This window comes from Streptomyces sp. NPDC045022 (assembly GCF_056432605.1).
Window position 1 is genome coordinate 56,250 of sequence record NZ_JBWKIR010000018.1, and the last position, 55,422, is coordinate 111,671.

A 55,422-nucleotide genomic window follows, 5' to 3' on the forward strand; every position below is an offset into this window, starting at 1 on the left:
GACGCCCTCGCCCAGCGCAACCTCGAGTGGTACACCGAGCGCGTCACCGAGCGGCTGAAGGAGGCCCGCAAGGGTGACTGGCGGGCCGCGATGGACGCCGTCCTGGACGAGTACCTGGCCATGAAGCGCACCGCTCCCGGCTTCTCCCTGGTCGACTTCGGCAACCAGATACCGGTCGGCGCCCGCCAGGCCGAGCCCAACACCCGGGTCGCCGACCGGCTCACCGAGCTGCTCTCCGGCTACCTCGGCCGCACCCCCGACGAGGATCTGCGCCGGGTCTTCCTGGTCGCCGTGGAGAGTGCCGACACCCTGGTCCAGCTGGCCTTCCGGACGGACCCGCGCGGGGACGAGGCGATCATCGGCGAGACGCGGGCGCTGCTGCGGGCGTACCTCGCGCGCGTGCTGGACTGAATCCTCGGGCCGCCCTTCGGCCTCCCAGGGGCTCCCCTCCATGCATACCGGTCGGTATGCTCCCCTGGAGTTCGTCGTGTCCGTCCGCGCCCGCCCGGCACGCCGCCGACCCTCCAGGAGGACCCGTGTCCCGCACCGCCCTGCGTATCTGCCCCCTGTGCGAGGCCACCTGCGGGCTGACCCTCACCATCGAGGGCACCCGCGTCACCCGCGCCCGCGGCGACCGCGAGGACGTCTTCAGCAAAGGCTTCATCTGCCCCAAGGGCGCCTCCTTCGGCGCCGTGGACGGCGACCCCGACCGGCTGCGCACCCCGCTCGTCCGGGAGAACGGCACCCTGCGCGAGGCCACCTGGGAGGAGGCCTTCGACGCGGTCGCCGCCGGCCTGCGCCCCGTCGTGGAGCGGCACGGCCCGAACGCCGTCGGCGTGGTCCTCGGCAACCCCAACGTGCACACCATGGCCGGCGCCCTCTACCCGCCGGTGCTGCTCGGCGCCCTGCGCACCCGCAGCCTGTTCACCGCCTCCACGGTCGACCAGATGCCCAAGCACGTCTCCAGCGGGCTGCTGTTCGGCCACGCCGACGCGATACCGGTGCCGGACCTGGACCACACCGACCATCTGCTCCTCATCGGCGCCAACCCCCTGGAGTCCAACGGGAGTCTGTGCACCGCCCCCGACTTCCCCGGCAGGCTCAAGGCGCTCAAGGCCCGCGGCGGCCGGCTCACCGTCGTGGACCCGCGCCGCACCCGTACCGCCAAGCTCGCCGACCGGCACCTGGCGATCCGCCCCGGCACCGACGCCCTGCTGCTCGCCGCGATGGCGACCGTGCTGTTCGAGGAGGACCTGGTCGACCTCAAGGACCTCGCCCCGCACGTCCAGGGGCTCGAGGAACTCCGGGACTCCCTGACGGACTTCACGCCCGAGGCCGTAGCCGCGGCCTGCGACCTCGACGCCGGTGTCATCCGCACCCTGGCCCGTGAACTCGCCGCCGCGCCCACCGCCGCCGTCTACGCCCGCATCGGCAGCTGCACCGTCCCGCACGGCACCCTGGCGAGCTGGCTGGTCGACGTCCTCAACATCCTCACCGGCAACCTCGACCGGCCCGGCGGCGCCCTCTTCCCGCAGGCCGCCACCGACAAGACACCCCGGCCGGCGGGCCCCGGCCGCGGCTTCGCCCTCGGCCGCTGGCACTCCCGGGTACGGCGGCTTCCCGAGGCCAAGGGTGAGGTGCCCCTGTCGGCGCTCGCCGAGGAGATCGACACCGCGACCGACGAGGGCGAGCCGGTCCGCGCACTCATCGTCGTCGCCGCCAACCCGGTGCTCTCCGCGCCCGACGGCGACCGCCTCGACAAGGCACTGGGCTCGCTGGACTTCATGGTCAGCGTCGACCCGTACCTCAACGAGACCTCGCGCCACGCCCACGTCGTCCTGCCGCCGCCCCCGCCCTCGCAGAGCCCGCACCACGACTTCGCCTTCAACACCCTCGCCGTACGCAACCAGGTCCGCTACACCCGTCCCGCGGTCCCGCTGGAGCCCGGCCGCATGGCCGAGAGCGAGATCCTCGCCCGGCTGATCCTGGCGGCGAGCGGCATGCACGGCGCCGACCCGGCCGCCGTCGACGCGATGGTCGTCGACCAGACCCTCGGCAAGGCGGTCCAGGACGAGCACTCACCGGTGTACGGCCGTGACCCGCGCGAACTCGCCGCACAGCTCACCGGCGACAACGGCCCCGAACGGCGGCTCGACATGATGCTGCGGCTCGGCCCGTACGGCGACGGTTTCGGCGCACGACCCGACGGGCTGACCCTGGACAGGCTGCTCGCCCACCCGCACGGCATCGATCTCGGCCCGCTGCGCCCGCGCCTGCCGCAGCCGCTGAGGACCCGCAGCGGCAAGGTCGAGCTGCTGCCGGAGCCCATCGCCGGCGACCTGCCCCGGCTCCGGCAGGCCCTGCACGAGCGCCCCGAGGGGCTCGTCCTCGTCGGCCGCCGCCATCTGCGCTCCAACAACAGCTGGATGCACAACGTGCCCGCCCTCACCGGCGGCTCCAACCGGTGCACCGTGCACATCCACCCCGAGGACGCCGGCCGGCTCGGCGTGCGCGACGGGGAGGACGTACGCGTCAAGGGCGCCGGGGGAGAGGTGGTGGCTCCCGCCGAGGTCACCGACGCCGTCCGGCCCGGTGTGGTGAGCCTGCCGCACGGCTGGGGCCACGACCGTCCCGGCACCCGGCTCGGCCACGCCTCCGCCGCGCCCGGCGTCAACGTCAACCAGCTCCTCGACGGCAGCCTGCTCGACCCGCTGTCGGGCAACGCGGTTCTCAACGGCGTCCCCGTCCAGGTCACCGCAAGCCTGTGACCTGTACTTTCGCGCTTATTGCTCGCACGTCAACATCTTGTTAACGCCGGACGACCGCACCTAACGTCAACGCACCGCCGACACCCAGGTGGGATGTTCAAGGGCGAACGTTAGGTATCCATTCATGCTGACCATCCTCGGCTTCGCCATGATCGCGACCTTCCTGGTCCTGATCATGCTGAAGAAGATGTCGCCGATCGCGGCGCTCGTGCTGATTCCCGCGCTGTTCTGCGTGTTCGTCGGCAAGGGCGCCAAGCTCGGTGACTACGTCATCGACGGCGTCACCGGCCTCGCCCCCACCGCGGCGATGCTCATGTTCGCGATCGTCTACTTCGGTGTGATGATCGACGTCGGCCTCTTCGACCCGATCGTGCGGGGCATCCTCAGGTTCTGCAAGGCCGACCCGCTGCGCATCGTCCTCGGCACCGCGGTCCTCGCCGCGATCGTCTCCCTCGACGGCGACGGCTCGACCACCTTCATGATCACGGTCTCGGCGATGTACCCGCTCTACAAGCGCCTGAAGATGTCCCTGGTCGTGATGACCGGCGTCGCCGCCATGGCCAACGGTGTGATGAACACGCTGCCGTGGGGCGGCCCGACCGCCCGCGCCGCCACCGCGCTCAAGCTCGACGCCAGCGACATCTTCGTGCCGATGATCCCGGCGCTGGCCGTGGGCCTGCTGTTCGTCCTCGCCCTCGCCTACGTCCTCGGCCGCCGCGAGCGCAAGCGGCTCGGCGTCCTCACGCTGGACGAGGTGCTGGTCGAAGAGCCGGTCGAGCAGGAGACGGTCCTCGTCAGCGCGGGTACCGGCGAGGGTGCGAAGAGCGGCGCCGGCTCCGGCAGCGGCAAGGCCACGCAGGGCGCCGGCGGTTCCGGCTCCGGCGCGGGCCTGCCGGACCGGCCCGAGGACGAGACGCTCCAGGGTCTCGCCCCGGACCGCCCCACCCTGCGCCCCAAGCTGTACTGGTTCAACGCACTGCTCACGGTCGTGCTGCTCACCGCCATGATCATGGAGTGGCTGCCGATCCCGGTGCTGTTCCTGCTCGGCGCCGCGCTCGCCCTGACCGTCAACTTCCCGCACATGCCCGACCAGAAGGCCCGCATCGGCGCCCACGCGGAGAACGTCCTCAACGTCTCCGGCATGGTCTTCGCCGCGGCCGTCTTCACCGGCGTCCTGCAGGGCACCGGCATGGTCGACCACATGGCCACGTGGCTGGTCGACAACATCCCCGACGGCATGGGCCCGCACATGGCCTTCGTGACGGGCGTGCTCAGCATCCCGCTCACGTACTTCATGTCCAACGACGGCTTCTACTTCGGCATCCTGCCGGTGCTCGCCGAGGCGGGCCAGGCGCACGGGGTCTCCTCGCTGGAGATCGCCCGCGCCTCGATCGTCGGCCAGCCGCTGCACATGTCCAGCCCGCTCGTCCCCGCCGTCTACGTCCTGGTCGGGATGGCCAAGGTCGAGTTCGGCGACCACACGAGGTTCGTGGTGAAGTGGGCCGCCCTCACCTCGCTGGTGGTCCTCGGCGCGGGCATCCTGTTCGGCATCATCTGACCACTCCGGGAGGACGTACTCATGGCGCCCGGTGGGAACCACGGCTGGCTGCTCCGCCTCGTCATCGCCTTCGGATTCGCGCAGGGGGCGGTGTCGATGGCCCGGCCCGCCGTCTCCTACCGGGCGCTCGCGCTGGGCGTCGACGAGCGGGCGGTCGGCGTCATCGCGGGTGCGTACGCCCTGCTCCCGCTGTTCGCCGCCGTACCGCTCGGCCGCCGCACCGACCACGGCCGCTGCGCACCGCTGCTTCCCGCGGGCGTGGTGCTCGTCTCCGGCGGCTGCGTCCTCAGCGGACTCGTGAACTCCCTCTGGGCGATGGCCCTGTGGAGCGGAGTGATGGGACTCGGCCACCTCGGCTTCGTGATCGGCGCCCAGTCCCTGGTGGCCCGCCAGTCCGCCCCGCGGGAACAGGACCGCAACTTCGGGCACTTCACCATCGGCGCCTCCCTCGGCCAGCTCGTCGGCCGTGGCGCTGCGTTCGCCGGGGCGGCCCGGAGGTGCTCCGGGACCGGCCGCGCGGGCAAGGCCCGGTCGCTCGGGATTGCGCCGTACGAGCGATATCTGACGGCGCGCCGGGCGTCGATGCCGGGGGCTGCGCGGTCCATGACGGAGAGTCCAGGCGAAAGAGCGATTGTATGAAAATCGTCTGAACTCGGAGGATTGCGCATGCCCACCCTGACACTCCCACGTGCCGTAGCCTCCCGCGCGGGCGCCACAGTCGTCCTCACCGCCCTCGCCGCGGCGGGCGCGTCATGGGTTGCGGCGCCGAACGCGGTGGCCGCGGGCGAGAACGGCGACATCAGGATCCACCGCGCCGAGGCGTATCCCGCCTTGGGTGGCAAGGACGACCCCCTGGTCTGCAGGTTCTACCTCGACGCGGTCAACTTCGATGTCCTCCCCACCATCGCGTACACCATCACGCCGCAGCCCCCGCTGCCCACCGCGGCCACGGTCGCCGGCACCATCCAGCTCGCCGGGGGTGCCGGGCACACCGACCCGTTGGGGCTGGCCGACGGGCAGTACAAGATCACTTGGGTCGCGGGGGGTGCCACGAAGGAGAAGGTCTTCCGGGTCAACTGCCGCGAAGGCCAGCACGACGGCCAGCACGACGGCCAGCACGGCGGCCAGCACGACGGCCAGCACGACGGGGCCCAGGGGCCGGGCGGACAGATCGAGGACCACCAGGAGGACAACGGGGGCTGGGGCCAGAGCGACCGCGAACCCCCGAAGGGTGGCGTGCACGCGGGCGGCGGTGGTCTCGTCGACACTGCGGCCGCCTACTCGCCGGTGACCGCGGCGGCGGCGGTGGGCCTGGTAGCGGTCTGCGGTGCCGTGTACTTCCGGTTGATCCGCCGGCGGCCCCATGGTGCCGCGTAGGCGCAGACGCAGGCCGTGGCACCGGACCCGCGCCTACCGCCTCACCAGGACGGCCCTGCTCGTGGTCGTCCTGGTGACGGTCGGGACGCGGTGCGGCGGACCCGGTACACCGGCCGTCCCCGGCCGGCCGGGCGACCCGGGCGCCGAGGCGGCCGCCGGCCCGCACTCCGCCCGGGCGGACGGACGCGGTCCGAGCCGGGAAGAGCCCGGCACGGCTCCCGCCGCGCCCCCGCCCCGCCCGCTGCCCCGGTCCCGGCCCACGTCCTTCCGCGTTCCCTCGCTGGGGATCGACGCCCCGATCACGGCCATCCGGCTCGACCGGGACCGGCAGCTGGAGACACCGCCCGTCGACAGACCCAAGCTGGTCGGCTGGTACCAGGGCGGCCCCACACCGGGCGAGTCCGGCACCGCGATCGCCGTCGGTCATCGCGACACCCCGACCGGCCGTGCCGTGTTCGCCGCGCTCGCCCAGGTCAAGCCCGGCAGGCTCATCGAGGTCAAACGGGTGGACGGGCGTACCGCCGTCTACACCGTGGACCGGGTGAAGGTCTTCGACAAGGTGGGCTTCCCGGACGGGGAGGTCTACGGCCCGGCCCGGCGCCCGGAACTCCGTGTGATCACCTGCGGCGGCCTCTTCAGCCGGCGGACGGGCTACACCAGCAACGTGGTGGTCTTCGCCCACCTGAGCGCGACGAAGTGACCGGACGGTGCGGACACCGCCCCCGCACCGTCGTCCGGCGCCCCGCCCCGCTGACCGCCCGGCGCCGTCCGTCCCTCCCGGCCGGCTCGCCGCCCCTGCGTAGTCCGGCCCCCGGCCTGCTGGCTGCCCCGGCGTCGTCCGGTGCTCTCGGTCGGTTGACCGTCCCGGCGTGGTTCGGCTCCCTGGCCTGTTGGCTGCCCCGGCGTCGTCCGGTCCTCTCGGTCGGCTGTTCGTCCCGGCGTGGTTCGGCTCTCCGGCCTGCTGGCTGCCCTGGCGTCGTCCGGTCCTCTCGGTCGGTTTGCTGCCTCCGCGCCGTCCGGCCCTCGGCCCGCTGACTCCCCCCCGCCGTCCGGCCCTCGGCCCGCTGACTCCCCGCGCCGTCCGGCCCTCGGCTCGCTGACTCCCCCCGCCGTCCGGCCCTCGGCTCGCTGACTCCCCCCGCCGTCCGGCCCTCGGCTCGCTGACTCCCCCCCGCCGTCCGGCTCCCCGGCCCGCTGACCGCCCCCGCGCCGTGTGGCCCCCCCGGACGGCGCGGGGGGCCGCGTAGCCGGCCGGTGCCCAGGGCCGTCGGCTCGAACGTCGGCGTCCGTTTCGTGCGCTGCCTGGGCCGGAGCGTCCGCCGTCGTGCCATGTCTTCCCCCGACCGCGCACAGTCCGTTAACTTCCGTGACCCACAGGCCCCGTACGAGCCGCACGGGGCCTTCGGACCACGGAGCAGCGGCGCTCCGGACAGCCCCCGGGGGCAGCAGCCATGACACGCGCCATCTCTCTGCACGACGTGAGCAAGTCCTACGCCCGCGGCCCGCGCGTGGTGGACCGGCTCTCGCTGGACATCGCGCCCGGCGAGTTCCTGGTCCTGCTCGGCCCCTCCGGCTGCGGTAAGTCCACCGTGCTGCGGATGATCGCCGGTCTGGAGGAGATCGACGAGGGCGAGCTGCTGCTGGACGGCGAGTACGCCAACGACTGGCAGCCCTCCGAACGGGACATCGCCATGGTCTTCCAGAACTTCGCCCTCTACCCGAGCATGACCAGCCGCGACAACATCGGCTTCCCGCTGCGCATCGAGGCGCCCGGCGCCGACCCGGGCCCGCGCGTCACCGCCACCGCCCGCATGCTGGGCATCGAGGATCTGCTCGACCGCTTTCCCGGGCAGCTCTCCGGCGGTGAGCGGCAGCGGGTGGCGATGGGCCGGGCCATCGCCCGCCACCCCTCCGCCTTCCTGATGGACGAGCCGCTGTCCAACCTCGACGCCAAGCTCCGCAACCATCTCCGCGCCGAGATATCCCAGCTGACCCGCGAGTTGGGGGTCACCACGGTCCACGTCACCCACGACCAGGCCGAGGCGATGTCCCTCGGTGACCGGGTGGCCGTGCTGCGCGGCGGAGTCCTCCAGCAACTCGGCACCCCGCGCCAGGTCTACGCGCTGCCCCGCAACGTCTTCGTCGCCGCCTTCATCGGTACCCCGCGCATCAACCTGCTGCGCGGCCTGGTCCGCGCCCCGCTGGACGGCGCCATGACCGTCAGCCTGGGCAAGCAGGCCCTGCGCCTGCCCGAACCCCTCTGCCTGGACCACCAGTTGCTGCGCGTGCAGCAGGGGCGCGAGGTCATCGTCGGGCTGCGCTCGGAGGCGGTGCGCATCGCCAGGCACAGCTCCGCCCGGCCCGGCGAGGTGCCGCTCACCGGTCTGGTCGAGCACGTGGAGTTCCAGGGGCACGAGATCCTCGTCCACTTCGACACCGGGTCCAGCCCGGCCGTCGTACCCGACCTGGAGGCCCCGCGTCCGGGCACCGGGCCGCCGCGCCGGCGCCGCAGGGCGGGGCCGACCATGCTGGACCGGCTGCGGGAGCGGGCGGGGTCGCTGCGCGCCGGGCCGGTGGTGGTCCTGGAGGATCCGCCGGAGCGGGACGGGGACGACCGGCCCGAGCCCGCCCCGCCGGAGGGGCGGCTGCCGGGCGACCTGGTCGTGCGCACCACCCCGGACATCCGGCTGCACCACGGTATGCAGGTCCCGCTCCTCGTCGACCTCGCCCATCTCTTCGTCTTCGACCAGCACGGCGACCGCATCTGCCCGTCCCCCGACCGGCTGCCCGACCTGGACGAGTGAGCGACCGCCGGGGCGGCGATGATGATGACCGGCACACCTGGCGACCCAGGTCCGCCCGATGCCCCGGGCAGGTCGGGCGGCCGAAGGCGGCCAGGTGGCCAAAGGTATGTCTGGCGCGCGAAAACTAACACCGCTAGTTTGTGTGCCGGACGACATAGCCCCGCCGGGAGGAAGCAGCATGAAGGCACACGACGGCCTGTACATCGACGGCGCCTGGCGCCCCGCCGCGAGCGGCGACGGGATCGAGGTCGTGAACCCGGCCGACGAGCAGATCATCGCCCGCGTCCCGGCGGGCGGTGCCCTGGACGTCGACACCGCCGTACGCGCCGCGCGCGCCGCCCTTCCCGCCTGGGCCGCCACACCCCCGGCCGAGCGCGCCGCGCGCCTCACCGCACTCCGGGACGTCCTCGTGGCCCGCAAGGACGAGATCGCCGAGACGGTCACCGCCGAACTCGGCTCGCCGCTCGCGTTCTCCCAGGCCGTGCACGCGGGTGTGCCGATCGCGGTCGCGGGCTCCTACGCCGAGCTGGCCGCCACCCATCCCTTCGAGGAGAAGGTGGGCAACTCCACCGTCCTGCACGAGCCGATCGGCGTGGTCGGCGCGATCACCCCCTGGAACTACCCCCTCCATCAGATCGTCGCGAAGGTGGCCCCGGCGCTCGCCGCGGGGTGCACGGTCGTCCTCAAGCCGGCCGAGGACACCCCGCTCACCGCCCAGCTGTTCGCCGAGGCGGTGCACGAGGCGGGTGTGCCGGCGGGCGTGTTCAACCTGGTCACCGGCCTCGGCCCGGTCGCCGGACAAGCTCTCGCCGAGCACCCGGGCGTGGATCTGGTCTCCTTCACCGGCTCCACGGCGATCGGCCGGCAGATCGGCGCGGTGGCCGGCGCGGCCGTCAAGAAGGTCGCCCTGGAACTCGGCGGCAAGTCCGCCAACGTCATCCTGCCGAGCGCCGACCTCGCCAAGGCGGTGGGCGTCGGTGTCGCCAACGTGATGTCCAACTCCGGCCAGACGTGCAGCGCCTGGACCCGCATGCTGGTCCACCGCGACCAGTACGACGAGGCGGTGGAACTGGCCGCCGCGGCCGCCGCGAAGTACGGCGACCGCATCGGGCCGCTCGTCAACGCCAAGCAGCAGACGCGGGTGCGCGGTTACATCGAGAAGGGCATCGCCGAGGGCGCCCGCCTGGCCGCCGGCGGCCCCGAAGCGCCCTGCGAGAAGGGCTACTTCGTCAGCCCGACCGTCTTCGCCGACGTCACGCCGGAGATGACCATCGCCCAGGAGGAGATCTTCGGTCCCGTTCTCTGCGTCCTGCGCTACGAGGACGAGGAGGACGCCCTGCGCATCGCCAACGGCACGGTGTACGGCCTCGCCGGTGCGGTCTGGGCCGGTGACGAGGCCGAGGCGGTCGCCTTCGCCCGCCGCATGGACACCGGCCAGGTCGACATCAACGGCGGCCGGTTCAACCCGTTCGCGCCCTTCGGCGGCTACAAGCAGTCCGGCGTCGGCCGGGAACTCGGCGCGCACGGACTCGCCGAGTACCTCCAGACCAAGTCCCTCCAGTTCTAAGGAAGTCCGACAGTCATGGCCGTACGAGCCGCCGTCCTGCCCGCCATCGGCGCCCCCTTGGAGATCACCGGCATCGAGCTGCCCGACCCGGGCCCCGGGCAGGTCCGCGTCCGCCTCGCCGCCGCCGGCGTCTGCCACTCCGACCTGTCCCTGGCCAACGGCACCATGCGGGTACCGGTCCCGGCCGTCCTCGGCCACGAGGGCGCCGGCACGGTCGTCGCCGTGGGGGAGGGCGTCACCCAGGTCTCACCCGGCGCCCGCGTGGTCCTCAACTGGGCGCCCTCCTGCGGAAGCTGCCACGCCTGCACGCTCGGCGAGGTCTGGCTGTGCGCCGATGCCCTGAGCGGCGCCGCCGCCGTCCACGCCCGCACGACCGACGGCACCGAACTGCACCCCGGCCTGAACGTCGCCGCGTTCGCCGAGGAGACGGTGGTCTCCGCGTCCTGTGTGCTGCCCCTCCCGGAGGGCATCCCGCTCACCGACGCGGCCCTCCTCGGCTGTGCCGTCCTCACCGGCTACGGCGCGGTCCACAACTCCGCGAAGGTCCAGGCCGGCGAGACGGTCGCCGTCTTCGGTGCCGGCGGAGTCGGCCTCGCCACCCTCCAGGCGGCCCGCATCGCGGGCGCGTCCCGGATCATCGCCGTCGACGTGTCCCCCGAGAAGGAGGAGCTGGCCCGCGCCGCAGGTGCCACCGACTACGTCCTCGCCTCGGAGAACACCCCGCGCGAGATCCGCGCCCTCACCGGCAAGCAGGGCGTCGACGTCTCGGTCGAATGCGTGGGCCGGGCCGTCACCATCAGGGCGGCCTGGGATTCCACCCGCCGGGGCGGCCGTACGACGGTGGTCGGCATCGGCGGCAAGGACCAGCAGGTCACCTTCAACGCCCTGGAGATCTTCCACTGGGGCCGCACCCTGTCGGGCTGCGTCTACGGCAACACCGACCCGGCCCACGAGCTGCCGGTGCTCGCCGAGCACGTCCGTGAGGGACGCCTGGACCTGTCCGCGCTGGTCACCGAACGGATCGCCCTGGAGGGCATCCCGGCCGCCTTCGACAACATGCTGGCGGGCAAGGGCGGCCGGGCACTCGTGGTCTTCTGACGCTCAGGGCACCTTCTCGGGTCGCGGCTCCTGGGCCGCGGCCCGGGCCGTCCGGCCACCGCGCGCCCGGGACCGCGACACCGCCACACCCGCGAGGCACAGCACGCCGCCCACCAGTGTGAGCGCCCCGGGCACCTCGCCGAGCACCAGCCAGGACATCAGCACCACGAGCGCGGGCACGGCGTACGTGGTCGCCCCCATCCGGCTGGCGGTGGTCCGGGCGAGGGCGTAGGCCCAGGTGGTGAAGGCCAGTGCGGTCGGAAAGACGCCCAGGTAGACCATGTTCAGGGTCGCCGGCAGGGGTGCGTGGGCGGCCTCGCGCACCAGCTGCCCGGCGAACGGCAGACAGGCCACGGCACCGACCAGGCAGCCGAACGTCGTCACCTGCAACACGCTCGCCTGCCCCAGGGCGGGCTTCTGTGCGACGACCCCGGAGGCGTACGCGACGGCCGCGAGCAGACACAGCAGCACGCCGAGCAAGGAGGACCCGCCGCCGCCCGACATCGACAGCCCCACGGTCACCGCGCCCGCGAAGGACACCGCCATTCCCGCCAGCAGCCTCGGCGGCATCGGATCACCCAGCAGCCGGGCCCCGAGCAGGGCTATCAGCAGCGGGCCGACGTTCACGACCAGGGCCGCCGTACCCGCGTCCACCTGCTGCTCGCCCCAGTTCAGGACGACCATGTAGAACCCGAACCACAGCAGCCCGGAGAGCACGATCCCGCGCCAGGCGGCTCGGGGTGGCAGTCCTTCCCGGCGTACGGCCCAGATGACTCCCAGGGCGAGGACACCCGACACCAGCCGGCCGAGGGCCAGCGCGCCGGGGGAGTACGCCTGCCCCGCGCTCCGGATCGACACGAAGGCGGAGGCCCACAGGAGCACGGTGACGGCGGCGGCACCGGTGGCGAGTGCGCGAGGGCGGTTCCGGATGACGTTCATCATGCTCCTGAGGCTAGGTACGAGGCTGGGTATCGACTGGCGGAAATCGGATGGGGCGCCGGTGCTGTGGCTGGGCGGGAGGCGGTCGCTCCCCGGCGGCGGTCTGCGATCCGCAGTGGCGCGGGGGCCACGCGCGACCAGCCACCGCGCACCCGCGCCAGGGCCTCGCCGCCCACCCCCGTGGCCGAACTCATCGCAGGGCACCGGACGGGATGCCCAACAGGTCGGACAGCGCCCGTTCCCCCGAGGCAGTCACCTTCACCGCCCGAGCGGAGCCGATCCGCACGCACCACCCCGCGTCCAGCGCGTGCCCGCACAGCGCGGCGCCCGCCGCACCCGCGAGGTGGGCCCGGCGCTCGGTCCAGTCGAGGCACGCGCGGGCCAGTGGCCGCCGGCTGGAGAGGTCGAGGGCGATACCGGCCGTACCGAACCACTCCACTCCCGCGTCCGTCAGCGCGAACCCCGTGTCCTGACGAAGAAGACCGCCCGAGGTCAACGCATCCGTGACCGCGATGCCCAGCCGCCCGGCGAGATGGTCGTAACAGGTACGGCCGCGGGCCATGGCGGACCCGGCGCTGGACTCCCGCAGCGTGCGGGCGGGGCGCCGTGCGGTCGCCGGAGGCACCTGCGCCGCGAGATCCTCGACGAGCTGGGCCACGCGCGCGCCGGCCAGCCGGACGTACCGGTGCCTGCCCTGCCGTTCCTGGGCGAGCAGTCCGCCCGCGACCAGCTTTCCTAGGTGCTCGCTCAGGGTGGACGGGGCGACCCCGGCGTGCCGGGCCAGCTCCCCGGCGGTCCAGGCCCGCCCGTCGAGCAGTGCCAGCAGGCACGCGGCCCGGGTCTCGTCGGCGATCAGCGCGGCGAGCGCGGCGAGGGCCGCCGCCTGGGAGTCCTTGGCGTTCATGCACCCAGCATGCGGTACCGACACTTCGGCCCCGGCCGAAGTGTCGAAGCGGTCCTCATACGCTCTGCCGTACCTGCTGGTACTGCTGCGCCAGCCCGTCGAGCAAGGCGCTCAACCCCGTCTCGAACGCCCGCTCGTCGATCTTCTCCTGCTGCTCGGCGAGCAGATGCGCCTGGCCGAGGTGGGGGTAGTCGGCGGGGTCGTAGGCACTCGCGTCGTCCACGAAGCCCCCGGCGAACGAACCGAGCGCGGAGCCCATGATGAAGTAGCGCATCAGCGCGCCGATGGAGGTCGCCTGCGCCGGTGGCCAGCCGGCGTCGACCATCGCGCCGTACACCGCGTCGGCCAGCCGCAGGGCGGCGGGGCGGCGGCCGGGGCCGCGGGCCAGGACGGGGACGATGTTCGGGTGGTCGCGCAGGGCGGCCCGGTAGGAGACCGCCCAGTCGTGCAGCGCGGTCCGCCACTCCCGGCCGTCCTCGAACATCGACAGGTCCACCAGCCCGCTCACCGAGTCCGCGACCGCCTCCAGGATCTCGTCCTTGGTCCGGAAGTGGTTGTAGAGCGAGGGCCCGCTCACCCCCAGCTCGGCGGCGAGCCGCCGGGTGGAGACGGCCGCCAGGCCCTCGGCGTCCACGAGTTCCCGGGCCGTGGCGACGATCCGGTCGGTGCTGAGGAGGGGCTTGCGTGGTCGGGCCATGGCGCACATAGTAGGGCTGCGGCTGGAAACTAGCAGTGCTAATTTAAACGTACGGCTTTCAAGAACCATCTGGTTTGTGGGGTGATCTCGTGGTGAACCTGGGGCTCAGCGAGGAGCAGGCGGACGTACGGCAGCTCGCCCGGGACTTCGTGGAGCGCGAGATCGCCCCGCACGTGGTCGCCTGGGACCGGGCCGAGGAGGTCGACCGGGGCATCGTGAAGAAGCTCGGCGACGTCGGCTTCCTCGGTCTGACCGTCGACGAGGAGTACGGCGGCTCCGGCGGCGACCACCTCGCGTACTGCCTGGTCACCGAGGAACTGGGGCGCGGCGACTCCTCGGTGCGCGGGATCGTCTCCGTGTCCCTGGGGCTGGTCGCCAAGTCGATCGCCGCCTGGGGGAGCGAGGAGCAGAAGCGGCGCTGGCTGCCGGGGCTGACCGCCGGCCGGTACGTCGGCTGCTTCGGCCTCACCGAGCCGGGCACCGGCTCCGACGCGGGCAACCTCGGCACCCGGGCCGTGCGCGACGGCGACGACTACGTCATCAGCGGCACCAAGATGTTCATCACGAACGGGACGTGGGCGGACGTCGTCCTGCTCTTCGCCCGCTCCACCGAGGCCCCCGGCCACAAGGGCGTCTCCGCCTTCCTCGTCCCCACCGACAGCCCCGGCCTGACCCGCCGCACCATCCACGGCAAGCTCGGCCTGCGCGGCCAGGCCACCGCCGAACTGGTCCTGGAGGACGTCCGCGTGCCCGCCTCGGCCCTGCTGGGCGAGGAGGGCAAGGGCTTCTCCGTCGCGATGTCCGCGCTCGCCAAGGGGCGCATGTCGGTGGCCGCGGGATGCGTCGGCATCGCCCAGGCCGCGCTGGACGCGGCCGTCAGGTACGCCGGTGAGCGCGAGCAGTTCGGCAGGCCGATCGCCCGTCACCAGCTGGTGCAGGAGCTGATCAGCGACATCGCCGTCGACGTCGACGCGGCCCGGCTGCTGACCTGGCGGGTCGCCGACCTGATCGACCGCGGCAGGCCGTTCGCCGTCGAGTCGTCCAAGGCCAAGCTGTTCGCCTCCGAGGCCGCCGTCCGCGCCGCCAACAACGCACTCCAGGTCTTCGGCGGCTACGGCTACATCGACGAGTACCCGGCCGGCAAACTGCTGCGCGACGCCCGCGTGATGACCCTCTACGAGGGCACCAGCCAGATCCAGAAGCTGCTCATCGGGCGTTCCCTGACCGGGGTTTCGGCGTTCTGAGTACCCTCCTGAGTATCTCGGCGGATGTGGCGCGGGCCACGTCCGCCGATCCTGGACGGCATGAGCGAGACATCGGACAAGACTCAGAACACGGCGGCCTTCTACGGTCAGGCCGTCGCCTCTTTCTCCGTCGCCATGGCGGCGACGGCCATCGGCATCTTCAAGCTCCACGCCGACGCCTGGGTCCGGGCCTTCCTGGGCATCGCCGTCCTGTACCTGGTCACGTCGGCCTTCACCCTGGCGAAGGTGATCAGGGACCGGCAGGAGGCGGCGGGGCGGCGCGCGTACAACCCGTTCGAGAAGCTCTGAGCCCCTGCTGACACACCGCCGCGAGCGATCACGCTAAGCGCCCGCTCACCGTCGGCGGTATGGTGGTGGTCCTGTCGGCGAGAGGGGCCAGCGAGCGATGAGTACGGCGGAGGAGACGACCGGCGGCGAAGTGGAGCCGTGGGAAGAGGTCACCCCTGACGCGGCCAGGCGGCTCCTCGTGGCCGCCGTCGAGGCCTTCGCCGAGCGCGGCTACCACGCGACGACGACCCGCGACATCGCCGGTCGCGCCGGCATGAGCCCGGCCGCGCTCTACATCCACTACAAGACCAAGGAAGAGCTGCTCCACCGGATCAGCCGGATCGGCCACGACAAGGCCCTCGGCATCCTGCGCACGGCGGCCCGCCGCGAGGGCAGCCCCAGGGAGCGGCTGGCCGACGCCGTCGGCTCCTTCGTCCGCTGGCACGCGGGGCGGCGCACCACCGCCCGGGTCGTGCAGTACGAACTCGACGCCCTCGGCTCCGAGGCCCGTGCCGAGATCCTCGCGCTGCGCCACCAGGTGGACGCCGAGGTGCGCGGGATCATCGAGGACGGCGTGGCCGCCGGCGAGTTCGACGTGCTGGACGTCCAGGGCACCACGCTCGCCGTGCTGTCGCTGTGCATCGACGTGGCCCGCTGGTTCAACGTGAACGGCCCGCGCACTCCCGAGGAGGTCGGCGCGCTCTACGCCGACCTGGTGCTCCGGATGGTGGGCGCCGGGCAGGACGTCCCGGCGCTCACGGGCGGTGCCGGGAATCAGAGGTAGTAGCGGGCGACCGACTCCGCGACGCACACCGGCTTGTCGCCGCCCTCGCGCTCCACGGTGAAGGCGACCGTGACCTGCACACCGCCGGTGACGTCCTCGACGCCGGCGATCTGCGCCGTGGCGCGCAGCCGGGAGCCGACCGGGACCGGGGCGGGGAAACGGACCTTGTTCGTGCCGTAGTTGACGCCCATCTTCACGCCCTCGACCCTGATCAGCTGCGGTCCGAAGAGCGGGATCAGCGACAGGGTGAGGTAGCCGTGCGCGATGGTGGTCCCGAACGGCCCCGCGGCGGCCTTCTCCGGGTCCACGTGGATCCACTGGTGGTCCCCGGTGGCCTCGGCGAACAGATCGATCCGCTTCTGGTCGATCTCCAGCCAGTCGGTGTGGCCCAGCTGCTCGCCCACGGCCGCCTTCAGCTCGTCGGGCGAAGTGAACGTCCTCGGTTCTGCCATGTTCCCGGCCTCTCGCTCGTATCTCTAAGCAACTGCTTAGCATGGTCGGGAGGTGGGTCGATGTCAACGGATGACCGCACCTGTGAGGTGGGTAATCTCTGAGGAGTGCCCCAGATTCCCGTGAAGGTCCACGAGCTGAGCGTCGGCCAGTTGTCCGCGCGCAGCGGCGCCGCCGTCTCCGCCCTGCACTTCTACGAGGCCAAGGGCCTGATCAGCAGTCGCCGCACGCCCGGCAACCAGCGCCGCTACGGCCGTGACACCCTGCGCCGGGTCGCTTTCGTCCGGGCGGCCCAGCGGGTCGGCATTCCCCTGGCCACGATCCGCGACGCCCTGGCCGAGCTTCCCGAGGAGCGCACGCCCACCCGCGAGGACTGGGCGCGGCTGTCGGAGAGGTGGCGCTCGGAACTGGACGAGCGCATCAAGCAGCTGAACCGTTTGCGCGACCACCTCACCGACTGCATCGGCTGCGGTTGCCTGTCCCTGGAGAACTGCGTCCTGTCCAACCCGGACGATGTGTTCGGCGAACGGCGCGCCGGGTCGAGGCTGCTGGCGGAGGACCGCTGACCGTTCGGCCGGGCCGCTCACGGCGGCCGGCGGCCCCGCCCCGGCCGGCCGCGGTGCCGGGTGACCGGCCGGCCGGGACCGGCCTACTCGTACTCGGTGCCGCCCTTGCGCGTCAGGTACGCCGGGCTCACCGCCTTCGCGATGGCCCGCCCCCCGGTCACCGCGCTGTACCGCTCCACCGAGGGCCTTATCACCACCCCCTCCCGCAGATGCAGCCCCCGCCCGGACACCGTCTCCCGCCCGCTCGCGAACTCCAGCACCCGCGCGATGTCGTACGGCCCCGCGTACAGCCGGGGCACCACCGGCAGCTCCCCCTCCAGCAGCGCCGCCGCGTCCAGCCAGCGCACGACGCCGTCCACCTCCGCCGAGACGTCGAACACCGCGTACCCGAGCGTGTCCCGCCGCCCGTCGGCCCCGTACGACAGGTCCTGCACCCCCGCGCCGTAGACCTCCCCGAAGATGCCGACGCGGCGTGCTCCGAGCCGCCCGGCCAGCCGGGCCGCCACCTCGGCGACTCCGTGCCCCCGCACCGCCCGCCAGTACAGGTTCCGCGGGTCCTCCCTGAGCGCCAGCGACTTGGCACCGAAACCCTTGGAGGACACGTACAGCAGGTTTTCGTCGGCCACATACGTCAGCAGGCAGGCCGAACCGTGCAGCTTCTCCGTCAGGACGACCGGCTCGCCCGGCGTGAAGATGTCCGGGTACCGCTGGACGTTCTCGATGTCGACCCAGGGCAGCAGGTCCGGCGCCGACTCCACGTCCCCGTCCATCGTCGGCGGAATCGGCGGCACCCACTTGGTGATGCCCAGCAACTCCGCGAAGTCGGTCCCCTCGGCCGCCGCCCGCGCCAGGTCGACGTCCGCCAGCGCCTTCGGCCGGCACACGATGCCCTGCGACAGCTCGCCGCGCAGCCGCACCGCCCTGACCCGGTTGGCGTGCCCGCCCGCCAGCCGCCCGGTCAGCCCCAGCTCCTCGATCAGCCCGGGCGGGAGCACGGCCTGCTCGGGGATGTAGACGGCGGCCTCTCCCGTGCGGTACGCGCCCTTGGCGACGACGGCCCGGTACAGGCCCACCTGGGCCAGCTCCAGCGCGTCGGCGTTCGGATGCTCGTGGACGGTCAGCACTTCGGCGGTGACGCGCAGCGTCGACATCGGCAACTCCTCGGCAGGCGGGCGGATCGAAGCCCGTCAGGCGTGTTTCATCGCCGTCAACTGTCCGCACGGGAAAGCGGTGGAGCGACCGGATTCCGGCCTGCTAACGTCGTGATCTTCGGCCGGCGGCGACGTCGCGCACGGAGTCACGACGGGACCGACTCCCATGCCCTCACCCGCTCTTGACGCCGCACTGGCGGACATCGACACGGTCTTCGACGGTTTCGCGAGCCCGCAGGAGACCGGTTGCGGCTACTGCCACGCACCCGAGGAGACCGCGTATCTGCGCACGCCCCGGGTGCGCGTGCCCACGGACGTCGTTCAGTACTATCTCTTCGAGGTGCCCGACCACTTCGACGACCACGCGGCCGTGATGCGACGCCTGCTGCCCCAGGCCGCACGGGCGATGGCCGAGGGGGCTGGCCCGGGTGGACCGGCGCTCCTGGCCCGCCGAGCAGGCCGCCGCGCTCGACGCCTTCCTGCGCGCCTGGTGGCGTGACGTCCTGTCGACGCCCGACCCGCCGTACGGTGTGGACGACGTCTTCGACACCTGCGTCACCATCGCCGGAAGCGTGACCCCCTTCCTCGACGACTGGACCCGCGGGCCGGCCGCCGACGCACACCTCGTGCACTGCGCCGACGTCTGGCTCTACGACCTGATGTCCGACTCCTCCCCCTTCCCCTGGTGGTACGACGACAGCGCGGGCGTCACGGAGCTGCGTTCCTGGCTGTCCGGCCCCGGCGCCGTCCGCCTGCACGCCCTGGGCGAGCGCGACCTCGCCATGCGCTGCGCACTCCTCGTCCTGTCCGGCGACGACCGCTGGGACCACCCCTACTGGGACACCGCCGCCGCCACCAACTGAGCGTTCGACCTGGCCGGCCGGCCGTCGGGCAGCAGCGTGTCCTCCCGGCCGACGCGTGCGGCGAGACGCAGCCGGCCGGCCGCAGCACCGGCCAGGTGCCGCCCTCCTCGCTGTGCGGCTGGACCGGGCGGCCGGCCGCCGTGCCCGGTCCGGCGAGCAGGGCCTGGCCGAGGTCTCAGCGGTGGCCGGGACCGGGTCGGTCACCTCGGCCGGCGCCCGCAGCACCCGCGGGCCGGGCGGTCAGGCCGCGAAGCGGGCCGCGCCGTCGGTGCCCGACCGGATGCCCGCCTCCACGCCCACACCTGTGTCGAGCAACTGGGTGCTGGAGGCGATACGAGCGCGTGTGCCGGTGCCGGTCGGGGTGACCACCGGTGCCTGGGCCGAGCCCGAGCCGGCGGCCCGGCTCGCCCGGGTGCGCGGCTGGTCGGTGCGGCCCGGCTTCCCCTCGGTCAACTGGCATGAGCCGGGTGCCGACGAGATCGCCGCACGACGGCTTCGGCCGCGGAGCGTGCCAGATCCGCGGGCGACATCGGTACTTCCGCGCCGTCGGCTGCCGAGCGGCGCCCGTTGAGACACACCCGCACCATGCCCCCGATGGTGCCGGCCGCCACCGGCACCGGCTCCGAGCCCGGCACCGGATCGCGGTCGGGGGTGCGGCATCCCCTGCGCACCCCCCGGTGAATTCCCCCTTGCTCAGGCCGACATCAGCAGCCGTTCCCGCCGGTCCCGCCGGGCGTACTCCAGTGCCTGGTGGGTGAGGACGGGCCGCGGCACCAGGATCCCGCAGTCCGTGCAGACCGGCCCCGACGACGGCTCATGGTCCAGGCCGTACCGCCAGACCAGGCGCTCTCCGTCGCACACCGGGCAGGAGCGGCCCGGTGCCCGCTCCAGGGCGGCGATCAGCCGGCGCAGCACCTCGGCCAGTGGCTCACCGGGGTGGACCCGCGGATCGTCGCACCAGGCGACCCCGAAGCCGCCCCAGGTCAGCCGGTGCCAGTCGTCCACGGTGCCCGGCCGGCGCAGCCCGTCGTGCTTCTCCTTCTTCCGCCGCTCGGTGAACTTGGACTCGTACGCGAGCCAGACCGAACGGGCCTCCTCCAGTTCCTCCAGTGCGGCCACGAGCCGCACCGGTTCGGGGGAGCGGTCCTCGGGGCCGAACCCCGCCCGGGAGCACAGATGGTCCCAGGTCGCCCGATGCCCGTAAGGGGCGAACTTCTCAAGGCACTTGCGCAGCGAGTACCGCCGCAGCGCCAGATCGCAGCGCGGATCGCGTACTTGTCTCGCCAGACTCCGGAATCCTGCCATCGCCCTGCACCTCCGTCACACCTGCACCTGTACTTCGGTCACTTCGGCGTCGTCGCACGGACGTCGTCGAATAGACGTATCGACAGGCGATTCGGCTCCATCTCTTCTCGGGCCTCTGCTCACGGACTTGGAAAGTGACGCATGTTCATCTTTAAAGCTGGGGATACCGGCGGTAACGTTCGCCCACCCCTGTCGCTAGGAGCTGCCATGCCACGGCGAACCCCACGTACCGCCTTTGACAGAGTGAGAACGTCCCGTCGTCTCTTCGGGTTCCTGAAGACGGCGTCCGTATGCGTCCTGATCGCCGGTCTTCTCTCCCCGCTCGCCCAGACCGCCGCGGCGGCCGACGCGAACGCCTCCGCCGACTACTGCGGCGGCCAGTGCTCGGACATCCTGCCGCCCGGCGAGAACGGCAACGCCACGCTCGCCCAGATCCTGCTCAACCAGGCCTTCGGCACCCAACCCGCGCACGCCGAGGACCAGCTCGGCCCCTACGCCGGCCTCGCCACCGGCTACCCGGGTCTCACGGACACCAAGATCAACACGTTCTTCAACGACGCCTCGTTCGGCGTCCCTTCCGACCAGGTCGCCTCCACCGAGAAGCCGGCCGGCCGCGGCGACGTCACGATCGTCCGCGACAAGAAGTCCGGTGTGCCGCACATCACGGGCACCACCCGGTACGGCACCGAGTTCGGCGCGGGGTACGCGGCGGCCGAGGACCGGCTGTGGCTGATGGACGTCTTCCGGCACGTGGGCCGCGGCCGGCTGACCTCCTTCGCCGGCGGCGCGCCCGCCAACCAGGGCCTGGAGCAGCAGTTCTACCGCAACGCGCCCTACACCGAGGCCGACCTCCAGGCGCAGATCGACAACGCCGTGGCCAAGAGCGGCGCCCGGGGCCAGCAGGCCCTCGCCGACGTCAACGCCTACCTCGCCGGTGTCAACGCCTACATCGACGCCTCGGACAGCGGCCGTTACTTCCCCGGCGAGTACGTCCTGACCGGCCACAAGGACTCCATCACCAACGCCGGCACCATAGAGCACTTCAAGGTCACCGACCTGGTGGCGCTGGCCTCCGTGATCGGCTCGCTGTTCGGCTCCGGCGGTGGCGGCGAGGTCGACAACGCCCGCTCGCTGCTCGCCGCCCAGGCCAAGTACGGCGTCGAGGAGGGCACCGCGGTCTGGGAGTCCTTCCGCGAGCGCAACGACCCCGAGGCCGCCCTCACCGTCCACGACGGCGAGAGCTTCCCGTACGCCACCAAGCCCGCCGACGCCAAGGGTGAGGCGCTGCCCGACGCCGGCTCGGTGACCCAGGAACCGCTCGTCTACGACCGCACCGGCAGCGCCGCCACCGCGACCGCCAAGACCACGTCCGCCACGGCCGCCAGGACCTCGCTCGGCTCGGCCAGGCGCGGCATGTCCAACGCCCTGGTGGTGAGCGGCGCACACACGGCGAGCGGCCACCCGATCGCCGTCTTCGGGCCGCAGACCGGCTACTTCGCCCCGCAGCTGCTCATGCTGCAGGAGATCCAGGGCCCGGGCATCAGCGCCCGCGGCGCCTCCTTCGCCGGCCTGAGCATGTACGTCGAACTCGGCCGCGGCCAGGACTACTCCTGGAGCGCGACGACCTCCGGCCAGGACATCATCGACACCTACGCCGTCGAGCTGTGCCAGGACGACTACCACTACCTGTACCGCGGCACCTGCACCGCCATGGACAAGATCGAGCAGAAGAACGCCTGGAAGCCGACCGTGGCCGACGGCACGGCGGCGGGGTCGTACACCATGCGCGCGTGGCGTACGAAGTACGGGCCGGTGGCGTACCGCGCGACCGTCGGCGGCAAGAAGGTCGCCTACACCACGCTGCGCTCCTCGTACCTGCACGAGGCCGACTCGATCATCGGCTTCCAGATGCTGAACGACCCGGACTTCGTCAAGGGTCCCCAGGACTTCCAGAGCGCGGCGCAGCACATCAACTACACCTTCAACTGGTTCTACGCCGACTCCCAGCACACCGCGTACTACAACAGCGGTGACAACCCCGTCCGGGCGAGCGGTGTGGACGCCGAGTTCCCGGTGTGGGCGCAGCCCGCGTACGAGTGGCGGAACTGGGACCCGGCCGGCAACACGGCCGACTACACCCCGGCCTCCGCCCACCCCAACTCCGTCGACCAGGACTACTACATCTCCTGGAACAACAAGCAGGCCAAGGGCTACACGACCGCGTCCTGGGGCGACGGCTCCGTGCACCGCGGCAACCTGCTGGACGACCGGGTGAAGAAGCTGGTCGCGGCCGGCGGGGTGACCCGTGCCAAGCTGACCGGGGCCATGGCGGACGCGGCCCTCGCCGATCTGCGCGCCGAGGACGTGCTGCCCAAGCTGCTGAAGGTGATCAACTCCTCGCCGGTGACCGACTCCACGGCCGCCGCGGCGGTGAGCAGGCTCCAGGCATGGGCGACCGCGGGCGCCAAACGCACGGAGACGTCGACCGGTTCGAAGACGTACGCGGACGCCGACGCGATCCGCATCCTGGACGCCTGGTGGCCGCTGCTGGTCAAGGCGGAGTTCGAGCCGGGGCTCGGCGGCGATCTGTACAGCGCCCTCACCGCCGACCTGCCGACCGACGAAGCCCCGTCCGCCGGGCACGGCCCGACCGGCTCGCACGCCGGAAGCGCCTTCCAGTACGGCTGGTGGAGCTATGTCGACAAGGACATCCGGGCGGTGCTGGGGGAGCCGGTGCGGGGCGGCCTGGCGCGGACGTACTGCGGCGGCGGCAGCCTCGGCGCCTGCCGGGACACCCTGATCAGCACCCTGAAGCAGGCGGCCGGTCTGACCGCCGCCCAGGTGTATCCGGGCGACGACCAGTGCGCGGCGGGTGACCAGTGGTGTGCCGACTCGATCGTCCAGCGCACCCTGGGCGGCATCAAGCACGGCAGGATCGGCTGGCAGAACCGGCCGACCTTCCAGCAGGTCGTGGAGTACACCTCGCATCGCTGAGGTGACACGGGCGGCGGGTCAGGTGATGCGGCCCGCCGCCAGTACCAGCCGCGCCAGTTCGGGGTGCACGATGTCGCTGTGCGCCCCGGCCGGCGGCCCCCCGCGCTTGACGACGACCGCCGCGTCCACGTTCACGCACCCCGACGCCGGCAGCGATCCGCCCAGGGCCCCCGCCAGGTCCAGCCGGGCGGTGCCCGCAACCGCCTGCGCCCCGTCGTGGCCCATGGCGCCCCACCTGGGCCCCAGCACGGCCGCAAGCTCGCTGCCCAGGCAGGACCGGTCGTCCCCGGCCAGCCGCGAGGCCAGCGGGTAGAACGTGCCGAGCGCCGAGTCGAAGCGCGAGTGGCAGCACACCAACGGACCGTCGATCCGCCGCTGCCGGTCCTTGAGCGCACCCGCCCGGTCCGGCTCGTGCGGCAGCCGGGCCGCGAACGCGTAGTGGGAGAAGGCCCCTTGGAGGAGCGTCACCGACTTCACCGAGCGCACCCCGTCGGGCAGCCCGCGCAGCGCGAACGCCACCAGCCGCCCGCCGAAGCTGTGTCCGGCCAGATGCACCCGCACCCCGGGCGCCGCGTCGGCCAGCTGCCCGATCAGCGGGCCGAGTCCGCGCTCGCCGACCGTCCCGGCCCGCCGTTTCATCGTGTGGTACGTCGCCTGCCTCAGCAGCTCCTTGGCGCCGTCCCACGGGTTCGGGATGCGGAACCGAGCCGTCGGCCCCGGTGCGTCCAGCGCGGCCAGCGCCTCGGCGAACGCCTCGCAGGCGGTCACCGGGTCCTGCGTGAACACGGCCGGTTCGCCCTCCTCGTCCGTGTCGGCCACACCGGCCCGCCGCTCCCCGTCGACCAGCAGCCGCACCAGCCGCCCGAACTCCGTCAGCCCCTCGGCACCGTCCGGCCGTTCGTCCAGCAGCCGGGCCAGCTGGTCGACCACGGTCGTCCGGCCCGGGAAGGTCTCCAGCAGCGCGCGCCGGGTGCCCTCGTCCAGCGCCGGGCGCGGTGCCGCCTCCGCCTCCACGGCCGCCACGGACCTGGGGAAGTCCGGGATCGGCTCGTCGCTGAACCGCATCGACGGCCAGATGACGCCCACGTACCCGAGGCGGGCCGTGGGGGCCAGCGCCGGGATCGGTGCGAAGAAACGGCGGTACAGCGCGGTCGCGCCCGAACGGTCGTTGTTCCAGCCGTGCGCGAAGACGATCAGGTCACGGACGCCATGGTCCGTGACCTGCGCCACCAGCCGGTCGCGTTCGGGCCGGTCCACGTCCCCGTCCGCGTCGAAGGTCAGCTCCCAGTAGGGAGTCACGCTCATCCCAGGATCCGCCATGCCAGGCTCCCTCGTCCCCCCGGAAACGATGCGTCGCGGACGCATCGTCCTGCTGCGGGGCGAGGTTGGCCATACATCGCGCCTCACCCGTAGCGGAGATATTCCTTTCGGATCCGCCGGAACGCGGCCAGCTCCTCCTGCCAGGCCCCGGTCACCTCGTCGGTGCCGGCGCCCGCGTCGATCATCGTGCGCACCCGGGCGGAGCCGGTGAGCTTGTCGATCCAGTTGTCCGGCCGCCAGGCGAAGCCGTCCCAGACCTTCCTCGCGGTCACCAGCAGCGCGATCGCGGTGCGCACGGGATCGTAGGCCGCCCGGTCGAGGACGTGGATCTGCACCCCGCCGACGGTCTTGCCCTGGAACTTGGAGAAGGTGGGCGCGAAGTACGCCTCCCGGAACCGGACGCCGGGCAGCCCGAGTCCGCTCACGGCGGCGGCCCAGCGCCCGTCGACGCCCTCCGCGCCGAGGAGTTCGAACGGCCTCGTCGTGCCCCGCCCCTCCGAGAGGTTGGTGCCCTCGAACATGCAGGTGCCGGAGTACACCAACGCCGTGTCCGGGGTCGGCATGTTGGGGCTCGGCGGCACCCACGGCAGTCCGGAGGCGTCGTAGAAGTGGCTGCGTTCCCAGCCCGTCATCAGGACGGTCTCCAGCGGCACGGGCGTGCTCAGGAACTCCCCGTTGAACAGCCGGGCCAGTTCGGCGACCGTCATCCCGTGCGCCTGCGCGATGGGCTGCCGGCCGACGAAGGTGGCGAACTCCTTGTGCAGGACCGGTCCCCTGGCCGAGCGGCCGGTCACCGGGTTGGGCCGGTCGAGGACGACGAACCTCTTGCCCGCGAGCTGGGCCGCCTCCATGCAGTCGTAGAGCGTCCAGATGTACGTGTAGAAGCGGGCGCCCACGTCCTGGATGTCGAAGACGATCGTGTCGACGCCGGAGGCGGTGAAGACGTCGGCCAGCGGGCGGCCGCTCTTGAGGTACGTGTCGTAGACCGGCAGGCCGGTCGCCGGGTCGTCGTAGCGGCCCTCGGAACCGCCTGCCTGGGCGGTGCCGCGGAAGCCGTGCTCCGGTCCGAAGACGGCGGTCAGCCGCACCCGGGGGTCGGCGTGCATGACGTCGACGATGTGGCGGGCGTCTTTCGTGATGCCGGTGGGGTTGGTGACGATGCCGACTTTCTGGCCGGAGAGGAGTGAGTAGCCGTCGGCCGAGAGGCGGTCGAAACCGGTGTGCAGGTGATGGCCGGCTGCGGCGGCGACCGGTGTCGGTGACATGACTGCCATCGTGGCCGATGCGAGAAGGCTCCGTCGGGACAGGCGCATGGGGTACCTCCGGTCGATGGGAAGGTGCAGGCCGTGTGTGGCTGGTCGCGCAGTTCCCCGCGCCCCTAGGTTGGTGCAGTCACCCCTTCCCTCACACATACCGACTGGTTAGTCTGTCGTGCGGCAGAGCCGATTGCGCACCGTGTCGAAGGAGACCGATGGTGGAAGCCGTGCAGGATGCGGGAGTGGTCGTCACCGGAGCGGGCGGTGGGATCGGGGCCGCGCTGGCCCGCAGGTTCGCCGCCGAAGGAGCCCGGGTGGTCGTCAATGACCTGGACCCCGGCAAGGCCGAGGCGGTGGCCGAGGAGATCGGCGGGATCGCCGTGCCGGGCGACGCCTCCGCGATCGTCGGCGACGCCCGCGACGCGCTGGGCGGGACCGTGGACGTCTACTGCGCCAATGCCGGCGTCGCCTTCGAGGACGCGGCCGGCGACGCGGCCCTCGACGAGAAGTCCTGGGCGCTGTCCTGGGACGTCAACGTCATGGCGCACGTCCGCGCGGCCCACGCGCTGCTGCCGGACTGGCTGGAGCGCGGTCGTGGCCGATTCGTGTCCACCGTCTCGGCCGCCGGACTCCTCACCATGATCGGCGCCCCCTCCTACAGCGTCACCAAGCACGGCGCGCTGGCCTTCGCCGAGTGGCTGTCGCTGACGTACCGCCACCGGGGTGTGGCCGTGCACGCCATCTGTCCGCAGGGCGTCCGTACCGACATGCTGGCCGCCACCGGCAGCGCGGGCGACCTGGTGCTCCAGCCGACCGCGATCGAGCCCGAGGCCGTCGCGGACGCCCTGTTCCGGGGCATCGACGAGGACCGCTTCCTGATCCTGCCGCACCCCGAGGTCGCCGAGTACTACCAGGCACGGGCCGCCACGCCCGACCGCTGGCTGACCGGCATGAACCACATCCAGCAGAAGTGGGAGGCCGCCCGGTGACCGCATCCCCCTACGCGGCCCGCCCCTGGCTGGCCCTCCTCGACGAGACCCAGCGCGCTCCCGTGGATCCCGCCGACTCGCTCGTGCACGCCCTGCGCGGTGCGGTCGCCGAGGTGCCCGACCGGACCTTCCTCACCTACTTCGACGCCCGGCTGAGCTACCGCGAGGTGGACCAGCTGACCGACTCCGTCGCGGCCCACCTCGCCGCGCGCGGGCTGGAGCGCGGCGACCGGGTCGCCGTGCTGCTGCAGAACTCCCCGCACTTCGTCCTGGCCCTCCTCGGCGCCTGGAAGGCGGGTGCGACCGTCGTCCCGGTCAACCCCATGTACAAGTCGGCCGAGGTGACGCATGTCCTGCGGGACGGCGAGGTGGCGGCGCTGATCTGCTCCGACCGGGCCTGGGAGGCGTACCTCAGGGACACGGCCGCCGACTCACCGGTGCGGATCGTGCTGACCGGCTGCGAGCTGGACTTCCAGACGCGCGACGACGCGCGCGTGCTGTCCTTCGAGCGGCTGCCCCAGGCTCCCGACGCCGACGACCTCGTGGCCGTCGCCCGGCAGGGCGGCAAGGCGCCCGAGGGCCGCGCGCCGCGTCCGGACGACATCGCGCTGATCAGCTACACCTCGGGCACCAGCGGCGCCCCCAAGGGCGCCACCAACACGCACCGCAACATCATGCACAACGCCGAGCGGCAGCGGACCGGGCTCGGCCTGCCCGAGGCGCCGGTCTACTACGCGCTCGCACCCCTGTTCCACATCACCGGCATGGTCTGCCAGTTGGGTGCCTGCCTGACCAGCGCGGGCACCCTGGTGCTCACCTACCGCTTCGAGCCCGGAGTCGTCCTGGAGGCGTTCGCCGAGCACCACCCGCACTACACGGTCGGCCCGTCCACCGCCTACATGGCGCTGGCCGCCCACCCGGACGTCACCCGCGAGCACTTCGCCTCCTTCGTGAACATCTCCTCGGGCGGGGCCCCCGTGCCGCCGGCCCTGGTGGAGCGGTTCCGGGAGCGCTTCGGGCCGTACATCCGGGTCGGCTACGGCCTCACCGAGTGCACCGCCCCCTGTGCCTCCGTCCCGCCCGGCCTGGAGGCGCCCGTGGACCCGGTCTCCGGGACGCTGTCCGTGGGCCTGCCCGGCGCGGACACCCTCGTGCGCATCGTCGACGAGCAGGGTGCGGAGGTGCCGCTCGGCGAGCAGGGCGAGATCGTCGTACGCGGGCCCCAGGTGGTCCCCGGTTACTGGCGGCGCCCCGAGGCCACCGCCGAGACCTTCCCGGGCGGCGAGCTGCGCACCGGCGACATCGGCTTCATGGACGAACAGGGCTGGCTGTACGTCGTCGACCGCAAGAAGGACATGATCAACGCGTCCGGCTTCAAGGTGTGGCCCCGCGAGGTCGAGGACGTCCTGTACACCCACCCGGCGGTGCGTGAGGCGGCCGTCGTGGGCATCCCCGACGGTTACCGTGGGGAGACCGTCAAGGCCTACATCAGCCTCCGTCCCGACGCCGAGACGGACCCGGATGAACTCGCGGCGTACTGCAGGGAGAGACTGGCCGCCTACAAATACCCGCGTCAGGTGGAGATCCTGCCCGACCTGCCCAAGACGGCGAGTGGGAAGATCCTCCGTCGGGAACTGCGTTCCCGCGCGCACGACAACAGCGACGCCGTTCAGTAGGCGACGAGGAAAGGCAGGTGGCGGCAGTGCCCAGGACGACGGACGGAGACGGGCCCCCCGTTCCACAGCGGCTGCTGGCCGCCGCCACCCGGCTCTTCGCCGAGCAGGGCTACGACCGTACCTCGGTGCAGGAGATCGTGGAGGCGGCCGGCGTCACCAAGGGGGCGCTGTACCACTACTTCGGCTCCAAGGACGACCTCCTGCACGAGGTGTACGCGCGCGTGCTGCGTGTCCAGCAGGAGCGTCTCGACGCGTTCGCGGACGCCGACGAGCCGGTCGAGAAGCGGCTCAGAGCCGCGGCGGCGGACGTCGTGGTCACGACGATCGAGCACCTCGACGACGCGATGATCTTCTTCCGCTCCATGCACCACCTGAGCCCGGAGAAGAGCAAGCAGGTCCGCGCCGAGCGCCGCCGCTACCACGAACGCTTCCGCGCGCTCGTGGAGGAGGGCCAGAAGACGGGTGTCTTCTCCACGGCCACGCCGGCCGACCTGGTCGTGGACTACCACTTCGGCTCGGTCCACCACCTGTCGACCTGGTACCGCCCCAACGGCCCCCTGGCTCCCCAGGAGGTCGCCGACCACCTCGCCGACCTGCTGCTGCGGGCGCTGCGGCCGTAGGACCGGTGCCCGCCGCGCCGCCTAGCCGATGATCTCCTTGAAGAACAGAACGGCCGTGGCGGCCGCACCGCAGCCCGCGCTCACCGCGACCGGCCACGCGCTGCCCGCCAGCGCTGCCAGGACGGTGGCACCGACGCCGGCCAGGGCGGCCAGCAGGAACACGAGGGCGGCTCGCTGAGTGAGGAGCGGGCCGTCCCGGCCGGGCCGCGGACGGTCGGACCGGGACACCCTCGGACTCCTCACCTGGCGCCGCGGGCCGGGGCGCCCACCGGTTCCCGGGGCGGCGTGCTGACACCGTCCTGCTCCGACAGCAGCCACGGGTCCTGCGCGGGACGGATGAGCGTGAAGTGGATCCGGCCGTCCGCGTGCACCCGGACGCCGTGCACCGCCGGTTCGGGCAGGCTGTTGTAGTGGAACGGCGTCGAGAAGTAGTAGGCGCCGGTGTCCGGGACGACGACCAGGTCGCCGGGCTGGAGCGACGGCAGCGCGCGGTCGCGTGCCAGCAGGTCGCCGGCGAAGCAGGCGGGGCCCGCGACGTCCTGGCGTACGGGCCTGCCCCGCTTGGCCGCGCCGGACCCGTCGTGCGCCTCGATCCGCAGCGGCCAGGCGTCGGGGTTGAACACGGTCCGGGTGGCGACCTGCACGCCCGCGTGGGTGACCGCGATCGGCCGGCCCCCGGCGTTCTTGGTGTACTCGACGTACGCGGCCAGGAAACCGTTCTTGGCGAGGAGCGAGCGGCCGAACTCGGTGACGACCTGGTACCTGCCCCCGAAGAGCCTCGGGGCGTGGGCCCGCAGCTGTTCGACGTACGTCGCGAAGGTGGGCGTGACCTCGTCGTCGGCGAAGTTGACGGGGAGTCCGCCGCCGATGTCGATGCCCGTGACCCGGCCCGGGCCGAAAGCCGCCTCCACCTGGTCGGCGAACTCCACCGCCTGGGCCACCCCGCGGGCCATGAGGTCGAGGGGGCAGCCCTGGGACCCGGTGTGCGTGTGCACCCAGGTCAGCCACGGATGCTCGCCGAATGCCCGCATCAGCCGCTCCCGGTTGCCCGGGTCGGTCAACGGGACGCCGAACTTCGAGGTGCTGGTGGCCGTGCTCATCGCGGCGATGGTGCCGCCGCCGATCTGGCAGTTGACGCGCACCCCGATGCGCGAGGTCGAAGCGCGGTGCGCGAGCACCCGCTCGATCCGCTCCAGTTCCTGGAAGTTGTCCGCGTTGACGGTCACTCCGAGGGCCAGGGCCCGTTCCAGCTCCGCCTGTGTCTTGGCGGGAGCGTCGAAGACGATCCGGTCGGCGGGGAAGCCGGCCGCCAGCGCCCGGGCCAGCTCACCCGCGGTCGCGACCTCGCAGCCCATGCCGAGGTGCTTCAACTCCCTCAGTACGGGGACGAGGCAGTTGGCCTTCGCGGCGAACGTGTGCAGGACGTGGGGCAGTTCGGGCGGGCCCGGGAAGGCGTCGTGCAGGGCCCCGACCGTGGCCTCGACCCCGTCGAGGTCGACGAAGGCGGCCAGCAGGGCCTCTTCCGGGTGCAGCAGTTGCTGCCGAACGGCTTCCCGCAGGATGCGTTCACGCCGCGCGGCGGCGGGGGTCACAGCGGTCATGGTGAGCCTTCCGGTGTCGGGATCACGGGCCCGGGTCGGTCCCCGAGCGCAGTCCCAGACTGCTGGCCGTGACCGCCTGCCGTCTTCGTCGATTCGTCAAAGGCGCCCCTCTCACGACGGCGGCCGGACCGGACGACCGGACCCCGCCGTACGCGCCGTTGTGCGCCCCGACGACAACAGGGCCCCACCTTGGTGCGCACGGACGAACGCCGGGCCCGACGGGCCCCCGGTGCCACGGCCACGGTGCCGCCGGCGGGACCGGCCGGATCCCGGTGTCACGGCCACGGTGCCGCCGGCCGGACCCGCCTGTCCCCGGTGTCACGGTGCTGCCGGCGGACCGGATCCCGTTCCCTTGTCGTGCCCCCGCAGTCGTAACTGAAGGTGCGCCAGCAGCCGGGCGTCCGGGCTGTCGAGATCGAGATCCGAGACCGCGGTGATCCGGCCCAGCCGGTACCGCAGACTGTTGGGGTGGACCGAAAGGCTGCGAGCGGCGGCGGACACGTCACCGAAGTGGTCGAGGTAGGCCCGCAGGGTCTCCACAAGGCGGCTTCCGTTCTGCTCGGCGTCGAACGCGGTCAGCCGCGCCACCGACGTCCCCGGCGGCAGTTCCACGTCACGCAGCCCTTCGACCACCTGCATGATGCCGATCGTGTCCGCGACGTCCTCGACCCGCGCGACAGCGCGTGATCCCCCGGCCCGGGCGAGGGCCTTGAGAGCCAGCTCCGCCGACCGGCGCGACTCGGCCGCCCGCGCCAGCGCCGGGACCACGTCCCCCAGTCCGACTCTCACCTGCCGGGCGGTCGTGGCGGACAGCTGAGCGGCCAGCGACTTCCCGACCTCCGTCACCTGCTCGCCGGCCTGGTGCGGGTCCAGCGCGCCCACCAGTAGCAGGGCCCGCCCGCCCGCCGGCACGACCACGATCCGGTGCCGGAGGAGCGCCGCGCAGTGCAGGGTGAGCAGGGCGTACATTCTCGACGGGTCGCCGTACGGGTCGCTCGACGGGTCGTCGGACCGCTCGTCGGACGGGTCCGCGGACGAGGCGTCGTCGGGGGTGCCGATCGCGAAGCCCACCGCCAGGACGGCGCAGGGTTCCTGCGCCGGCAGCGACGCCCGCTCGGCGAGGACCTCGGCGGAACCGCGCTCCTCCAGCAGCGCACGCGCCGCGTCCTCCACCAGACGGCTGTCCGCACCGCGCGTGCGGTGGTGGAGCAGGTGCGCGGCGGCCGTACGGGAAGCCGCGCGCAGGGCCTCCGCCGCGTTCGGGGACAGGGGCCGGCCCGCGACCGCGGCCACCCATACGGACCCGAGCACCTCGCCGCCCGCCCGGACGGCACACACCAGGCGCTCCGGGTCCTCCCCGCGGGCCCGCCGGTAGAGCACGTCGTCCGTTCCCCACAGGGCGCGGAAGAACCCCGCCTCCCGCATGGCGGCCACGCGCCAGGACGGAACGCGCCGGCCGAGGATGGTCAGCCGGCGCAGCTCGTCCACGTCCTCCTCGGTCGAGGAGTACGCCAGCACGTGGGACTCCGTGTCCTCGATGGTCACCGCGCCGCCGACCAGGGCGGCCACCGCGTCGGCCAGCCCGTTGAGGTCCCCCAGGGCCAGCCCCGCCGCCGCCGGCACCGGCGGGACCCCCGCCGAGGCAAGCCCGGCCCGCACCAGTCCGACCAGCTGGGACCAGGGACACCAGGCGGTGCGGAAGAGCACCGCCGTCCCTGCCTCCTCGGCGACCGCCCGCAGCGCCCCGGCGGCCCGTTCGGGACGGCCCGGCCCGAACACGACGCCGCAGGCTCCCGCGACGCCGGCCCGGCGTACGACATCCACCGCGTGGGCCGACCCGGCGTCGACGCCGACCGCGAGCAGCAGCTCCCCTGCCCGGATCTCGGGGTCCAGCACGTCCAGTACGGTGACACCGGTGACGGCCACCGCCAGTCCCCCGGGTGCCGTGTCCAGTTCCAGGGCCCCGGAGCCCACGACGGACAGCAGCCGCTCCAAGGTCACTCTGGACTCCGCCGCCGCGCCCCACCCCGGCTGGTCCCGCAGGTCCGTCATGCTTCCCCCACTCCACGCGCCGCCGGCCGTCCCCGGCCGGTTCCGGAAGGGGTACGACACCACACACCGGACGAGCACTCAACCGCGCACGGGAACACGGGGGAGCACCGGGGCGGCGATACGGGAGGGAACCAACGGGCGGTGGCGGTACGGGAGTCGGGCCGGTGTGGCGGAGGTACGGGAGACACACGCGAAGAGCGCGGTGCACGGGACGGGAGCGACGGGCCTCGGCGGTAGGGGCGGGAGCGGCCGATGCGGTGGCGGTGTCCGCACCGGCCGGGTGCTCACAGGTGCTTCTTCAACTCCCGCCGCGCCAGCGACCGCTGGTGCACCTCGTCCGGGCCGTCGGCGAGCATCAGGGTGCGGGCGCTCGCGTACAGCTCGGCCAGCGGGAAGTCCTGGCTCACGCCGCCCGCGCCGTGCAGCTGGATCGCGCGGTCCAGGATGCCGACCACCGCACGCGGAGTGGCGATCTTGATGGCCTGGATCTCGGTGTGGGCGCCCTTGTTGCCGACGGTGTCCATCAGCCAGGCCGTCTTCAGCACCAGCAGCCGCAACTGCTCGACGGTGACCCGGGCGTCGGCGATCCAGTTCTGGACCACGCCCTGCTGCGCGAGCGCCTTGCCGAACGCGGTGCGGGACCCGGCCCGCCGGCACATCAGCTCGATCGCCCGCTCGGCCATGCCGATCAGCCGCATGCAGTGGTGGATGCGGCCGGGGCCGAGCCGTGCCTGAGCGATGGCGAAGCCGCCGCCCTCCTCGCCGATCAGGTTGGACACCGGTACGCGCGCGTGGTCGAAGACCACCTCGGCGTGCCCGCCGTGCGAGTGGTCCTCGTAGCCGAACACCTGCATCGCGCGCGTGACGGTGACGCCCGGGGTGTCGCGCGGGACCAGGACCATGGACTGCTGGCGGCGGATGTCCGCCCCGTCCGGGTCCGTCTTGCCCATCACGATGAAGATCTTGCAGTCCGGGTTCATCGCCCCGGAGATGTACCACTTGCGGCCGGTGACGACGTACTCGTCGCCGTCCCGCTCGATGTGCGTGGTGATGTTCGTGGCGTCCGAGGAGGCCACCTCCGGCTCGGTCATCGCGAAGGCCGAGCGGATCTCACCCGCCAGCAGCGGCTCCAGCCACTGCTTCCGCTGCCGCTCGTCGCCGAACTGCGCCAGCACCTCCATGTTCCCGGTGTCGGGCGCGGCGCAGTTCGTCGCGGTCGGCGCGAGGTGCGGGGAGCGGCCGGTGATCTCGGCGAGGGGCGCGTACTGGAGGTTCGTCAGCCCGGCGCCGTGCTCGGCATCGGGGAGGAAGAGGTTCCACAGGCCCTGCCTGCGGGCCTCGGCCTTCAGCTCCCCGACCACGGCCGGGGTGTCCCACGGCGAGGCCAGCGCGGCCCGCTGCTCCTCGGCGACCGCCTCGGCCGGGTAGACGTACTCGTCCATGAAGGCGAGGAGCCTGGCGCGCAGTTCCTCGGTGCGTGCGTCGAACGCGAAGTCCATGTCCGGTCAGCCTTCCTGGAGAGTGGTCAGTCCGTGGTCGATGAAGACGGGCACGAGTGCGCCGATGCGGTCGAAGCCCCGCCCGACCGTCTGGCCCAGCGTGTACCGGTAGTGGATGCCCTCCAGGATCACGGCGAGCTTGAACCAGGCGAACGCCGTGTACCAGGAGACGGCGGAGACGTCGCGCCCCGAGCGCGCGGCGTACCGCTCGATCAGCTCCTGCGGGGACGGGTGCCCCGGCGCCTCGGCGGTCGTGGAGACGGGCGAGTCGGGCATCCCGAGCGGCTGGCTGTACATCACCAGCAGGCCCAGGTCGGTGAGCGGGTCGCCGAGCGTCGACATCTCCCAGTCGAGGATCGCCTTGATCCTGTCGTCCGAGCCGATCAGGACGTTGTCCAGCCGGTAGTCGCCGTGCACGACGGCCGGGGCGGGGGAGGCCGGCAGCGCGCGTCCGAGGGCCGCGTGCAGCTCGTCGATGCCGGGCAGCTCGCGGTTGCGGGAGGCGTCCAGCTGCTTGCCCCAGCGGCGCAGCTGCCGGTCCAGGAAGCCCTCCGGACGGCCGAAGTCCTCGAGGCCCACCGCGGCGGGGTCCACCGCGTGCAGCTCCACGAGGGTGTCGACCAGGGACAGCACCGCGTTCCGGGTGCGCTCCGCACCCAGCGGGGCGAGCTGCTGGGCGGTGCGGTACGGGGTGCCCTCGACGAACTCCATGACGTAGAACGGTGCCCCCTGCACGTCCTCGTCCTCGCACAGCAGCACCGGCCGCGGCACCGGCACCTGCGTCTGGTGCAGGGCGCTGATCACCCGGTGCTCGCGCTTCATGTCGTGCGCGGTGGCCAGCACATGGCCGAGCGGAGGCCGCCGTACGACCCACTTCGAGGTGCCGTCGGAGACCGCGTAGGTGAGGTTCGACCGTCCGCCCTCGATCAGCCGGCCGGTCAGGGGGCCGTTCACCAGACCGGGGCACTCGCGGTCGAGCAGGGCGCGCAGCCGGTCCAGGTCGAGTCCGGGCGGGTGGTCGGCGCTCATGAGGTCACTCCTACGAACGGGAGAACAAGACCCGACTCATGATGCCGACCGGTCGGTATGTCGTCCAGTGCAAGTGCCGAACGTAGTGCGAAACGTGATCGGAGCCACCATAGGACGACGGCTCCCCGACGCGCCGCCGGGGGAGCCGCCGGCCGCTTCGGGCCGGCCGGGTCAGTGGTCGTCCCAGTGGTCGCCGTGCTCGGCGTGCCGGTGTCCGTCATGCAGATAGTCGACGTGGTCGCCGTGCCGCACCCGTGCGTGGCCGCACTCGTCGTGGTGCACGTGCTCATGACCCGCGTGCGCGGTGTGCCCGGCCGGCTCGCACTCGTCCCAGTGGCCCTCGTGCTCCCGGTGCAGATGGCCGTCGTGCGCGTAGTCGAGGTGGTCGCCGTGCGGCACGGCCGTGTGCCCGCAGTCCGGGCCGTGGCTGTGTGTCGCGTGTTCGGTGTGCTCCTGGTGGAGGGTGGTCATGGTGCTCACCTTCGGGGTACGGGGGTGTTGACGACGGACAGGCTGCCACGCGAACGGGACATATCAGGGCATCCCGGTTGCGTGGCGTTCGAGCTCCCCGGAGGGTCAGGGCATGAAGGGCATCAGCTACAGCCGCTACGGCGGACCCGAGGTACTGGAGTACGGCGAGCTGCGCGACCCCAAGGTCGGCCCCGACCAGGTGCTGGTCGAGGTGCGTGCCGCGGCCGTCAACCCGGTCGACTGGAAGTGCCGTGAGGGCCATCTCGACGCGCTCCTGGACGCCGTGTTCCCGGTGGTCCCCGGCTGGGACGTCAGCGGGGTGGTCGTCCGGCCCGGTGCCTCGGTCACGGAGTTCTCCGCCGGCGACGAGGTCATCGGTTACGTCCGCGAGGACTTCCTGTCCCGGGGCACCTTCGCCGAGTACGTCGCCGCGCCCGTCCGCACGCTGGCCCGCAAGCCGCGCAACCTGTCCTTCACGGAGGCCGCCGGACTCCCGCTGGCCGGGCTCACCGCCTACCAGGTGCTCGTCAAGGCGCTGCGGGTCGGGCGCGGCGAGACCGTGCTGGTCCACGCGGCGGCCGGCGGGGTCGGCTCCCTGGCCGTCCAGATCGCCGCGCACCTCGGTGCCCGGGTGATCGGCACGGCGAGCGAGCGCAACCACGACCACGTCCGCGCCCTCGGCGGCGAGCCGGTGACCTACGGCGACGGCCTGGCCGAACGGGTGCGCGGGCTGGCCCCGAAGGGGGTGGACGCGGTGTTCGACACCATCGGCGGCGACACCCTCAGGACCTCCGCCGGCCTGCTCGCTCCCGGGGGCCGCCTGGCGTCGATCGCCGACCCGGAGGTGGCGGGTCACGGCGGGCGCTACTGCTTCGTCCGGCCGGACGCCGAGGACCTGGGGAAACTCGCCGAGCTGGCCGAACAGGGGGTGGTGTCCGTGCACGTACAGGAGACGTTCCCGCTGGAGCGGGCGGCGGACGCGCACCGGTTGAACCAGGAGGGCCGTACCCGCGGCAAGATCGTGGTGACGGTGGACCGGGAGCCGGCGGAAGGCGGCGCCTAGGGCCTCTCGTCTGGATCATGCCGGGCATGATCCAGACGAAAGGCACCCTAGGGTTCGTCCGGCACGGTCGGCCGGACAAGGACCTAAACCACGAGTACGGCCGCGCACACGGCCATCGCCACCGCGCACAGGGCCGCTGCCGTCGCGTGGCGGGGGGCGAGCGCGGGCGGTGGGGTGCCCCGGGACAGGGCGTGGATGCGGTGGTGGGCGACCTGGAGGAAGCCCAGCCACAGCGCACAGCACACCGCGCACCCGAGGATCCCCGTGGCCGACCCGCCGTGCAGGGCGCTCTTCGCGGCGAGTACGGCGGCCACGGCGGCGGACAGGGTCGTGCGGCGCCAGGCCAGCCGGGTGCGCTCGGGCTGCAGCCCGGGGTCCCGGCCCGCGGGGCTCACCCCTCCCATCCGACCAGCACCACGACGAGCATCGCGACAGCCACCACCGCGACGACCAGGCTCAGCAGCGCCGGGAACCGGGAGGCGGGCAGGTCCTCGCCGCGCCGCATCGCCCGCTCGCAGCGCACCCAGTGGTTCACCGCCCGCAGGGAACACAGCACACCGGCCCCCAGCAGCGCGAGCGCGAGACCGACCCGCCACGCCCAGCGCAGGTCCGGCAGGAACTGGTCCACCGCGAATCCGCCGCCGATCAGCGCGAGCGCGGTCCGTAGCCAGGCCAGAAAGGTGCGCTCGTTGGCCAGCGAGAACCGGTAGTCGGGCGTGCCACCCTCTTCCCGCACCAGGTCCGGCGCGAACCACAGCCGGATGTTCCGTACGAATTCGCTCACGCCGACGACCCTACCGGCGCGTCACCGGCCGGCCCGGAACACCCTCAGCCTCTCGTACGCGGCCAGCCCGTCCGGCACCCACTCCCACTCGCCGAGCCGCCGCTCGACCTCCTCCTCGGGCAGGAAGCCGTACCACTGGACCTCCTCCGCCTGGGGCCGCACCGGCAGCTCGCAGCGCACCTCGTACACCGCCGACCACCAGCTGTTCCCGGCCCCGTCGTCGTACAGGAACTTGAAGAGGAAGGCCGGCCGGGGCAGTCCGCTCACGCCCAGCTCCTCCTCGGCCTCCCGCAGGGCCGCCTCGTCGTAGGCCTCACCCGCCCCGACGACTCCGCCGACGAACATGTCGTACAGCGAGGGGTACACCAGCTTGGTGGCCGTGCGCCGGTGCACGAAGAGCCGGCCGGCCGCGTCCCGGGCCTGGATGAACACGCAGCGGTGGCGCAGCCCGCGGGCGTACGCCTCGCCACGTGGGTACTGGGCGATGACCTGGTCGTTCTCGTCGACGATGTCGAGGATCTCGTCAGCGGGGTTCATACCCCCATCCAAGCAGGCGGGTTCAGCGCCGCTGCAGGTCCCGGGCCGGGGGCTCCGCCTTCGCCGCACCGCACGGCATCGCCGGGTGCAGCCCGAGCAGCACGATGCCCGTGACGACGGCCGCGAGCCCGGCCGCCTCCCAGGCCAGCGCCCCGGTGTCGGTGCGCAGCCGGTCACCGAGGAAGCCCACCCCGCACAGGATCCCGGCGAGCGGCTCGGCCGCGGTGAGCGCGGGCAGTGACATGCGCAGCGGCGCGGTCTCGAACGCGCTCTGCACCAGGATCAGCCCGGTGACTCCGCACGCCAGCACACCGTACGGCTGCCAGCCGCTGAACAGCTCCGTGAAGCCGCCCTCGGAGAAGCGTGTGCCGCTCACCCGGGTCAGCGCGTCCTGCACGCCGTACAGCAGCCCGGCGGCGATGGCCAGCAGGACCGGCCCCCAGCTCAGCCGGGAGCGCTTGGCGTACGCCGTGAGCAGGAGCGCCGGGCCCACCATGGCGCCGATGATCAGCCAGTGCCGCAGCGGGTCGGCGACGGCGCTGCCGCCGCGCGGCTCGCCCGCCATGATGAACGCGCTCACCCCTCCCGCGAGCAGCAGCAGACCGGCCCAGCCCTGTCGGCCCAGCGGCTGTCTGGTCTGGTGGCGGGAGAGGGCGAGCGCGAACAGCAGATTGGTCGCGAGCAACGGCTCGACCAGGGAGATCTCCCCCCTGCCGAGCGCGATCGCGCCCAGCACCATGCCGGCCACCATCAGACCCAGGCCGCCCAGCCAGCGCGGCACCCGCATCAGGTCGAGCAGCAGCCGGGGCGAGAGGAAGTCGTTGAGCGGCGCCCGCTGTGCGACGTTCTGCTGCAGAACGAACCCGAAACCCAGACAGCAGGCCGCACCCACGGCGAGAAGGAGAACCAGAACGGACACGCTGCGTACCTCGATCATCCGGCCGGACCACGGACGGGCAGTGGCCGACTGTAGCGCTCCCGGGACGGCATCGACCCGGAGAGTACCCGGAACCTGGCGGTTGACTCGGTCACGCTGCCCGGTCGGTCAAGGGGGTGGATCGGGGGCGGCGGCGGGACCGTCCGGCCATGTTCCGGGTCCGGACCGCCCGGCGCCATGGCGCGCGCCACAGAAATCCGCCCGAACCCGGGGCGCGGACCGCCGGCCTGCGCTCATGCTCTCAAGTTCCTCTCGAGTCACGGAAGTTGAAGCCGTCAACACTCCGGTTCCGCTTGACGCCATCCGTGGCTCGGGGTTTGCTGTGTGTGATCGGTCGATGGCAGCCCGAGAAACAGGAAGTCCGCGGTGCCCCCAATCCCGCCTCTGCTCGGCGCTCGCCGGGCCCGCACGGACCCGTCCGGCGAAACCGCCCCGGACGACCGCGGCGCCTTCGACGACGCCCTCGACGCCCTCGACGACGCCGCGCTGCGCACCGCCCGGGCCGCGTTGGCCCAGGGCCGCCGGCAGGCCGCCCGCGCCCTGCTGCTGCACACCGGCGACGACTGGGACCGCCGCGGCCACCGCCTCACCGTGCTGGCGCGGGAGCCGTACGCGGCCGCCTGGGCACATGACTGGGTACGCACCGAGCCCGGGTCCGCCGACGCCGCCACGCTGTACGCCCTGGCCCTGGTCGAGCGAGCCCGGCGCGGCAAAGAGGAATCCGGCCGGGCCCGCGAGGCCTGCGCCACGGCCGCCGCGCTCGCCCCCGCCGATCCCACCCCCTGGCTCGGCCTGCTCCTGCTCGCTCGCGCCCTCGGCCCGGAGCGCGAGGTGCTCGGCACCTTCGCCGAGCTGCGCCGCCGCCACCCCGAGCACCACCACGCCCACCACCTGGTGATCGCCCGCCTCGCCGAGCGGCCCCCGGGCGGCCGCGCGGAGACCCACGAGGTGTACGACCTCGCCGAGCTGGCCGCCGCACAGGCCCCCGCCGATTCCCCGCTGGCCGTGCTGCCGGTCGTCGCGTACGCCGAGCGTTACCGGGTCCTCGCCGCCACCGGCCTGACCCCGGCCGACCCGGCCGCCTCCGGGCACTGGTCCGGTCCCCGGGCCCGTCGCATCCTGCGCGCCGGCTTCGACTGGTGGCTGGAGTGGGAGCACGACGAGCACCCCCGCCGCCACCTCGACCTCAACCACCTCGCCTTCGCCCTGTCCTGCGCGGGCCGCCCGGCCGAGGCGGCGGCCCTGTTCCAGCGCATCGGTGAGCACGCCACCCCGGCTCCCTGGTCGTACGCGCACCACGACCCCCTGACGGCCTTCCACGCGGCCCGCGCCCGCGCGCTCGGGCAGTGACAGGCCCGCACTTCCGCATCCGCGCGGCTCGCGCTGAGACACACGGCTTTCCGAGACGTACCTGAGAAGTGATTACGGAATTCTGACCGGCCGCCCGCTTCCCTGGCCGCGCGCGGCCCCGAGTGCTCGAATGAGTTTGTGAACCCTGAACAACCCGAGGAGCAGAACGGCCGGCCGGTCGGCCGCCGGGTCTTCCTCGGCACCCTCGGCCTGGGCGCGTTCGGCGTGGTCGCCGCGCCCGTACTCCAGCGCGGCCTCGAAGGCGTCCTCGGCACCGTCGCCGGCAAGGACCCCACCGGGCTCACCGGCCTGCTGCCCAACGGCGGCGGCTTCCGCTACTACTCCGTCGCCGCCTCCGTCCCGCACAAGAGCCCCGCGGACTACCGCCTCACCATCGACGGCCTGGTCGACCACCCGCGCAGCTACACCCTCGCCGAGCTGCGTGCCCTGCCCCGGACACGGCTGGTCAGGGACGTGCAGTGCGTCACCGGCTGGCGCGTCCCCGGCACCCCTTTCGAGGGCGTACGGCTCTCCCACCTGCTGGACGCGGCGGGCGTCCACCCCTCCGCCAAGGCGCTCCGCTTCACCTGTTTCGACGGCACCTACAGCGAGAGCCTCACCCTCGACCAGGCCCGCCGGCCGGACGTCCTGGTCGCCCTGCGCATGCAGGACAAGGACATCGGCCACGACCACGGCGGCCCGGTCCGCCTCTACGTAGCCCCGATGTACTTCTACAAGTCGGCCAAATGGCTCTCCGGGATCACGGTCACCGACCGGGTGAAGCCCGGCTACTGGGAGAACCTCGGTTACGACGTCGACGCCTGGGTCGGCCGCTCGAACGGACGGTCCGATGAGCGTACGAGCTGAGACCCCGGCCCCGCCGAGCGCCCGCGTCCGCCGCTTCAGCCGGGCCGAACGGTGGGTGCACCGCGGCACGGCGGCGCTGATGGGCGTGTGCGTGGTGACCGCGGCCGCCCTCTACATCCCGCAGGTGGCGGTCCTGGTGGGCCGCCGCGAACTGGTCGTCCGCGTCCACGAGTGGGCGGGACTCGCGCTGCCGGTGCCGGTCCTGCTGGGGCTGGCCTCCCGCGCCTTCCGCGCCGATCTGCGCTTCCTCAACCGCTTCGGACCGCACGACCGGCTCTGGCTGCTCGCCGCCCTCAGCCGCGACAGACGGCACGCCTCGCGTCCGGCCGGCAAGTTCAACGCCGGCCAGAAGATCTACGCGGCCTGGATCTCCGGGGCGACGCTGGTCATGCTCGGCACGGGCCTGTTGATGTGGTTCACCCGCCTCGCGCCGCTGATGTGGCGCACCTCGGCGACCTTCGTCCACGACTGGCTGGCCCTGACGATCGGCGTGGTCCTGGCAGGCCACATCGGCATGGCCCTGGGCGACCCGGAGGCGCGAAGAGGGCTGCGGACGGGGACGGTGACGAGGCAGTGGGCGGAGCGGGAACACCGTCTGTGGCGCCCGTAGGCGCCCTCCTCGGAACTCCGGTGTCGTCGGCCACGATGTCGAGCGGGCCCACCCGCTCCTCGACGCCCGCGGTCCCGGCGGCCGCCGATGTCGAGGAGGGGGTGAGCCGTCATCGCCGTACCGCTTCCAGGGCCTCTCGTTTGGATCATGCCCCGCTCCCTGATCCGGCACGATCCAAACGAAAGGCCCTAGATCACCAGGGACAGCAGCAGGACCAGGCCGCCGGCGACCACCGAGATGATCGTCTCCATCACCGACCAGGTCTTGACGGTCTGCCCGACGCTCAGCCCGAAGTACTCCTTCACCAGCCAGAAGCCGGCGTCGTTGACGAAGCTGAAGAAGAGGGAGCCGGCGCCGATGGCGAGGACCAGCAGGGCGGTGTGGGTGGCCGACATGCCGGCCGCGAGCGGCGCGACCAGACCGGCCGCGGAGACCGTCGCCACCGTCGCCGAGCCGGTCGCCAGCCGGATCACCACCGCGATCAGCCAGCCCAGCAGCAGTGCCGGGATCGACCAGTCCTTGGAGACGTCCAGGATCATCCGGCCCACGCCGGAGTCGATCAGTGTCTGCTTGAAGCCGCCGCCCGCGCCGACGATCAGCAGGATGCCGGCGATGGGCATCAGGCCCTTCTCGACGGTCTGCTGCAGGCGGTCCTTGCTGAATCCGGCGGGCCGGCCCAGGGTGAAGAAGCCGACGAGCACGGCGGCGAGCAGGGCGATCAGCGGCGAGCCGATGACATCGAAGACGCGCTGGGTCCGGTTCGCCGGGTCGTCGATGACGATGTCCACCAGCGCCCTGGCCAGCATCAGCACCACCGGCAGCAGCACGGTGGCGAGCGTCGCGCCGAAGCCCGGACGGCGCTCCAGCTCCTCCGAGGGGCGCTGCGGCAGCATGCGCTCGGGGGCCGGGACGTCCACCCAGCGGGCCGCGACCTTCGAGAACAGCGGACCGGCGACGATCACCGTCGGTATGGCGACGAGGATGCCGAACGCCAGGGTCAGGCCCAGATTGGCGTGCAGCGCGTCGATCGCGACCAGCGGGCCGGGGTGAGGCGGGATCAGCCCGTGCATCACCGACAGACCGGCGAGGGCGGGGATGCCGATGCGCATCAGGGAGTAGTTGCCGCGCTTGGCGACCATCAGCACGACCGGGATCAGCAGCACGATGCCGACCTCGAAGAACAGCGGCAGGCCGATCACGGACGCGATCAGCACCATCGCCCAGGGCATGGCGCGCCCGCCCGCCTTGGCGAGGATCGTGTCCACGATCTCGTCGGCGCCGCCGGAGTCGGCGAGCAGCTTGCCCAGGATCGCCCCGAGCGCGATCAGGACGCCGACGCCGGCCACCGTGGTGCCGAGTCCGGTGGTGAAGCTGACGATGGCCTTGTCGAGCGGCGCTCCGGCGACCGCGCCGAGCACCAGTGACCCGAGGGTCAGGGCCAGGAAGGCATGGAGCTTGAACTTGGTGATGAGCACGACGATGACGGCGATGCCCACCAGGACGGCGATGCCCAGCTGGGCGTGTCCGGCGGAGGTGATCGGCGCAGGCGCGTCCGCTGCCAGCATCTCGACGCTGAGTCTGGTCACGGGGTTCCCTTGTGATGTACGGGGGACGGGGGAGGTGCTACTCGGATGCGACGGGAAGCGCGGCCAGTGCGCGCACGGCGCGTTGGGTGATCTCCTGGGGGTCGCCGCTGACGTCGACGTCGACGCCCGCCTCGTCCGGCTCCAGGGGCTGCAGCGTGGCGAACTGGGAGTCCAGCAGCGCGGTCGGCATGAAGTGCCCCTGCCGCTGCCGCATCCGGTCCTCGATCTGCTTCCGGTCGCCCGTGAGGTGCACGAACACGATTCCGGGGGCGACGGCCCTGAGCCGGTCGCGGTACGACCGCTTCAGCGCCGAGCTGCTGACGACCCCGCCGAGTCCGGCCCGCCCGTGCGCCCAGTGCCCGATGGCGTCGAGCCACGGCCACCTGTCGCTGTCCTCGAGCGGGATCCCGGCCGACATCTTGTCGATGTTGGCCTTCGGGTGGAAGTCGTCGCCCTCGGCGTACGGCACGCCCAGCCGCGCGGCGAGCAAGGGACCGATGGTGGTCTTGCCCGTCCCCGCGACGCCCATGACGACGACGACCTGGGGGGTACGCATGACTGCCTCGCTGTCTTCCTCGACATCCGACGCCAGATCGGCGTCGCCACACTGAAACCCATTAGGTACGACGAATTCAAGAGTCTGTGACGTATAAGTCTGACTTTTTGGTTCCGTGATCCACGCCGTACGCTGAGTGCATGAGCACACCGGGCCGGGGGCTGCACGGCCGCGTACTGGACTCCCTCGGCCCCGCGATCACAGCGGGCGAGTACCCGCCCGGCAGCGTTCTGCGCACGGACGAACTCGCACAGCACTTCGAGGTGTCACGCTCCGTGATGCGCGAGGCGGTGCGGGTGCTGGAGTCCATGCACCTGGTCGAGTCCCGCCGCCGCGTGGGCGTGACGGTCCGCCCGAAGGCCGAGTGGAACGTCTACGACCCGCAGGTCATCCGCTGGCGTCTCGCGGGCGCCGACCGCCCGCACCAGCTCCGCTCCCTGACCGTGCTGCGGTCCGCGATCGAACCGGTCGCGGCGGGCCTCGCCGCCAAGCACGCCAGCGCGGAGCAGTGCGCCGAACTCACCGAGTGCGCGCTCGGCATGGTGGCCAACTCACGCGGCCACAAGCTGGAGGCGTACCTGATCCACGACATCGCCTTCCACCGGGCCGTCCTCAACGCCTCGGGCAACGAGATGTTCGCCCGCCTCGGCGACGTCGTCGCGGAGGTCCTGGCCGGCCGCACCCATCACGAGGTCATGTTCGAGGACCCCGACCCGGCTGCCGTCACCCTGCACGTGCGCGTGGCCGAGGCGGTCCGCGCGGGCGACGCGGTCCGCGCGGAGGAACTGACCAGGGAGATCACCGTGGGCGCCCTCCAGGAACTGGACATCCTGGCCCCCTAGCGGCGCTACCGGCGCTCTTCGGGGAAATCCGCGTCGACGTACAGCCACGCCCCGTCCACCCGCTCGAACCGGCTCCGCTCGAGCAGCGAACCGCCCCGGTAGGAGGCCCGGAAGGTCACCGTCCCGGCGGTGTGGAAGGCGGACCCGTCGGTGCTGCCGCGGATCTCCAGACCGGTCCACTTCATCCCGGGATCGAGGTCCAGCCGCTGCGGCCGGGTCCGGGGATGCCACGTCCGCAGCAGATACCCCGCGTCCCCCTTCACGAACGCGCTGTACCGCGACCGCATCAGCGCCTCGGCGGTCGGCGCGGCGGCCGAACCCGCGTGGAAACGGCCACAGCAGGCGTCGTAGGACCGGGGGAGCCCGCAGGGGCAGGTGCGCGTGGTCATGGCCTCATTCTGCCCGTGGCAGGGGAGGCGCCCGCCGTCGGCCGGGTGCACAGTGGAAGGGCCGAACCGCCGTGCCCTTCCGGGCCCGTAGCGCAGGGAGGAGAGACGGACGATGACCCGACCCGTGAGCAGCCGTCCTCCGGCCGTCAAGGAGTGGCGGCTGAACCTGTACCTGTCCGAGCACGACCCGGACACCACGGCCCGGATCGTCCTGGACACCGGCGACAACGTCCTGGAGAGCCACGCGGAGGCCCGCCGCAACCCCTACGACCCGGCGATGGCGGACATCGGCGACGAACTCGCCGCCGGACGCGCCCTCATCGCCATGGGCCGCATGCTGCTGCGCGCCGCCGACGGGGACATGAGGTCGACGGGAGCCGCCGAGACGGAGGGCGGCCCGGCCCCGCTGTGGCTGACCCGGGAGTGAAGGAGCCCCACCGTGCACTTCAGAAACCGTCTCGAAGCGGGACGGCGGCTGGGCGCTCGCCTCAGCCACCTCAGGGGCCGGGACGTGGTGGTGCTGGGGCTGCCGCGAGGAGGGGTGCCGGTCGCCGCGGCGGTCGCCGAGGCGCTCGACGCGCCTCTGGACATCTGCCTGGTGCGCAAACTCGGTGTGCCGTACCAGCCGGAGCTGGGCATGGGGGCGATCGGCGAGGACGGCGTGCGGGTGATCAACCAGGAGGTGCTGAAGGGAACCGGGGTCACGGCGGCGGACCTCGCACGGGTCGAGGAGGACGAGCGCCGGGTGCTTCGGGAACGGGCCGCGCGCTACCGGGGTGAGGTGCCCCGCGTCCCCGTCGCCGGCCGGACCGCGCTGGTCGTGGACGACGGAGTGGCCACCGGCTCCACCGCTCGGGCCGCCTGCCGGATCGCCCGGGCGTGGGGCGCGGCCCGTGTCGTGCTGGCGGTCCCCGTGGCCCCGCGCGACTTCGCCCGGAGACTGGGCACGGACGCCGACGAACTCGTCTGCCTGGCCACCCCCTGGGACTTCGCCGCCGTCGGCCAGTTCTACGCCGACTTCGCCCAGGTCGACGACGAGGAGGTCACCCTCTGTCTGCGGCGGGCCGCGAACCGCCACCCGCGCACCGCCGGCGCCGGTTCCACGGACCGGGAGGTGACGGTGGCGGCCGGCCCCGTGCGGCTGCGCGGGCGGCTCACCCTGCCCGACGGCGCCACCGGCGTCGTGGCCTTCGCCCACGGCAGCGGCAGCAGCCGGCACAGCCCGCGCAACCGGCTCGTGGCCGAGGGTCTGCACCGGGCCGGGCTCGGCACCCTGCTGTTCGATCTGCTCACCGACGAGGAGGAGGGCGACCGGAGCAACGTCTTCGACATCGGGCTGCTGGCCGGCCGGCTGCTGGACGCCACCCGCCGGCTGCGCGCGGAACCCGGCGTCGAGGGGCTCGCCGTCGGCTACTTCGGCGCCAGCACCGGCGCGGCCGCCGCCCTGTGGGCCGCCGCCGAACCCTCCGCGCGGGCCGCCGCGGTCGTCTCCCGCGGCGGCCGGCCCGATCTCGCCGGACCACGGCTGGCCGCGGTGACGGCGCCCACCCTGCTCGTCGTCGGCGGTGCCGATCCGCTGGTGCTCGACCTCAACCGGGACGCCCAGGCACGACTCCGGTGCGAGAACCGGCTCGAGGTGGTGCCCCGCGCCACCCACCTCTTCGCGGAGCCCGGCACGCTGGAGAGGGTGACCGAGCTGGCCCGCGACTGGTTCACGGACCACATGGCACCCGCGCACGTGTAGGCGCGGATCATGCCCGAGGGGCTCGTCACCCTGTGCCTCACGGGCGACGTCATGCTGGGCAGGGGCGTCGACCAGATCCTCCCGCACCCCGGCGATCCGGTCCTGCGGGAGGACCACGTGCGCGACGCCCGGGACTACGTCGCCCTGGCACAGGCGGCGAACGGACCGGTACCCCGGCCCGTGGACCACACCTGGCCATGGGGCGAGGCGCTGCCCGTTCTGGAGCGTGCCGCGCCGGACGTGCGGGTGATCAACCTGGAGACGGCCGTCACCCGGGACGGCGACTTCGCGCCCGGCAAGTCCGTCCACTACCGGATGCACCCGGCCAACCTGCCCTGCCTCGCCGCGGCCCGCCCCGACGTCTGCGCCCTCGCCAACAACCACGTGCTCGATTTCGGGCCGGCCGGCCTCGGGGAGACGCTGGACTCCCTGGCGGCGGCCGGGCTGCGCACCGCCGGGGCGGGCCGGGACGCGGCCGCGGCATGGCGCCCGGCGACCGTCCCGCTGCGGCCGGGCGGACGTGTCCTGGTCTTCTCCTTCGGGATGCCGTCCAGTGGGATCCCGCACAGCTGGGCCGCCACCGCCGAACGGCCCGGCGTGGCCCTCGTCACCGCGCCGACCGCGGCCGCCGCCCTGCGGTTCGCCGACCGCCTGCGGCAGGCCGAGCGGCCCGGCGACATCGTCGTCGCGTCCGTCCACTGGGGCCCCAACTGGGGCTACGCCGTCTCCCGCGACGAGGTCCGCTTCGCCCACGCGCTCGTCGACGCGGGCGTCGACATCGTCCACGGGCACTCCTCGCACCATCCACGGCCACCGGAGGTGTACCGGGGCAGGCTCGTCCTCTACGGCAGCGGCGACCTCGTCGACGACTACGAGGGCATCGGCGGCTACGAGCGTTACCGCGACGACCTGCGGCTGCTGTACCTGGTGTCGGTCGAGCCCGGCACCGGCCGGCTGACCGGTCTGCGGATGGTGCCGTTCCAGGCACGCCGGCTGCGCTTGGAGCACGCCTCGACCGAGGACACCGCCTGGCTGCGCACCGTACTCGACCGGTACGCCCGCGGCCTCGGCACCCGGGTCGAGCACGGAGCCGGCGGCACGCTCACGGTACGGCCCCTGCGCGGGGGCGCGCCGCTCTGAGGCCGGGACTCAGTGCCGCCCGCTCCCGCGCAGGAAACGGCGCAGCCGGGACAGCGGCCAGGTGTTGATCACGTCCTCCCGGGTGAGCCAGCCGCGCTGGGCGGTGCCGACGCCGTAGCACAGCTGCGCGAGGTGCGGGACGGAGTGGGCGTCGGAGGTCACGGCGAACCTCACCCCGTACGCCTTGGCGCGCAGGATGTCCTCGTCGCACAGGTCCAGCCGGTCCGGCTGAGCGTTGATCTCCAGCGCGGTACCGGTACGCGCGCAGGCCGCGAACACCTCCTCCCAGTCGGCGTCGACCCCCGGCCGCTTGCCGATCAGCCGGGTCGTCGGGTGCCCGATGATGTCGACGTACGGGTTCTCGCAGGCCCGCACCAGCCGTCTGGTCATGGCCGCCCGGTCCTGGTCGAAGTGGGAGTGCAGCGAGGCCACGCACAGATCGAAACCGGCCAGGAACTCCTGGGGCCAGTCCACCTCGCCGTCCGGACCGATGTTCAGCTCCGTGCCGTGCAGCAGCCGCATCCGGTGGTGGGTGCCGTCCAGCTCCCGCAGCCGCTCCCGCTGGGCGAGGATCTTCTCCTCGGTCATGCGCTGCATGTACAGGTTCGGCGCGTGGTCGGTGACCGCGTAGTAGGCGTGACCGCGCTCGGCCGCCGCCTCCACCATCGCCTCCAGCGGGGCGAGCCCGTCCGTGAGGTCGGTGTGGGTGTGCAGGTCACCGCGGATGTCCCGCTCGGTCACCAGCTCGGGCAGCTCACCGCGCAGGGCCGCCTCGATCTCCCCGCGGTCCTCCCGCAGCGCCGGCGGGATCCACGGCAGCCCGAGCCGTGCGTACACCTCCTCCTCGGTGCGGGACGCGACCGACTCCCCGCTCCCGGTGTCGAACAGGCCGTACTCGGACAGCTTCAGCCCGCGGTGCACGGCGATGGTGCGGGTGCGGATGTTGTGCGCCCGGGAACCGGTGAAGTACTGCATTCCGGCGCCCCACGACTCCGGCGGCAGCACCCGCAGGTCGACCTGGAGCCCCTTGGCCGTGCGCACCGACGTCTTCTTCGTGCCCCGCGCGATGACCTCGGCGGTGGCCGGCAGCTCGCACAGCGCCGCCATGAACGGCGCCGACCGTTCCGCCGCGACCAGGACGTCGAGATCCCCGACGGTCTCCCGCATCCGGCGCAGGGAGCCGGCGTAGGCGCAGCGCTCGCAGCCCGCCACCCCGGACAGCGCGGCGACGATCTCCTCGGCCGTGTCCAGCGCCGACGGCAGCGGCACCCGGGCGCCCGCCCGCCGGAGCAGCTCGATGCCGTGCCGGATGTTCTCCTGCGTCTTCTCGCCGAAGCCCCTCAGGTCGGCCAGCGCGTCCGCCTCGATGGCCGCGGCCAGCGCGTCCACCGACGAGATGTGCAGGTCCTCGTAGAGCCGCAGCGCCTTCTTGGGCCCCAGGGTGGGGATCGTGATCAGCTCCCGCACCCCGGCCGGGATCGCGGCCCTGCGCTCCTCGACCACCGCCATCCTCCCGGTGCGCAGGTACTCGACCACCTTCTCGGCGATCGACCGGCCCACGTTCGGGATCTCCCTGAGCCCGTCGGCGTCCATCCGCGCTATGTCGGCGGGATGGCCGCCGATGGCACGCGCCGCCTTCTCGTAGGCGCGGGCCTTGAAGGCGTCGCCTCCCGTGATCGCGACGAGGTCGGCGTACTCCCGCAGGAGCGCCTCGACCTCCTCGTTGCGCCGGGCCACCCCTCAAGTGTAGGAAAGCCCGATCGCCTTGACCTCAAGCTCACTTGAGGTCTCAGAATGATCTGCATGACCACCGAAACCGCAGACATCGAGGCCATCGAGCAGGTCGTCGCCACCGTCGAGCGCACCCAGCGCGCCAAGGACGTGGAGGGCTTCCTCGCGCTGTTCCGTCCCGATGCCCTCTGGACGACCGCCCATGGCAAGGTCCTCATCGGCTTCGACGCGATCGCCGAGTTCACCCGCGCCGTGCTGCCCGCCGCGAGCTGGGACGGTGAGGTCACCTATGAGGCGGTGCACACGCAGTTCCTGCGGCCCGACGTGGCGGCCGTCAAGATCCGCCAGATCTACCACTCGGCAGCGGGCGACACCGAAGGCGCTCCGCTGTACATCATGACCAAGCAGGATGACGGAAGGTGGCTGCTGCACGCATGCCAGAACACCGAAGTGCGGGCCGGTTAGCGTTCCGATGCGGGGCAGAAGTGCCTGAGAAACAGAAAAACCCCAGGTGAACTGGGGTTTTCGCTGGTGTCCGAGGGGGGACTTGAACCCCCACGCCCGATAAAGGGCACTAGCACCTCAAGCTAGCGCGTCTGCCATTCCGCCACCCGGACAAGGTGTCTGTCGTGCGAGGCTTCCCTTCGGCGGGCTTCCCTCGCGGCGACGAAGGAAACATTACCAGGCTTTCCGGGGTGGCCGATCACCCCGTCCCCGGAGCCGCTCGCAGGTGAACGGCGTGTGACGGGCCGGGACCGGTCTTGGGCCCGGGGCAGGGGCGGAGAGAGGATGAGGACACCACGGCAGGACGGCTCCGGCACGACGGCGGGCGGGACGGCCGGCGGACAGCCAGTAGTGACAGCGGGAGGAAGCAGCGTGAGCGAGACGGACACGGCCAGGAGCGTCACCGGCGAGGACGAGGTCGTGGACCTCTGCCGCGAGCTGATCCGGTTCGACACCAGCAACTACGGCGACCACTCCGGGCCCGGTGAACGCAAGGCCGCCGAGTGGGTCGCCGAGAAGCTCGCCGAGGTCGGGCTGGAGCCGCAGATCTTCGAGTCGCACCCGGGGCGCGCCTCGACCGTGGCGCGCATCGAGGGTGCGGATTCGTCCCGGCCCGCGCTGCTGATCCACGGCCACCTCGACGTCGTACCGGCCAACGCCGTCGACTGGACCCACCACCCGTTCTCCGGTGAGGTCGCCGACGGGTGCGTGTGGGGACGCGGAGCCGTCGACATGAAGGACATGGACGCCATGACCCTCGCGGTCGTGCGCGACCGGCTGCGCAGCGGGCGGCGGCCCCCGCGGGACATCGTGGTCGCCTTCCTCGCGGACGAGGAGGCGGGTGGCACCTACGGCGCCCGTCACCTGGTCGACAACCACCCCGGGCTGTTCGAGGGCGTCACCGAGGCGATCAGCGAGGTCGGCGGCTTCTCCTTCACCGTGGACGAGCAGCGCCGGCTCTACCTGATCCAGACGGCCGAGAAGGGCATGCACTGGATGAAGCTGACCGTGGCCGGTACCGCCGGGCACGGGTCGATGATCCACCGCGACAACGCCATCACCGAGCTGTCGGAGGCCGTCGCCCGGGTCGGCCGGCACACGTTCCCGGTGCGGGTCACCAAGACCACCCGGGCCTTCCTCGACGAACTGGGCGACGCGCTCGGCACCGAGCTGGACCCGGAGGACATGGAGTCCACCCTCGCCAAGCTCGGCGGCATCGCCAAGCTGATCGGCGCGACCCTGCGGAACACCGCCAACCCCACCCAGCTGAACGCCGGGTACAAGGTCAACGTGATCCCGGGCGAGGCCACCGCGCACATCGACGGGCGGTTCCTGCCGGGCCACGAGGAGGAGTTCCTCGGCGACCTCGACCGGCTGCTCGGGCCGCACGTCCGCCGCGAGGACGTGCACTCCGACAAGGCCGTCGAGACCACCTTCGACGGCGCGCTGGTGGCGGCCATGCAGTCCGCGCTGCTCGCCGAGGACCCCACCGCCAAGGCGATCCCCTACATGCTCTCCGGCGGCACCGACGCCAAGTCCTTCGACGACCTCGGCATCCGCGGCTTCGGCTTCGCGCCGCTGAAGCTGCCGCCGGAGCTGGACTTCGCCGGCATGTTCCACGGCGTGGACGAGCGGGTGCCGGTGGACGGGCTCCAGTTCGGTGTGCGGGTGCTCGACCGATTCATCGACGCGTCGTGAGGTCCTGCCCTCAGGTAATCGGGCAGCCGTACGAGATCGACTGAGAAGGGTGAATGCGACGATAGGCTCGTAGCTTCATTAGTTCCTCCTCGTTACAGGTGATGTGATTCCGCACCTTGGGATCGCATTGCCAACAAGGAGGAATAATGATCAAGAAGGTCGTCGCTGCTGCGGCTGCCACCGGTGGGCTGGTTCTCGCGGGCGCGGGCCTGGCCGTCGCCGACTCCGGTGCCCAGGGTGCTGCCGTGCAGTCCCCGGGTGTCGTCTCCGGCAACGTCATCCAGGTGCCCGTGCACGTCCCGGTGAACGTCTGTGGCAACACGGTCGACGTGATCGGGCTTCTGAGCCCCGCCTTCGGCAACACCTGCGTCAACAAGTGACGTCGGCTCCCTGAGGGGGCGTCTTTTACGAGCCGTCGGCCTCGGAGCGCGCGCCATGCGCTCCGTAGCCGACCGGTCTTTTCGACACCGGTCCCTTTCCTGGACCGGTCGTTTTCGGGAAAACGAAGGCAGGGGGGAATTCAGCATGCGACAGAGCACCCGCAAGGGCTTGATGACCATGGCCGCAGCGACCGGTGTGATTGCCGCCGCGGGCGGCTACGCCCACGCCGACTCGGGCGCGAACGGCATCGCCGCCGGCTCACCCGGCGTACTGTCCGGCAACACGGTGCAGGCACCGGTACACGCGCCGGTGAACGTCTGCGGCAACACCGTGAACGTCGTCGGGCTCCTCAACCCGTCGGTCGGCAACTCGTGTGCCAACCAGGGCGGCACCTCGGGGGGGTACGGCGACACGGGCCACGCCGGCTCCGCCGGTTCGCACGCGGGCGGCCACACCGGCGGCTCGCCGGGCGTCGGCTCCGGCAACACGGTGCAGGCACCGGTACACGCGCCGGTGAACGTCTGCGGCAACAGCGTGAACGTGGTCGGGCTCCTCAACCCGTCGGTCGGCAACTCGTGTGCCAACCAGGGCGGCGCCTCGGGCTCCGGCGGTTCGCACGCGGGCGGCCACACCGGCGGCTCGCCGGGCGTCGGCTCCGGCAACACCGTGCAGGTGCCGATCGACGCCCCGGTGAACGTCTGCGGCAACAGCGTGGACGTCATCGGCGCCGGGAACGCCACCACGGGCAACGAGTGCGCCAACGGCGGCGGTCACCACGCCCAGCCGCCGGGCGACGGACACGGCAACCCGCCCGGGAAGCCGGGGCAGCCCGGTCACCCGGGGCAGCCCGGCACTCCGCACCACCCGGGCCGGCCCGGAACGGACACCCCGCCCGCCCGGGGAGGTGACACGTCCCACGGCTCGTCCCAGGTCAAGGCGCAGGGCGGCAGTCCCGCAGGATCCCTGGCCACCGCCCAGCTCGCGCACACGGGCAGCGATGTGCCGCTGGGCCTCGCGCTGCCGGTCGGCGCGGGCGCGCTGCTCGCGGGCGCGGTGCTCTACCGCAAGGCGCGGGCCGCGGCGTAACCGCGACGCCGGTCACGGAAGCGGTACGGCTCTGGCAAGAGGGCGGTGCGGCCCGACATGAAGGCCGTACCGTCCGGAAGAACGGAGCGGGCCCTGCCGATGCCGGCGGGGCCCGCTCCGTTCATGTGTCCCGTCTCACCACGTGGCACGCACCTGGCGGATGATCCGCCGGCGCAACCGCACCCTGCGGCTGCCATCGCGCAGCAGGCTCAGTCGGTCCAACTCCCAGTGTCCGTACTCGGCATGGTCCGTCAGCAGACGTGTCGCCTCCTTGCGGGACACCCCACGAGGTACGTACACGTCGACAAATTCGTATTCCGGCATCGCATCTATTGTGCGGGCTGGTGCCCGGTACGGATAGCGTCTGCACTATGTCTGATGCTGCGCAGCCCACCGCTGCCGAGGTACGCGCCGCCGCCGAGGTGGTCAAGACCGCGCTCGACCGTCATCTGGCGGCGGTCGAACGCAGGTCGGGGGAGGACGACCCGGCCGTATACGAGGCGTTCAACCAGCTGGCCGCGGCCGCCGAGGCGTACGACGAACTGCTCTACGACCGCTACGACGAGGTCACGCCCTTCGAGATCCCGGGTGGGGAGGACACGCTGCCGCCCTACGCGGGCCCCGAGGAACCGAGCGCGATCAGCGTGCTGATCCGCCGCGACTACACCGTGGCGGAACCCCAGCGGCTGCTGGCCCAGGCCCAGCGGGTCGAGGCGGTGGAGTACGAGGACCTCGGCGGCAGCGCCGACGGTGCCGCCGGTACGCTCCCCGGGGCGCTGAACACCCTCTTCGGTGAGTTCGAACCGGACGAGATCGCCTCCCGGCACAAGGAGTTCGGCCTGGAGGAGGGCGACTCCACACTCTGGGTCACCGCGACGGACGAGACTCCCGAGGCAGGGGAGTGGCTGGACGCGCCGTTCGAGCACATCGATCCGCAGCAGGTGGTGTGGCGGGTCGACGTCAGCGCCGTGTTCGACGACGCGGACGAGGAGGACGACCTCGAGTTCGTCGGGGACGACGAGGACCAGGACCAGGACGAGGGCTTGGAGCCGCTGGACACCGAGAAGTGAGCGGGGTGGCGGTGCCGTAGCGGCCCAGGCCGGAACGGCACCCCTCCCCCCGCCGCGTCGAGGCCGTGGGGGAGAGCGATCCCGGATCCGCGTCGAAGGGTCTCAGCCCGCCGCCGTCGGGACCTGGGTGCGCAGCAGCGTCTGGAGCCGGGTCGTGCGGGGTTTGGCCGGGATCTCCGCGACCGCCTTCGGCAGTGCCTGTTCCACCCCGTGGACCACGGACAGGTGCCGCTCCGCCCGGCCGAACGCGGTGTACACCCAGGGCCTGCTGATGGCCTGCGCGGCGTCGCCGGGCAGCACCACGACCGCCGCCGGCCAGCGGAGGCCCACCGCCTGGTGCGCGGTCAGCGCCCAGCCGTGCCGTACCCGGCTGTCCACCCGCTCCGGCGGTACGACGACGGCAACGCCCGCGCACGTCAGGTGCAGCCCGTCGGCGTCGGCCTGCACCACCGCGCCCGGTACCGAACGGCCCGGCGCGGGGGAGTAGACGATCCGGTCGCCCGGGTCGAAGCCGCCGAAGCGGCCCGGGCCGGGGTTGAGGCGTTCCTTCAGGGCGGAATTGAGGACGCGGGTGCCCGCGGCGCCGCCGTGACCCGGGGTGATCACCACGGTCTGCTCCGCCGGGACGCCGAGCGCCCGCGGAACCGAGTCCGCGACCAGCTGCACCGTCCGGTGCA

The 55,422-nt window shown here is 72.5% G+C and carries 55 protein-coding genes, 1 tRNA gene and 2 pseudogenes (2 of these 58 running past the window's edge); 32 read left to right on the forward strand and 26 right to left on the reverse strand.

Features of this window, described 5'->3' with window-relative positions:
* From AC07C1_RS27850 to AC07C1_RS27890, 9 genes and pseudogenes are all read left to right on the forward strand, one after another.
* Positions 1–411 carry the 3' portion of a TetR/AcrR family transcriptional regulator gene (locus tag AC07C1_RS27850; RefSeq protein ID WP_478943310.1) on the forward strand. The gene continues 207 nt to the left of window position 1, outside the view, so the window shows 411 of its 618 coding nt (coding positions 208–618); its start codon lies beyond the left edge, outside the window; the stop codon is at positions 409–411.
* Between the two features lie 125 nt (positions 412–536).
* Positions 537–2,768, forward strand: a complete 2,232-nt coding sequence (locus AC07C1_RS27855) for a molybdopterin oxidoreductase family protein (RefSeq protein ID WP_478943312.1) — start codon at positions 537–539, stop codon at positions 2,766–2,768.
* Positions 2,769–2,892: 124 nt separating this feature from the next.
* A complete protein-coding gene (locus AC07C1_RS27860) occupies positions 2,893–4,326 on the forward strand; it encodes a CitMHS family transporter (protein ID WP_478943314.1) in 1,434 nt (477 codons plus the stop codon).
* Positions 4,327–4,347: 21 nt separating this feature from the next.
* A pseudogene (locus tag AC07C1_RS27865) lies at positions 4,348–4,809 on the forward strand (MFS transporter); the annotation flags it as partial.
* A 183-nt stretch (positions 4,810–4,992) separates the two neighbouring features.
* Positions 4,993–5,703, forward strand: coding sequence for a hypothetical protein (locus AC07C1_RS27870; protein WP_478943315.1), 711 nt, complete (start codon positions 4,993–4,995; stop codon positions 5,701–5,703).
* Positions 5,690–6,403, forward strand: a complete 714-nt coding sequence (locus tag AC07C1_RS27875; protein WP_478943317.1) for a class F sortase — start codon at positions 5,690–5,692, stop codon at positions 6,401–6,403. The genes AC07C1_RS27870 and AC07C1_RS27875 overlap by 14 nt, the downstream gene beginning before the upstream one ends.
* A gap of 751 nt (positions 6,404–7,154) precedes the next feature.
* Positions 7,155–8,507: an ABC transporter ATP-binding protein gene (locus tag AC07C1_RS27880; protein WP_478943318.1), complete on the forward strand. Its 1,353-nt coding sequence runs from the start codon at positions 7,155–7,157 to the stop codon at positions 8,505–8,507.
* Between the two features lie 178 nt (positions 8,508–8,685).
* On the forward strand, positions 8,686–10,074 hold the full coding sequence (locus tag AC07C1_RS27885; RefSeq protein WP_478943319.1) for an aldehyde dehydrogenase family protein: 1,389 nt from the start codon (positions 8,686–8,688) through the stop codon (positions 10,072–10,074).
* 15 nt (positions 10,075–10,089) lie between these two features.
* Positions 10,090–11,172 (forward strand): Zn-dependent alcohol dehydrogenase, encoded by a 1,083-nt coding sequence (locus AC07C1_RS27890; RefSeq protein WP_478943321.1) that lies wholly within the window; start codon positions 10,090–10,092, stop codon positions 11,170–11,172.
* Between the two features lie 3 nt (positions 11,173–11,175).
* On the opposite strand, the gene AC07C1_RS27895 is transcribed toward AC07C1_RS27890, so the two are convergent.
* The 3 genes from AC07C1_RS27895 to AC07C1_RS27905 form a co-directional block, all read right to left on the reverse strand.
* Positions 11,176–12,114 (reverse strand): DMT family transporter, encoded by a 939-nt coding sequence (locus AC07C1_RS27895; RefSeq protein WP_478943323.1) that lies wholly within the window; start codon positions 12,112–12,114, stop codon positions 11,176–11,178.
* 187 nt (positions 12,115–12,301) lie between these two features.
* Entirely contained in the window at positions 12,302–13,015 is a 714-nt protein-coding gene (locus AC07C1_RS27900) for an ArsR/SmtB family transcription factor (protein WP_478943325.1), read from the reverse strand.
* Between the two features lie 55 nt (positions 13,016–13,070).
* On the reverse strand, positions 13,071–13,712 hold the full coding sequence (locus AC07C1_RS27905; protein ID WP_478943327.1) for a TetR/AcrR family transcriptional regulator: 642 nt from the start codon (positions 13,710–13,712) through the stop codon (positions 13,071–13,073).
* Between the two features lie 92 nt (positions 13,713–13,804).
* On the opposite strand from AC07C1_RS27905, the gene AC07C1_RS27910 reads away from it, so the two are divergent.
* The 3 genes from AC07C1_RS27910 to AC07C1_RS27920 all read left to right on the forward strand — a co-directional run bounded on the left by AC07C1_RS27910 (position 13,805) and on the right by AC07C1_RS27920 (position 16,028).
* On the forward strand, positions 13,805–14,956 hold the full coding sequence (locus tag AC07C1_RS27910; protein WP_478943481.1) for an acyl-CoA dehydrogenase family protein: 1,152 nt from the start codon (positions 13,805–13,807) through the stop codon (positions 14,954–14,956).
* Positions 14,957–15,016: 60 nt separating this feature from the next.
* Positions 15,017–15,265 (forward strand): YiaA/YiaB family inner membrane protein, encoded by a 249-nt coding sequence (locus AC07C1_RS27915; protein ID WP_478943329.1) that lies wholly within the window; start codon positions 15,017–15,019, stop codon positions 15,263–15,265.
* Between the two features lie 97 nt (positions 15,266–15,362).
* On the forward strand, positions 15,363–16,028 hold the full coding sequence (locus tag AC07C1_RS27920) for a TetR/AcrR family transcriptional regulator (RefSeq protein ID WP_478943331.1): 666 nt from the start codon (positions 15,363–15,365) through the stop codon (positions 16,026–16,028).
* Here the strand turns inward: AC07C1_RS27920 and AC07C1_RS27925 are convergent.
* Positions 16,019–16,480 carry a MaoC family dehydratase gene (locus AC07C1_RS27925; RefSeq protein ID WP_478943333.1) on the reverse strand — a complete coding sequence of 154 codons (462 nt, stop codon included), beginning with the start codon at positions 16,478–16,480 and terminating at the stop codon, positions 16,019–16,021. The genes AC07C1_RS27920 and AC07C1_RS27925 overlap by 10 nt on opposite strands.
* Before the next feature lie 105 nt (positions 16,481–16,585).
* Between AC07C1_RS27925 and soxR the strand changes: the two genes are divergently transcribed.
* Entirely contained in the window at positions 16,586–17,044 is a 459-nt protein-coding gene (soxR, locus tag AC07C1_RS27930) for a redox-sensitive transcriptional activator SoxR (protein ID WP_478943335.1), read from the forward strand.
* 83 nt (positions 17,045–17,127) lie between these two features.
* Here soxR and AC07C1_RS27935 read toward each other — a convergent pair whose 3' ends face one another.
* Positions 17,128–18,195, reverse strand: a complete 1,068-nt coding sequence (locus AC07C1_RS27935; RefSeq protein ID WP_478943337.1) for an RNA ligase (ATP) — start codon at positions 18,193–18,195, stop codon at positions 17,128–17,130.
* 166 nt (positions 18,196–18,361) lie between these two features.
* Here AC07C1_RS27935 and AC07C1_RS27940 point away from each other — a divergent pair, with 166 nt between their 5' ends.
* Together AC07C1_RS27940 and AC07C1_RS27945 are read left to right on the forward strand one after the other, a co-directional pair.
* On the forward strand, positions 18,362–18,694 hold the full coding sequence (locus AC07C1_RS27940) for a hypothetical protein (RefSeq protein ID WP_478943339.1): 333 nt from the start codon (positions 18,362–18,364) through the stop codon (positions 18,692–18,694).
* Complete coding sequence (locus AC07C1_RS27945) at positions 18,624–19,058, forward strand: hypothetical protein (RefSeq protein WP_478943340.1); 435 nt, start codon at positions 18,624–18,626, stop codon at positions 19,056–19,058. The genes AC07C1_RS27940 and AC07C1_RS27945 overlap by 71 nt, the downstream gene beginning before the upstream one ends.
* On the opposite strand, the pseudogene AC07C1_RS27950 reads toward AC07C1_RS27945, so the two are convergent.
* Together AC07C1_RS27950 and AC07C1_RS27955 are read right to left on the reverse strand one after the other, a co-directional pair.
* Positions 19,028–19,645: pseudogene (locus tag AC07C1_RS27950) on the reverse strand (3-keto-5-aminohexanoate cleavage protein). The gene AC07C1_RS27945 and the pseudogene AC07C1_RS27950 overlap by 31 nt on opposite strands.
* A 106-nt stretch (positions 19,646–19,751) precedes the next feature.
* Entirely contained in the window at positions 19,752–20,363 is a 612-nt protein-coding gene (locus AC07C1_RS27955; RefSeq protein WP_478943342.1) for a hypothetical protein, read from the reverse strand.
* Positions 20,364–20,570: 207 nt separating this feature from the next.
* Here AC07C1_RS27955 and AC07C1_RS27960 point away from each other — a divergent pair, with 207 nt between their 5' ends.
* Positions 20,571–23,357, forward strand: coding sequence for a penicillin acylase family protein (locus AC07C1_RS27960; RefSeq protein WP_478943344.1), 2,787 nt, complete (start codon positions 20,571–20,573; stop codon positions 23,355–23,357).
* 18 nt (positions 23,358–23,375) lie between these two features.
* Here AC07C1_RS27960 and AC07C1_RS27965 read toward each other — a convergent pair whose 3' ends face one another.
* Together AC07C1_RS27965 and AC07C1_RS27970 are read right to left on the reverse strand one after the other, a co-directional pair.
* The gene (locus tag AC07C1_RS27965) at positions 23,376–24,677 is read right to left on the reverse strand and encodes a serine-threonine protein kinase (RefSeq protein WP_478943346.1); all 1,302 of its coding nucleotides are present in this window, start codon (positions 24,675–24,677) and stop codon (positions 23,376–23,378) included.
* A gap of 83 nt (positions 24,678–24,760) precedes the next feature.
* A complete protein-coding gene (locus AC07C1_RS27970; protein WP_478943348.1) occupies positions 24,761–25,990 on the reverse strand; it encodes an exo-beta-N-acetylmuramidase NamZ family protein in 1,230 nt (409 codons plus the stop codon).
* Positions 25,991–26,148: 158 nt separating this feature from the next.
* On the opposite strand from AC07C1_RS27970, the gene AC07C1_RS27975 reads away from it, so the two are divergent.
* Genes AC07C1_RS27975 through AC07C1_RS27985 form a run of 3 tightly spaced genes read left to right on the forward strand, consistent with a single transcriptional unit; the run spans position 26,149 to position 29,218 of the window.
* Positions 26,149–26,922 carry an SDR family oxidoreductase gene (locus AC07C1_RS27975; protein ID WP_478943350.1) on the forward strand — a complete coding sequence of 258 codons (774 nt, stop codon included), beginning with the start codon at positions 26,149–26,151 and terminating at the stop codon, positions 26,920–26,922.
* Complete coding sequence (locus AC07C1_RS27980; protein ID WP_478943352.1) at positions 26,919–28,598, forward strand: class I adenylate-forming enzyme family protein; 1,680 nt, start codon at positions 26,919–26,921, stop codon at positions 28,596–28,598. Before AC07C1_RS27975 ends, AC07C1_RS27980 begins: the two co-directional genes overlap by 4 nt.
* A 26-nt stretch (positions 28,599–28,624) precedes the next feature.
* Positions 28,625–29,218 carry a TetR/AcrR family transcriptional regulator gene (locus AC07C1_RS27985; protein WP_478943483.1) on the forward strand — a complete coding sequence of 198 codons (594 nt, stop codon included), beginning with the start codon at positions 28,625–28,627 and terminating at the stop codon, positions 29,216–29,218.
* A gap of 21 nt (positions 29,219–29,239) precedes the next feature.
* Here the strand turns inward: AC07C1_RS27985 and AC07C1_RS27990 are convergent, their stop codons facing one another.
* The 6 genes from AC07C1_RS27990 to AC07C1_RS28015 all read right to left on the reverse strand — a co-directional run bounded on the left by AC07C1_RS27990 (position 29,240) and on the right by AC07C1_RS28015 (position 35,870).
* On the reverse strand, positions 29,240–29,446 hold the full coding sequence (locus AC07C1_RS27990) for a hypothetical protein (RefSeq protein ID WP_478943354.1): 207 nt from the start codon (positions 29,444–29,446) through the stop codon (positions 29,240–29,242).
* An 11-nt stretch (positions 29,447–29,457) separates the two neighbouring features.
* Entirely contained in the window at positions 29,458–30,819 is a 1,362-nt protein-coding gene (locus tag AC07C1_RS27995; RefSeq protein WP_478943356.1) for a type III PLP-dependent enzyme domain-containing protein, read from the reverse strand.
* Positions 30,820–31,137: 318 nt separating this feature from the next.
* Positions 31,138–32,871: a helix-turn-helix domain-containing protein gene (locus tag AC07C1_RS28000; RefSeq protein ID WP_478943358.1), complete on the reverse strand. Its 1,734-nt coding sequence runs from the start codon at positions 32,869–32,871 to the stop codon at positions 31,138–31,140.
* A gap of 284 nt (positions 32,872–33,155) precedes the next feature.
* Positions 33,156–34,370: an acyl-CoA dehydrogenase family protein gene (locus AC07C1_RS28005; protein ID WP_478943360.1), complete on the reverse strand. Its 1,215-nt coding sequence runs from the start codon at positions 34,368–34,370 to the stop codon at positions 33,156–33,158.
* Between the two features lie 6 nt (positions 34,371–34,376).
* Complete coding sequence (locus AC07C1_RS28010) at positions 34,377–35,399, reverse strand: phosphotransferase family protein (RefSeq protein WP_478943362.1); 1,023 nt, start codon at positions 35,397–35,399, stop codon at positions 34,377–34,379.
* 171 nt (positions 35,400–35,570) lie between these two features.
* Positions 35,571–35,870 (reverse strand): hypothetical protein, encoded by a 300-nt coding sequence (locus AC07C1_RS28015; protein ID WP_478943364.1) that lies wholly within the window; start codon positions 35,868–35,870, stop codon positions 35,571–35,573.
* A 112-nt stretch (positions 35,871–35,982) separates the two neighbouring features.
* Between AC07C1_RS28015 and AC07C1_RS28020 the strand changes: the two genes are divergently transcribed.
* Positions 35,983–36,933, forward strand: a complete 951-nt coding sequence (locus AC07C1_RS28020) for an NADP-dependent oxidoreductase (protein WP_478943366.1) — start codon at positions 35,983–35,985, stop codon at positions 36,931–36,933.
* A gap of 83 nt (positions 36,934–37,016) precedes the next feature.
* Here AC07C1_RS28020 and AC07C1_RS28025 read toward each other — a convergent pair whose 3' ends face one another.
* Genes AC07C1_RS28025 through AC07C1_RS28040 form a run of 4 tightly spaced genes read right to left on the reverse strand, consistent with a single transcriptional unit; the run spans position 37,017 to position 39,173 of the window.
* The gene (locus AC07C1_RS28025; protein ID WP_478943368.1) at positions 37,017–37,337 is read right to left on the reverse strand and encodes a DUF202 domain-containing protein; all 321 of its coding nucleotides are present in this window, start codon (positions 37,335–37,337) and stop codon (positions 37,017–37,019) included.
* A complete protein-coding gene (locus tag AC07C1_RS28030) occupies positions 37,325–37,717 on the reverse strand; it encodes a YidH family protein (RefSeq protein ID WP_478943370.1) in 393 nt (130 codons plus the stop codon). Before AC07C1_RS28030 ends, AC07C1_RS28025 begins: the two co-directional genes overlap by 13 nt.
* Before the next feature lie 21 nt (positions 37,718–37,738).
* Positions 37,739–38,254, reverse strand: a complete 516-nt coding sequence (locus AC07C1_RS28035) for an NUDIX domain-containing protein (protein WP_478943372.1) — start codon at positions 38,252–38,254, stop codon at positions 37,739–37,741.
* A gap of 22 nt (positions 38,255–38,276) precedes the next feature.
* A complete protein-coding gene (locus AC07C1_RS28040) occupies positions 38,277–39,173 on the reverse strand; it encodes a DMT family transporter (RefSeq protein ID WP_478943374.1) in 897 nt (298 codons plus the stop codon).
* 384 nt (positions 39,174–39,557) lie between these two features.
* Between AC07C1_RS28040 and AC07C1_RS28045 the strand changes: the two genes are divergently transcribed.
* From AC07C1_RS28045 to AC07C1_RS28055, 3 genes are all read left to right on the forward strand, one after another.
* A complete protein-coding gene (locus tag AC07C1_RS28045; protein ID WP_478943376.1) occupies positions 39,558–40,541 on the forward strand; it encodes a hypothetical protein in 984 nt (327 codons plus the stop codon).
* 138 nt (positions 40,542–40,679) lie between these two features.
* Positions 40,680–41,408: a molybdopterin-dependent oxidoreductase gene (locus AC07C1_RS28050; RefSeq protein WP_478943378.1), complete on the forward strand. Its 729-nt coding sequence runs from the start codon at positions 40,680–40,682 to the stop codon at positions 41,406–41,408.
* Positions 41,392–42,018: a cytochrome b/b6 domain-containing protein gene (locus AC07C1_RS28055; protein WP_478943380.1), complete on the forward strand. Its 627-nt coding sequence runs from the start codon at positions 41,392–41,394 to the stop codon at positions 42,016–42,018. The genes AC07C1_RS28050 and AC07C1_RS28055 overlap by 17 nt, the downstream gene beginning before the upstream one ends.
* 188 nt (positions 42,019–42,206) lie before the next feature.
* Here the strand turns inward: AC07C1_RS28055 and AC07C1_RS28060 are convergent, their stop codons facing one another.
* Both AC07C1_RS28060 and AC07C1_RS28065 read right to left on the reverse strand, forming a co-directional pair.
* Positions 42,207–43,604: a GntP family permease gene (locus AC07C1_RS28060; RefSeq protein WP_478943382.1), complete on the reverse strand. Its 1,398-nt coding sequence runs from the start codon at positions 43,602–43,604 to the stop codon at positions 42,207–42,209.
* Positions 43,605–43,641: 37 nt separating this feature from the next.
* Positions 43,642–44,160 carry a gluconokinase gene (locus AC07C1_RS28065; protein WP_478943384.1) on the reverse strand — a complete coding sequence of 173 codons (519 nt, stop codon included), beginning with the start codon at positions 44,158–44,160 and terminating at the stop codon, positions 43,642–43,644.
* A 140-nt stretch (positions 44,161–44,300) separates the two neighbouring features.
* On the opposite strand from AC07C1_RS28065, the gene AC07C1_RS28070 reads away from it, so the two are divergent.
* A complete protein-coding gene (locus AC07C1_RS28070; protein ID WP_478943386.1) occupies positions 44,301–45,002 on the forward strand; it encodes a FadR/GntR family transcriptional regulator in 702 nt (233 codons plus the stop codon).
* Positions 45,003–45,007: 5 nt separating this feature from the next.
* Here AC07C1_RS28070 and AC07C1_RS28075 read toward each other — a convergent pair whose 3' ends face one another.
* Positions 45,008–45,391, reverse strand: coding sequence for a YchJ family protein (locus AC07C1_RS28075; protein WP_478943388.1), 384 nt, complete (start codon positions 45,389–45,391; stop codon positions 45,008–45,010).
* A gap of 112 nt (positions 45,392–45,503) precedes the next feature.
* On the opposite strand from AC07C1_RS28075, the gene AC07C1_RS28080 reads away from it, so the two are divergent.
* The 3 genes from AC07C1_RS28080 to AC07C1_RS28090 are packed head-to-tail and all read left to right on the forward strand — an operon-like array spanning position 45,504 to position 48,275.
* Positions 45,504–45,818 carry a dsRBD fold-containing protein gene (locus AC07C1_RS28080; protein WP_478943389.1) on the forward strand — a complete coding sequence of 105 codons (315 nt, stop codon included), beginning with the start codon at positions 45,504–45,506 and terminating at the stop codon, positions 45,816–45,818.
* Positions 45,819–45,830: 12 nt separating this feature from the next.
* Positions 45,831–47,135 carry a phosphoribosyltransferase family protein gene (locus AC07C1_RS28085; RefSeq protein ID WP_478943391.1) on the forward strand — a complete coding sequence of 435 codons (1,305 nt, stop codon included), beginning with the start codon at positions 45,831–45,833 and terminating at the stop codon, positions 47,133–47,135.
* 9 nt (positions 47,136–47,144) lie between these two features.
* Complete coding sequence (locus AC07C1_RS28090; protein ID WP_478943393.1) at positions 47,145–48,275, forward strand: CapA family protein; 1,131 nt, start codon at positions 47,145–47,147, stop codon at positions 48,273–48,275.
* A gap of 9 nt (positions 48,276–48,284) precedes the next feature.
* Here AC07C1_RS28090 and polX read toward each other — a convergent pair whose 3' ends face one another.
* Positions 48,285–50,012 (reverse strand): DNA polymerase/3'-5' exonuclease PolX, encoded by a 1,728-nt coding sequence (gene polX / locus AC07C1_RS28095; protein WP_478943395.1) that lies wholly within the window; start codon positions 50,010–50,012, stop codon positions 48,285–48,287.
* A gap of 57 nt (positions 50,013–50,069) precedes the next feature.
* Here polX and AC07C1_RS28100 point away from each other — a divergent pair, with 57 nt between their 5' ends.
* A complete protein-coding gene (locus AC07C1_RS28100; RefSeq protein ID WP_478943397.1) occupies positions 50,070–50,471 on the forward strand; it encodes an SgcJ/EcaC family oxidoreductase in 402 nt (133 codons plus the stop codon).
* A 64-nt stretch (positions 50,472–50,535) separates the two neighbouring features.
* Here the strand turns inward: AC07C1_RS28100 and AC07C1_RS28105 are convergent.
* Positions 50,536–50,623: transfer RNA gene (locus tag AC07C1_RS28105), tRNA-Leu, on the reverse strand.
* A gap of 259 nt (positions 50,624–50,882) precedes the next feature.
* On the opposite strand from AC07C1_RS28105, the gene AC07C1_RS28110 reads away from it, so the two are divergent.
* The 3 genes from AC07C1_RS28110 to AC07C1_RS28120 all read left to right on the forward strand — a co-directional run bounded on the left by AC07C1_RS28110 (position 50,883) and on the right by AC07C1_RS28120 (position 53,675).
* On the forward strand, positions 50,883–52,208 hold the full coding sequence (locus tag AC07C1_RS28110; RefSeq protein ID WP_478943399.1) for a M20/M25/M40 family metallo-hydrolase: 1,326 nt from the start codon (positions 50,883–50,885) through the stop codon (positions 52,206–52,208).
* Between the two features lie 146 nt (positions 52,209–52,354).
* Complete coding sequence (chpH, locus tag AC07C1_RS28115) at positions 52,355–52,588, forward strand: chaplin ChpH (protein ID WP_478943401.1); 234 nt, start codon at positions 52,355–52,357, stop codon at positions 52,586–52,588.
* Positions 52,589–52,733: 145 nt separating this feature from the next.
* The gene (locus AC07C1_RS28120; protein WP_478943403.1) at positions 52,734–53,675 is read left to right on the forward strand and encodes a chaplin; all 942 of its coding nucleotides are present in this window, start codon (positions 52,734–52,736) and stop codon (positions 53,673–53,675) included.
* Between the two features lie 135 nt (positions 53,676–53,810).
* Here the strand turns inward: AC07C1_RS28120 and AC07C1_RS28125 are convergent, their stop codons facing one another.
* Positions 53,811–53,999 (reverse strand): DUF5703 family protein, encoded by a 189-nt coding sequence (locus AC07C1_RS28125; RefSeq protein ID WP_014671721.1) that lies wholly within the window; start codon positions 53,997–53,999, stop codon positions 53,811–53,813.
* A 47-nt stretch (positions 54,000–54,046) separates the two neighbouring features.
* On the opposite strand from AC07C1_RS28125, the gene AC07C1_RS28130 reads away from it, so the two are divergent.
* Positions 54,047–54,745: a hypothetical protein gene (locus AC07C1_RS28130; RefSeq protein WP_478943405.1), complete on the forward strand. Its 699-nt coding sequence runs from the start codon at positions 54,047–54,049 to the stop codon at positions 54,743–54,745.
* 102 nt (positions 54,746–54,847) lie between these two features.
* On the opposite strand, the gene AC07C1_RS28135 is transcribed toward AC07C1_RS28130, so the two are convergent.
* Positions 54,848–55,422, reverse strand: the 3' portion of a protein-coding gene (locus tag AC07C1_RS28135; protein ID WP_478943407.1) for a helix-hairpin-helix domain-containing protein. 2,044 nt of this gene lie beyond the right edge of the window; 575 of the gene's 2,619 nt are visible here — the last part of the coding sequence; its start codon lies off the right edge, out of view; it ends in the stop codon at positions 54,848–54,850.

Coding starts and splice junctions, on each gene's coding strand:
- AC07C1_RS27860 (WP_478943314.1), top strand. CDS start 2,893: ATGCTGACCATCCTCGGCTTCGCCATGATCGCGACCTTCCTGGTCCTG.
- AC07C1_RS27870 (WP_478943315.1), top strand. CDS start 4,993: ATGCCCACCCTGACACTCCCACGTGCCGTAGCCTCCCGCGCGGGCGCC.
- AC07C1_RS27875 (WP_478943317.1), top strand. CDS start 5,690: ATGGTGCCGCGTAGGCGCAGACGCAGGCCGTGGCACCGGACCCGCGCC.
- AC07C1_RS27880 (WP_478943318.1), top strand. CDS start 7,155: ATGACACGCGCCATCTCTCTGCACGACGTGAGCAAGTCCTACGCCCGC.
- AC07C1_RS27885 (WP_478943319.1), top strand. CDS start 8,686: ATGAAGGCACACGACGGCCTGTACATCGACGGCGCCTGGCGCCCCGCC.
- AC07C1_RS27890 (WP_478943321.1), top strand. CDS start 10,090: ATGGCCGTACGAGCCGCCGTCCTGCCCGCCATCGGCGCCCCCTTGGAG.
- AC07C1_RS27895 (WP_478943323.1), bottom strand. CDS start 12,114: ATGATGAACGTCATCCGGAACCGCCCTCGCGCACTCGCCACCGGTGCC.
- AC07C1_RS27900 (WP_478943325.1), bottom strand. CDS start 13,015: ATGAACGCCAAGGACTCCCAGGCGGCGGCCCTCGCCGCGCTCGCCGCG.
- AC07C1_RS27905 (WP_478943327.1), bottom strand. CDS start 13,712: ATGGCCCGACCACGCAAGCCCCTCCTCAGCACCGACCGGATCGTCGCC.
- AC07C1_RS27915 (WP_478943329.1), top strand. CDS start 15,017: ATGAGCGAGACATCGGACAAGACTCAGAACACGGCGGCCTTCTACGGT.
- AC07C1_RS27920 (WP_478943331.1), top strand. CDS start 15,363: ATGAGTACGGCGGAGGAGACGACCGGCGGCGAAGTGGAGCCGTGGGAA.
- AC07C1_RS27925 (WP_478943333.1), bottom strand. CDS start 16,480: ATGGCAGAACCGAGGACGTTCACTTCGCCCGACGAGCTGAAGGCGGCC.
- AC07C1_RS27935 (WP_478943337.1), bottom strand. CDS start 18,195: ATGTCGACGCTGCGCGTCACCGCCGAAGTGCTGACCGTCCACGAGCAT.
- AC07C1_RS27940 (WP_478943339.1), top strand. CDS start 18,362: ATGCCCTCACCCGCTCTTGACGCCGCACTGGCGGACATCGACACGGTC.
- AC07C1_RS27955 (WP_478943342.1), bottom strand. CDS start 20,363: ATGGCAGGATTCCGGAGTCTGGCGAGACAAGTACGCGATCCGCGCTGC.
- AC07C1_RS27960 (WP_478943344.1), top strand. CDS start 20,571: ATGCCACGGCGAACCCCACGTACCGCCTTTGACAGAGTGAGAACGTCC.
- AC07C1_RS27965 (WP_478943346.1), bottom strand. CDS start 24,677: ATGGCGGATCCTGGGATGAGCGTGACTCCCTACTGGGAGCTGACCTTC.
- AC07C1_RS27970 (WP_478943348.1), bottom strand. CDS start 25,990: ATGCGCCTGTCCCGACGGAGCCTTCTCGCATCGGCCACGATGGCAGTC.
- AC07C1_RS27975 (WP_478943350.1), top strand. CDS start 26,149: ATGGTGGAAGCCGTGCAGGATGCGGGAGTGGTCGTCACCGGAGCGGGC.
- AC07C1_RS27995 (WP_478943356.1), bottom strand. CDS start 30,819: ATGACCGCTGTGACCCCCGCCGCCGCGCGGCGTGAACGCATCCTGCGG.
- AC07C1_RS28000 (WP_478943358.1), bottom strand. CDS start 32,871: ATGACGGACCTGCGGGACCAGCCGGGGTGGGGCGCGGCGGCGGAGTCC.
- AC07C1_RS28005 (WP_478943360.1), bottom strand. CDS start 34,370: ATGGACTTCGCGTTCGACGCACGCACCGAGGAACTGCGCGCCAGGCTC.
- AC07C1_RS28010 (WP_478943362.1), bottom strand. CDS start 35,399: ATGAGCGCCGACCACCCGCCCGGACTCGACCTGGACCGGCTGCGCGCC.
- AC07C1_RS28015 (WP_478943364.1), bottom strand. CDS start 35,870: ATGACCACCCTCCACCAGGAGCACACCGAACACGCGACACACAGCCAC.
- AC07C1_RS28020 (WP_478943366.1), top strand. CDS start 35,983: ATGAAGGGCATCAGCTACAGCCGCTACGGCGGACCCGAGGTACTGGAG.
- AC07C1_RS28025 (WP_478943368.1), bottom strand. CDS start 37,337: ATGGGAGGGGTGAGCCCCGCGGGCCGGGACCCCGGGCTGCAGCCCGAG.
- AC07C1_RS28035 (WP_478943372.1), bottom strand. CDS start 38,254: ATGAACCCCGCTGACGAGATCCTCGACATCGTCGACGAGAACGACCAG.
- AC07C1_RS28055 (WP_478943380.1), top strand. CDS start 41,392: ATGAGCGTACGAGCTGAGACCCCGGCCCCGCCGAGCGCCCGCGTCCGC.
- AC07C1_RS28065 (WP_478943384.1), bottom strand. CDS start 44,160: ATGCGTACCCCCCAGGTCGTCGTCGTCATGGGCGTCGCGGGGACGGGC.
- AC07C1_RS28070 (WP_478943386.1), top strand. CDS start 44,301: ATGAGCACACCGGGCCGGGGGCTGCACGGCCGCGTACTGGACTCCCTC.
- AC07C1_RS28075 (WP_478943388.1), bottom strand. CDS start 45,391: ATGACCACGCGCACCTGCCCCTGCGGGCTCCCCCGGTCCTACGACGCC.
- AC07C1_RS28080 (WP_478943389.1), top strand. CDS start 45,504: ATGACCCGACCCGTGAGCAGCCGTCCTCCGGCCGTCAAGGAGTGGCGG.
- AC07C1_RS28090 (WP_478943393.1), top strand. CDS start 47,145: ATGCCCGAGGGGCTCGTCACCCTGTGCCTCACGGGCGACGTCATGCTG.
- AC07C1_RS28100 (WP_478943397.1), top strand. CDS start 50,070: ATGATCTGCATGACCACCGAAACCGCAGACATCGAGGCCATCGAGCAG.
- chpH (WP_478943401.1), top strand. CDS start 52,355: ATGATCAAGAAGGTCGTCGCTGCTGCGGCTGCCACCGGTGGGCTGGTT.
- AC07C1_RS28120 (WP_478943403.1), top strand. CDS start 52,734: ATGCGACAGAGCACCCGCAAGGGCTTGATGACCATGGCCGCAGCGACC.
- AC07C1_RS28125 (WP_014671721.1), bottom strand. CDS start 53,999: ATGCCGGAATACGAATTTGTCGACGTGTACGTACCTCGTGGGGTGTCC.
- AC07C1_RS28130 (WP_478943405.1), top strand. CDS start 54,047: ATGTCTGATGCTGCGCAGCCCACCGCTGCCGAGGTACGCGCCGCCGCC.